This is a genomic window from Myroides indicus, assembly GCF_004364575.1.
Lineage (GTDB): Bacteria > Bacteroidota > Bacteroidia > Flavobacteriales > Flavobacteriaceae > Flavobacterium > Flavobacterium indicum_A.
Window position 1 is genome coordinate 57,672 of sequence record NZ_SOAG01000008.1, and the last position, 43,553, is coordinate 101,224.

General features: G+C 35.1%; 40 protein-coding genes and 1 tRNA gene (1 of these 41 only partly in view). 20 read left to right on the forward strand and 21 right to left on the reverse strand.

All coding sequences use genetic code 11. The features are described from left to right. On the reverse strand, window positions 1–242 hold the start of the coding sequence (locus tag C8P70_RS04690; protein ID WP_133712180.1) for a M16 family metallopeptidase. It extends 1,810 nt beyond the left edge of the window; 242 of the gene's 2,052 nt are visible here — the first part of the coding sequence; the start codon lies at window positions 240–242; its stop codon lies beyond the left edge, outside the window. Window positions 243–264: 22 nt separating this feature from the next. Next, window positions 265–1,584 carry a M16 family metallopeptidase gene (locus C8P70_RS04695; protein WP_133712181.1) on the reverse strand — a complete coding sequence of 440 codons (1,320 nt, stop codon included), beginning with the start codon at window positions 1,582–1,584 and terminating at the stop codon, window positions 265–267. Between the two features lie 176 nt (window positions 1,585–1,760). Here C8P70_RS04695 and rplU point away from each other — a divergent pair, with 176 nt between their 5' ends. The 3 genes from rplU to C8P70_RS04710 all read left to right on the forward strand — a co-directional run bounded on the left by rplU (window position 1,761) and on the right by C8P70_RS04710 (window position 3,976). Next, on the forward strand, window positions 1,761–2,123 hold the full coding sequence (gene rplU / locus C8P70_RS04700) for a 50S ribosomal protein L21 (RefSeq protein ID WP_133712182.1): 363 nt from the start codon (window positions 1,761–1,763) through the stop codon (window positions 2,121–2,123). Between the two features lie 23 nt (window positions 2,124–2,146). After that, window positions 2,147–2,407: a 50S ribosomal protein L27 gene (rpmA, locus tag C8P70_RS04705; protein WP_133712183.1), complete on the forward strand. Its 261-nt coding sequence runs from the start codon at window positions 2,147–2,149 to the stop codon at window positions 2,405–2,407. A gap of 240 nt (window positions 2,408–2,647) precedes the next feature. Next, window positions 2,648–3,976, forward strand: coding sequence for a hypothetical protein (locus tag C8P70_RS04710; RefSeq protein WP_133712184.1), 1,329 nt, complete (start codon window positions 2,648–2,650; stop codon window positions 3,974–3,976). 95 nt (window positions 3,977–4,071) lie between these two features. Here the strand turns inward: C8P70_RS04710 and dgt are convergent, their stop codons facing one another. The 6 genes from dgt to C8P70_RS04740 all read right to left on the reverse strand — a co-directional run bounded on the left by dgt (window position 4,072) and on the right by C8P70_RS04740 (window position 12,035). Beyond that, complete coding sequence (gene dgt / locus C8P70_RS04715; protein ID WP_133712185.1) at window positions 4,072–5,412, reverse strand: dGTP triphosphohydrolase; 1,341 nt, start codon at window positions 5,410–5,412, stop codon at window positions 4,072–4,074. A gap of 11 nt (window positions 5,413–5,423) precedes the next feature. After that, on the reverse strand, window positions 5,424–6,128 hold the full coding sequence (locus tag C8P70_RS04720) for an AAA family ATPase (protein WP_133712186.1): 705 nt from the start codon (window positions 6,126–6,128) through the stop codon (window positions 5,424–5,426). A gap of 98 nt (window positions 6,129–6,226) precedes the next feature. Continuing rightward, window positions 6,227–7,126 carry a DnaJ domain-containing protein gene (locus C8P70_RS04725; protein WP_133712187.1) on the reverse strand — a complete coding sequence of 300 codons (900 nt, stop codon included), beginning with the start codon at window positions 7,124–7,126 and terminating at the stop codon, window positions 6,227–6,229. A 92-nt stretch (window positions 7,127–7,218) separates the two neighbouring features. Further along, window positions 7,219–7,767: a GNAT family N-acetyltransferase gene (locus C8P70_RS04730; RefSeq protein WP_133712188.1), complete on the reverse strand. Its 549-nt coding sequence runs from the start codon at window positions 7,765–7,767 to the stop codon at window positions 7,219–7,221. A gap of 213 nt (window positions 7,768–7,980) precedes the next feature. Then, window positions 7,981–9,207, reverse strand: a complete 1,227-nt coding sequence (gene odhB / locus C8P70_RS04735; protein ID WP_133712189.1) for a 2-oxoglutarate dehydrogenase complex dihydrolipoyllysine-residue succinyltransferase — start codon at window positions 9,205–9,207, stop codon at window positions 7,981–7,983. A 47-nt stretch (window positions 9,208–9,254) separates the two neighbouring features. Continuing rightward, window positions 9,255–12,035, reverse strand: coding sequence for a 2-oxoglutarate dehydrogenase E1 component (locus C8P70_RS04740; protein ID WP_133712190.1), 2,781 nt, complete (start codon window positions 12,033–12,035; stop codon window positions 9,255–9,257). A gap of 114 nt (window positions 12,036–12,149) precedes the next feature. On the opposite strand from C8P70_RS04740, the gene C8P70_RS04745 reads away from it, so the two are divergent. After that, a complete protein-coding gene (locus C8P70_RS04745; RefSeq protein WP_133712191.1) occupies window positions 12,150–12,725 on the forward strand; it encodes a hypothetical protein in 576 nt (191 codons plus the stop codon). Between the two features lie 75 nt (window positions 12,726–12,800). Here C8P70_RS04745 and C8P70_RS04750 read toward each other — a convergent pair whose 3' ends face one another. From C8P70_RS04750 to C8P70_RS04770, 5 genes are all read right to left on the reverse strand, one after another. Further along, complete coding sequence (locus tag C8P70_RS04750; protein ID WP_133712192.1) at window positions 12,801–13,133, reverse strand: DMT family transporter; 333 nt, start codon at window positions 13,131–13,133, stop codon at window positions 12,801–12,803. 78 nt (window positions 13,134–13,211) lie between these two features. Further along, window positions 13,212–13,775 (reverse strand): Crp/Fnr family transcriptional regulator, encoded by a 564-nt coding sequence (locus tag C8P70_RS04755; protein ID WP_133712193.1) that lies wholly within the window; start codon window positions 13,773–13,775, stop codon window positions 13,212–13,214. A 12-nt stretch (window positions 13,776–13,787) separates the two neighbouring features. Further along, the gene (locus tag C8P70_RS04760; RefSeq protein WP_243832663.1) at window positions 13,788–14,132 is read right to left on the reverse strand and encodes a hypothetical protein; all 345 of its coding nucleotides are present in this window, start codon (window positions 14,130–14,132) and stop codon (window positions 13,788–13,790) included. A 2-nt stretch (window positions 14,133–14,134) separates the two neighbouring features. Next, window positions 14,135–15,112 (reverse strand): polyprenyl synthetase family protein, encoded by a 978-nt coding sequence (locus C8P70_RS04765; RefSeq protein WP_133712194.1) that lies wholly within the window; start codon window positions 15,110–15,112, stop codon window positions 14,135–14,137. A 209-nt stretch (window positions 15,113–15,321) separates the two neighbouring features. After that, entirely contained in the window at window positions 15,322–15,693 is a 372-nt protein-coding gene (locus C8P70_RS04770; RefSeq protein ID WP_133712195.1) for a DoxX family protein, read from the reverse strand. A 151-nt stretch (window positions 15,694–15,844) separates the two neighbouring features. Here C8P70_RS04770 and C8P70_RS04775 point away from each other — a divergent pair, with 151 nt between their 5' ends. The 11 genes from C8P70_RS04775 (at window position 15,845) to C8P70_RS04825 (ending at window position 28,012) form a co-directional block, all read left to right on the forward strand. After that, complete coding sequence (locus C8P70_RS04775; RefSeq protein ID WP_133712196.1) at window positions 15,845–16,171, forward strand: winged helix-turn-helix transcriptional regulator; 327 nt, start codon at window positions 15,845–15,847, stop codon at window positions 16,169–16,171. A gap of 41 nt (window positions 16,172–16,212) precedes the next feature. Further along, complete coding sequence (locus C8P70_RS04780) at window positions 16,213–16,911, forward strand: helix-turn-helix domain-containing protein (protein ID WP_133712197.1); 699 nt, start codon at window positions 16,213–16,215, stop codon at window positions 16,909–16,911. A 71-nt stretch (window positions 16,912–16,982) separates the two neighbouring features. After that, a complete protein-coding gene (locus tag C8P70_RS04785; RefSeq protein ID WP_133712198.1) occupies window positions 16,983–17,447 on the forward strand; it encodes an ester cyclase in 465 nt (154 codons plus the stop codon). Window positions 17,448–17,675: 228 nt separating this feature from the next. After that, window positions 17,676–18,749 carry a sensor histidine kinase gene (locus tag C8P70_RS04790; RefSeq protein WP_133712199.1) on the forward strand — a complete coding sequence of 358 codons (1,074 nt, stop codon included), beginning with the start codon at window positions 17,676–17,678 and terminating at the stop codon, window positions 18,747–18,749. Further along, window positions 18,746–19,453: a LytR/AlgR family response regulator transcription factor gene (locus C8P70_RS04795; RefSeq protein WP_133712200.1), complete on the forward strand. Its 708-nt coding sequence runs from the start codon at window positions 18,746–18,748 to the stop codon at window positions 19,451–19,453. Before C8P70_RS04790 ends, C8P70_RS04795 begins: the two co-directional genes overlap by 4 nt. A gap of 136 nt (window positions 19,454–19,589) precedes the next feature. Beyond that, window positions 19,590–20,198: a TetR/AcrR family transcriptional regulator gene (locus C8P70_RS04800; protein WP_133712201.1), complete on the forward strand. Its 609-nt coding sequence runs from the start codon at window positions 19,590–19,592 to the stop codon at window positions 20,196–20,198. A 23-nt stretch (window positions 20,199–20,221) separates the two neighbouring features. Then, window positions 20,222–21,550 carry a TolC family protein gene (locus tag C8P70_RS04805; RefSeq protein WP_133712202.1) on the forward strand — a complete coding sequence of 443 codons (1,329 nt, stop codon included), beginning with the start codon at window positions 20,222–20,224 and terminating at the stop codon, window positions 21,548–21,550. A gap of 24 nt (window positions 21,551–21,574) precedes the next feature. Beyond that, on the forward strand, window positions 21,575–22,633 hold the full coding sequence (locus C8P70_RS04810) for an efflux RND transporter periplasmic adaptor subunit (protein WP_133712203.1): 1,059 nt from the start codon (window positions 21,575–21,577) through the stop codon (window positions 22,631–22,633). A 25-nt stretch (window positions 22,634–22,658) separates the two neighbouring features. After that, window positions 22,659–25,844: an efflux RND transporter permease subunit gene (locus C8P70_RS04815; RefSeq protein ID WP_133712204.1), complete on the forward strand. Its 3,186-nt coding sequence runs from the start codon at window positions 22,659–22,661 to the stop codon at window positions 25,842–25,844. Between the two features lie 112 nt (window positions 25,845–25,956). Continuing rightward, window positions 25,957–26,862: a helix-turn-helix domain-containing protein gene (locus C8P70_RS04820; protein ID WP_133712205.1), complete on the forward strand. Its 906-nt coding sequence runs from the start codon at window positions 25,957–25,959 to the stop codon at window positions 26,860–26,862. A 151-nt stretch (window positions 26,863–27,013) separates the two neighbouring features. Continuing rightward, window positions 27,014–28,012: a beta-ketoacyl-ACP synthase III gene (locus tag C8P70_RS04825; RefSeq protein WP_133712206.1), complete on the forward strand. Its 999-nt coding sequence runs from the start codon at window positions 27,014–27,016 to the stop codon at window positions 28,010–28,012. Window positions 28,013–28,142: 130 nt separating this feature from the next. Here the strand turns inward: C8P70_RS04825 and C8P70_RS04830 are convergent, their stop codons facing one another. Continuing rightward, window positions 28,143–28,454, reverse strand: a complete 312-nt coding sequence (locus tag C8P70_RS04830; protein WP_133712207.1) for a helix-turn-helix domain-containing protein — start codon at window positions 28,452–28,454, stop codon at window positions 28,143–28,145. A 245-nt stretch (window positions 28,455–28,699) separates the two neighbouring features. On the opposite strand from C8P70_RS04830, the gene C8P70_RS04835 reads away from it, so the two are divergent. Both C8P70_RS04835 and C8P70_RS04840 read left to right on the forward strand, forming a co-directional pair. After that, on the forward strand, window positions 28,700–31,078 hold the full coding sequence (locus tag C8P70_RS04835) for a TonB-dependent receptor (RefSeq protein WP_133712208.1): 2,379 nt from the start codon (window positions 28,700–28,702) through the stop codon (window positions 31,076–31,078). A 64-nt stretch (window positions 31,079–31,142) separates the two neighbouring features. Further along, entirely contained in the window at window positions 31,143–33,509 is a 2,367-nt protein-coding gene (locus tag C8P70_RS04840; RefSeq protein WP_133712209.1) for an outer membrane beta-barrel family protein, read from the forward strand. Between the two features lie 91 nt (window positions 33,510–33,600). On the opposite strand, the gene C8P70_RS04845 is transcribed toward C8P70_RS04840, so the two are convergent. Together C8P70_RS04845 and C8P70_RS04850 are read right to left on the reverse strand one after the other, a co-directional pair. Then, the gene (locus C8P70_RS04845) at window positions 33,601–34,149 is read right to left on the reverse strand and encodes a chromate transporter (protein WP_133712210.1); all 549 of its coding nucleotides are present in this window, start codon (window positions 34,147–34,149) and stop codon (window positions 33,601–33,603) included. Between the two features lie 6 nt (window positions 34,150–34,155). Then, complete coding sequence (locus C8P70_RS04850; protein WP_133712211.1) at window positions 34,156–34,683, reverse strand: chromate transporter; 528 nt, start codon at window positions 34,681–34,683, stop codon at window positions 34,156–34,158. Window positions 34,684–34,879: 196 nt separating this feature from the next. Between C8P70_RS04850 and C8P70_RS04855 the strand changes: the two genes are divergently transcribed. Then, complete coding sequence (locus C8P70_RS04855; protein WP_133712212.1) at window positions 34,880–35,299, forward strand: hypothetical protein; 420 nt, start codon at window positions 34,880–34,882, stop codon at window positions 35,297–35,299. Between the two features lie 52 nt (window positions 35,300–35,351). Here C8P70_RS04855 and C8P70_RS04860 read toward each other — a convergent pair whose 3' ends face one another. The 5 genes from C8P70_RS04860 to rbfA form a co-directional block, all read right to left on the reverse strand. Beyond that, window positions 35,352–36,413 carry a hypothetical protein gene (locus tag C8P70_RS04860; protein WP_133712213.1) on the reverse strand — a complete coding sequence of 354 codons (1,062 nt, stop codon included), beginning with the start codon at window positions 36,411–36,413 and terminating at the stop codon, window positions 35,352–35,354. A gap of 24 nt (window positions 36,414–36,437) precedes the next feature. Further along, window positions 36,438–38,216 carry an HSP90 family protein gene (locus C8P70_RS04865; protein WP_133712214.1) on the reverse strand — a complete coding sequence of 593 codons (1,779 nt, stop codon included), beginning with the start codon at window positions 38,214–38,216 and terminating at the stop codon, window positions 36,438–36,440. Beyond that, window positions 38,216–40,753, reverse strand: coding sequence for a tetratricopeptide repeat protein (locus tag C8P70_RS04870; RefSeq protein ID WP_243832664.1), 2,538 nt, complete (start codon window positions 40,751–40,753; stop codon window positions 38,216–38,218). Before C8P70_RS04870 ends, C8P70_RS04865 begins: the two co-directional genes overlap by 1 nt. Before the next feature lie 233 nt (window positions 40,754–40,986). After that, window positions 40,987–42,195, reverse strand: a complete 1,209-nt coding sequence (locus C8P70_RS04875) for an ABC transporter permease (protein WP_133712215.1) — start codon at window positions 42,193–42,195, stop codon at window positions 40,987–40,989. A 3-nt stretch (window positions 42,196–42,198) separates the two neighbouring features. Then, complete coding sequence (rbfA, locus tag C8P70_RS04880; protein ID WP_133712216.1) at window positions 42,199–42,591, reverse strand: 30S ribosome-binding factor RbfA; 393 nt, start codon at window positions 42,589–42,591, stop codon at window positions 42,199–42,201. Between the two features lie 77 nt (window positions 42,592–42,668). On the opposite strand from rbfA, the gene mce reads away from it, so the two are divergent. Next, window positions 42,669–43,070, forward strand: coding sequence for a methylmalonyl-CoA epimerase (gene mce, locus C8P70_RS04885; protein ID WP_133712217.1), 402 nt, complete (start codon window positions 42,669–42,671; stop codon window positions 43,068–43,070). A gap of 81 nt (window positions 43,071–43,151) precedes the next feature. Beyond that, a tRNA-Ile gene (locus C8P70_RS04890) sits at window positions 43,152–43,225 on the forward strand. The last annotated feature ends 328 nt before the right edge of the window (window positions 43,226–43,553 follow it).

Consider the following 43,553-nt stretch of genomic DNA (forward strand, 5'->3'; position numbering starts at 1 on the left):
CCCGCTTTTTCTCCTTCATAAACAAGCGGGTTATCAATAGTTAAAGTATAGGAAACGCGTGGTAATTTATGATTTTGAACCACCAATACTTTCATCCCGTTTTTTAAGGTAAATGAAGTAGGCTGGCTAATCTGCACAGCAGGAGCAGGTCCGGCAACCGGCTGTTTTCTGTCTTGTGCCTGAATTTGTAACGCTGAAAGGGTAAAAGCCAAACTTGCGGCGTATATATATATATTTTTCATTGTATAATCTATTTCTTTTAAATTAGTTATTAGCTTGCTTTTCCGGAATATAATCAAGAATAAGTCTTTGATTTTTATTCAAATATTTTTTTGCAACTTCTCTGATTTCTTCACGAGTAATGCTTCTGTAAATATCAATTTCACTGTTAATCAGATTCACATCGCCATACAATAAGTAATACGTCGCCAAGTTATGTGCCAGTCCTTCTATATTAGCATTTTCATCAACGTACTGCTTTTCAAATATATTTTGTAATTTTTGATAATCTCTTTCTGAAATAAGCTTTGTTTGTAATTTTTCCACTTCTTCATCAATTTCTCTCACTAAATCATCAGAAGAATAGCCCTGCATCGGAATGCCAGCTATAAAATAAATACCGTAATCTTCTTGTGCTACATTAGCAGCAAAAATTTCTAATGCCATTTTCTTGTCATCCACTACTTTTTTATAGAGGCGAGAGCTTTTCCCTGTCGATAAAATAGTAGAAATCATATCCAACACTCTTGCTTCGCGTGTTTTCATAGATGGCGTACGAAAAGCTTCAATAACCATTGGCAGCTGAATATTAGGATCTTCAAACTCAGCATTAATCTGCGTGGTAATAGGATCTTCTACTGCATGAGTACGGGCAATTTTTTGTCCTTTTGGTATGGTTCCGAAATATTGCTGAATCCACGTTTTTGCCTGCTCTTTATCGATATCTCCCGCAACTACCAATACAGCATTATTCGGAATATAAAATTTTTTATTAAAGGCTAAAAACTCATCTAAAGTAGCAGCATCTAAGTGCTCCATTGATCCGATAGGCGACCAACGGTAAGGATGCTTGGCAAACAGGTTTTTCTTTACTTCAGAAAAGATTTGTCCATAAGGCTGATTGTCAACTCGCAAACGCTTTTCTTCCTTTACTACTTCATTTTGCGTATCTACTCCTATTTGATTAATAACCGGATGCATCAAACGCTCAGATTCCATCCAAAGGGCTAATTCAAGATTATTAGACGGAAAAACTTCATAATAATACGTTCTGTCGTCAGACGTATTGGCGTTGTTTTGTCCTCCGTTAGCAGTTACCAGCTTAAACCACTCTCCTCTTTCTATGTTTTTAGTACCTTCAAACAACAGGTGTTCAAAAAAGTGAGCAAACCCCGTTCTTTCCGGATTCTCATCTTTTGCTCCTACGTGATACATCACCGAAGTTACTACAACTGGTGCTGATTTATCCTGATGCAAAATAACGTGAAGCCCGTTATCCAAAGTGTATTGATCAAATTCCACTTTCTGAGCCGACGCTGATATTCCTAAGAACAAAGCGCTTAAAATCAATAATGATTTTTTCATTCTATTTAGTTTTTGAAAATTAGTTTTACACCTTATGTGTCGTAAAAAAAGATAATTTGTTACAACTAAAATCAAAAAAATATTTACTAAGACATAACTTTTTTATAGTGTATTGCAGAACCCAAAAAAAGTTTTATATTTGCACACTTGAATATTAACATATTAATTTTATTGTTATGTACGCAATCGTAGAGATAGCAGGGCAACAATTTAAAGTTAGCAAAGACCAGAAAGTGTATGTACATCGTTTGGGTCAGGAAGAAGGAACTTCTGTTACTTTTGACAAAGTTCTTTTGGTTGACGATAACAACAACATCACTTTAGGCGCCCCAGCTATAGAAGGTGCTTCTGTAGAAGCTAAAATTTTACAACACCTTAAAGGTGACAAAGTAATCGTTTTCAAAAAGAAAAGAAGAAAAGGTTACAAAAAGAAAAATGGTCACAGACAAGCTTTGACTCAAATTGTAATTGAAGGAATCAATGCAGGAGGAGCAAAGAAAAAAACAACTAAAAAAGAGGCAGCTGAGGCAGCTGAATAATTAACATTAAAAATTAAAACGTCATGGCTCACAAGAAAGGTGTCGGAAGTTCTAAGAACGGTAGAGAATCAGAATCGAAACGTTTGGGCGTTAAGATTTTCGGTGGTCAGGCAGCAATTGCCGGAAATATCATCGTAAGACAAAGAGGTTCTAAACACAATGCCGGAGAAAACGTTTACATGGGTAAAGATCACACTTTACACGCAAAAGTTGACGGAGTTGTTAAATTTCAAAAGAAAAGAGACAACAAATCTTACGTTTCTATTGTTCCGTTTGAAGCTTAGAAATCAAGGTTTGTTCTAAAGAAACAAACTATCTTTATAAAAAAGGTGCTTTTTTTAAAAAGCACCTTTTTTATTTTATCTATTTTATTCTTATTTATATTTTTAAAATCTTTAATAGAAAGCACACTTCATTAATATCCAGTGTCTTATTATTTTTATTTAGAAAGATTAAAAATAAATTTGTTTAATATGTTTTATTATTTAATTTTGGTCTAAATAAAATTATATAAATAAACACACATGAAAATTACAAAATTATTTTCCGCAATTGCTGTTTTAGCTTTTTTAGTAACAAGCTGTTCTAGCGATGATGGTTCCCCAATCCGTCCTGATGGAGGAAGTGACCAAACTGAAGTTGGCAAAGAACTTACTTTTGAGGGGACCTATGAATATGGTCATTCAGGAATGCCTATTCCTTTTGAATTTGCAAAAAAAACGATTACGATGAAGATGTCTGAAATGGCAGGAAGCGGACAAGGTGATGATGTATATAACATTCTAACCGTATACAAAAACAAAGAAGGCGTTTTAAAAGTAGTTGCTAAAAACGCTGCGGAAAGTGAGTATTCTGCTTTTTTTATCAAAAATATCTCTGATAAATCTGTAGATTTCAATATGGATTATTCTTTTTCTAATGAAAAAGAAGCAATTGATTCTACCTATCCTACTGAAGGTCAAAATGCTCCAGATCATTCAAACATGAAATTCGGATGGTTGACATTATACAAAGCAGGAGAAAGCGAAACTAAAATTACTCTGCCTGTAAACGGTAAATATGTTTTTTCATCACAAGGACATAGCTACTACTATGATTTTTCAAACGAAGTAATTAACTTCAATGGATCTTACGATATGACAGTATTAGCACACAATACAAGCACTAATAAAATATTGTTGCAAGGCGCAGATGAGTCAGTAGCAGGCAAATACTACGTTGCTCAATTAAAAAACATTACCGAAAATTCTGTAGATGTAGCACGTCTTACTTTTTCAGGAGACAATGCTAAAACAGAAGCGGAAAGCGAATTTGCCAAATCTGAAGAAGTTGGTGCTAATTTTAGTACTTATACAAGAGAAGGCGACTCTAGTGAAAGTTCTTTTGAAAATTTAAACGGAACTTATGGTTCTGCCATTATCTATGATGAGAATAATGAACCTTTAGCCCAATATGTATTTAAAATAGGAGAGAATAATGAAGCATTCTTATTCAGAGCAAATATGACAGGCAGCGGTATGGATGATTTTGCATCTTTTGTATTAAGCCGTGTTTTTGCGGATGAAAGTAAAGGACAGCTTATTTATAAAATAACTAGTTCTACAGGATATTATGCCGGAAGAGAAGGTCAGTTTTTAACCATCTACGTGAAAGATATTTCCGCTACGGCAGACAAAGCTACCTTTGCTATTGCAACAAAAGACGGAAGCACTTCTGTAGCGGCGAGCAAAGGAGATGTAATTGGGAAAACATTAGAAGAAGCTAAAGAAATCCAAGCTCCATCTGCTGACAAAATATGGAATTTGGACATGATGACCTATGCTCATCAATGGATTTCAACGACAAAAGAATAACCTCCTTTGTTATTACACTAAATAATTGTTAGTTTTAAAACCACTTGCGGAAAATTTCACGAGTGGTTTTTTATACATATATATATCTATCATTATCACGTCACTTTTATAGCGTGGTAAAGCTCTAATGCCTTACCATCAGTCAGCATGGAAACAAAGTGGCAGATACTCATCAATCGTTCATACATACTTTCCTGATTAGTTATAAAGCGCTCAGGCAGCATTTTCAATATCAATCTATCATAATGGTTCGTTTCTCCATAAAATTGGTTGTTGGATGCTGTAATAAAGTTTTCGAGCAGAGTATGAATTACCTGATAGCCTATAATTTCTTTTTCTATCACTTCTTTGCTTTGATACACATTATTAATGCTTACTGTCAAAATATCTTTCATCTGTGCGATGTACGAGCATTTTTCAGTTAAAGCAAACGGATAATCTCCTGCCAATATTTTTTCTTCATTTTCCAAAAACAAACGCGTTACATCTGCAATCAAACTTCCTATTGCTAAAGCTCTCAAATAGCTTACTCTGTCTTCTTTTGAGGTAAGCTGTGCGTATTTTTGGCTATTAATGCTATTCTGAACTATTTTTATCAAAAACTCCAATGCATGTTCTTCCGGAATCCACCCCAGATTTATGCCGTCTTCAAAATCGATGATGGTATAGCAAATATCATCGGCAGCTTCTACCAAATAGGCTAATGGATGACGGTAAAAAGCCGTTTCAATACGATCGGTCTTCATAATCATTCCCAGTTCTGAAGCTATATCAATAAATGCTTCCTTATCACTTTGAAAAAAACCGAACTTTTTATCAGAAATATCGCGAGTAGGCTTTTTAGGTAAACTTTCTTTGGGGTATTTCATGAAGGCACCCAACGTCGCGTACGATATACGCAAACCTCCCTCAATTCCCGGACGGTTTTTTGTAAGTACTGAAAAACCATTGGCATTCCCTTCAAAATCAATCAAATCCTGCCATTCTTTTTCACATACAAACTCCTTATAAACAACACCTTTACCTCTACTAAAAAAATCGCCGATTGCTTTTTCTCCCGAATGTCCAAATGGCGGATTTCCTATATCGTGCGCCAATGAGGCAGCTGCTACAATTGCCCCGAAGTCATTTACAGTATAACCATACTCTTCTGCCAGATTAGGATATTTTTGAAGAATTTTTTCGCCAACGTTGCGTCCCAACGATCTGCCGACAACAGAAACTTCTAAACTATGAGTCAATCGGGTGTGTACAAAGTCAGTTTTGGACAAAGGGATTACTTGTGTTTTGTCTTGGAGACTTCTGAATGGAGACGAAAAAATAATCCGATCGTAATCTACTTCAAAACCTATTCTTGTCTGACTTTCGTCTAATCTATTTCGCACAAAGGTGTCGCCATATTTTTTTAACGACAGCAACTTTTCCCATTTCATCATATGTTTTTATTTTATTGTTCTAAAACTTCCTGGCTTTTTATAATATTTTCTTTCACTGTTCTGTAAATATGATTTTTTACTTCGGCATAAGACACATCATATATTCTGGTAATTTCCGTATACTGTTTCGGATACTTTGCCAGCATTTTGTCATAATAAAAATCTAAGTCTTCTTTCTGTGGCAAAGTGTACTCTAACCGTATTTCAAAGCGTCTGATTAAAGCTTCGTCAATCATGTGAATTTGATTGGTAGCAGCTATCAACACAGACTTCTGAGGAAAATTGTCTATCAGCTGTAAGATGGCATTTACCACTCTCTTCATTTCGCTGTTATCTTTATTGTCATAATCCCTGATTTGCCCGAGAGAATCAAACTCGTCAAAAAACAAAACAGCACTTTCATACTGAATTTCCTTAAAAAGGCTCTCAATATTTTTTGCTGTTTCACCCAGTTTAGAAGATACAATCGTAGCGAGATTTACAATAATAAGCTTTTTATCCAAATGTCTGGCTATAGCTTTGGCAGTCATCGTTTTTCCGCAGCCGGTTTTACCGTAAAGCAATAGTTTATTGCTGACCGGCAATTCATATTTTAACAAAATGTCGCGAAACTTATATTCTTTTAGGAATTGTTCTATTTCTTTCGCAGCAGCAGGGTTAAACATCACATCTTCTAAGGAAACAGAAGTGCGATCAATATAATACAATGAACTCATTGCTTTTTTGAAAATTATTATATATTATTAAACACAAATATAGTGCTAAAAACCGGGGTTCTTCCAATTCTAAAATGCAAAATAAAAGTTTCTAATGATTATCTTACCGGATACCCGTAGCGATTTGCTCCTTTGTTTCCGTCAAGATAAATCAGCAATCCAAAAGCCACTATATTGAGATACGGTATCAGCATGACTAACGTCAAAATACCGTTTTTTCCAGTATCCTGAATTCTTTTAGAAGTAAGAACCAGAAAAAAATAGCAAAAAAGCAAAGTTATTAATTGAAAAAACTCTGCTGTAACTTGATTTTCTGTGAACAAAAACAATATTCCTAAAATTGCCATTAAAGACAAAGTGTAAATTAAATAACGCTTTTTTGATAACCTCCCTTTCGGATTTACAAATGACACTATCCAAAGTTCAGGTTTAGCATACAACTTTTCAGTAGAAGCTTTATCGCTTTCCGAAAACTCCCTGTATTTTCCGTTTTCAAGGACAATGCGCTGTCTCGCCTGTCTGTCCGACTTTGAGTCTATTGCCACTATTTCTACGGGCAGATAACGTTTTTTATAGTTATTAATACGATAATTTGCTGTTCCCGAAAGTTTATCCACGTACCCAAAAGGAATAATCTGTATGTAATCTGCATACGCACAATTCCACGTAAAAGTCAAAATATCTCCTTCAAAAAAATATTCCTGGTTACATACAAAAGAATAAATTAGGGGATAATATTCTTGCGAAGATTTAGCAGGTGGTCGTTTGTTTATTTCAGCAGCTTTATATAGTCTATTTTTCAGGTCATATGCCCTACGTGCACTTTCATTACTTAATACGTCATAGGCTTCTTTGATTTGAATAAACATTCCTTCAAAAAAAGGATCTCCTCCATTCACATCGGGATGAATTTTTTTGGACAGTTTTCGATAAGCCTCTTTTATTTCTTCAAATGAAGCATCCGATGTTATTCCCAAAATTGTATAGTAATCCCTCAAACCGAAAAATAGTTTTTTTTATAAGCTAGTGAAGATAGCTTTTTTATTTGATTTAGTAAGATTGTAATTTATAATTTACCTTATAATCTCTCTTATACATTGATTACCATCGTCAAATTATCAAAATGCCTTCCGTCTTGTTTAAAAAAGTTTTTAATAATCCCATTTTCTTTAAAGCCAATTTTGCGATAAAGGTTTATTGCTATTTTATTTTCTGTATAGACTTGAAGCCAGACCAATTCTAAAACCGGATTTAATTTTGCCCATTCTATCGCTGAAGATAGCAAAGCAGTTCCTAATCCCGAGTTTCTCCATTCTTGTAACATCCCCATACCAACTACGGCTGTGTGTTCCATAATCTTTCTGCAATTTCCTGTCAAATCAATATTTCCAATTATTTGATTGTCATATTCAGCAATTAACAGAATTGAATTATCATTTATTCTAAATGAATTTATCCATTCTGCCTCCTGTTCAACATTCAATTTTATTTCTTGCTCAAGCTTAGGGATATAATTACTTTGAGGAACATACGTTTTTATGCATTCAAGAAGTTTTTCCGCATCTCTTACCTCCGCTCGCCTTATAACAACTTTTTTTCCGTTTTTTAACTCATGCGATTGGTCTTCAAATTTTATCATTTCATTTGTATTAGTTCCAAAATTATAAAAAGTTCTGATTGCTTTTTTAATATATCTTACAACAGCATCAACTTTCAGAAAAACTTAAAATTGCCCGTCAAACCAACAAAATGAAAGCTTCATATTAACCAGAATATTAAAAAAACCTACGCATCAAAAAAAGCGACAGCTGAATGCAATCGCTTTTTACAAAGTTTTATTATTTATTGAATGTTATAATTCCAATGCTTTTTTAGGATTATTATCCATCAGCAATTCTGTCGGATTTTCCAAAGCCTCTTTTACAGCTACCAAGAATCCAACTGATTCACGTCCGTCAATAATTCTGTGGTCATATGACAGCGCAATATACATCATTGCGGCAATTACAACTTGTCCGTTTACAGCAATCGGGCGCTCAATAATATTATGCATTCCCAAAATACCGGATTGCGGCGGGTTAATAATAGGTGTAGACAACATAGAGCCAAACACTCCGCCATTTGTTATTGTAAACGTTCCTCCCGTCATTTCATCTACTGTAATCTGACCGTCGCGAGCACGGGTAGCCAATCGTTTAATTTCTGTTTCTATACCTCTGAAAGACAGTAATTCTGCATTTCTCACAACGGGTACCATCAGTCCTTTTGGTCCTGAAACAGCAATAGAGATATCGCAGAAATCATATTTAATCTGGTCTTGCCCGTCTATCATTGAATTTACATCCGGATACAACTGCAAGGCGCGTGTTACAGCTTTTGTAAAAAACGACATAAACCCTAAACTAACACCGTGTTTTGCTTTAAATACATCTTTATATTCGCTTCTCAACTTGTTTACCTCTGTCAGGTTTACTTCGTTAAAAGTAGTCAGCATTGCCGTTGTATTTTTAGCATGAACCAAACGCTCTGCCACTTTTCTGCGCAACATCGACATTTTTTTGCGTTCTTCGCCTCTTGGTCCTCCTGTTGGAGTTCCCATAGCGTGTTTAGCATTTAAAGCATCTTCCTTAGTTATTCTGCCTTCTTTTCCTGTTCCGGTAATAGTAGCAGGATCGATATTTTTTTCTTCTAATATTTTTTTCGCTGCCGGAGAAGCTGTTCCTGTTGCATAGGTAGTTGTTGCCGGAGCCTGAACAGGCTCAGCAGATTTTGGAGCTTCAGATTTCGGAGCCTCTTCAACCGGTTTATCATCAGCAGAAGCACTGCCTGCCGGCTTAACTGCACTTGTATCAATCAAACAAACCACCTGTCCAACGGCAACTGCATCACCTTCCTCTGCTTTCAAAGTAATAATACCGCTTTCTTCTGCGGGTAATTCCAAAGTTGCCTTGTCCGAATCTACCTCAGCAATAGCCTGATCCTTTTCAACATAATCTCCGTCTTTTACTAGCCATGTAGCAATTTCAACTTCGGTAATTGATTCACCCGGCGAAGGAACTTTCATTTCTAAGATGCTCATCTGTATATTCTTTTATTAAATATTGTTTTGTAAAAATACTGTTTTTATTATAAATTTTTGTCGAAAACTTTTTCAATTGCATACGCGTAGCGCTTTTTAGAGCGTACCGCACTTCCTGAAGCTGGCGCACTATATGCTTTTGTGCCTGCGTAACGCAATGGCTTTTCGTGGAAGTTCATCAGCATAAAACCATATGCTCCCATATTTCTAGGTTCTTCCTGTGCCCAAACATAATCGTCCGCATTTGGATATTTTGCAATCACTTCTTTAATTTGCTCAACTGGCAGAGGGAATAACTGCTCAATACGAACAATGGCAACGTCATTTCTGCCAATTTCCTCGCGTTTGGCAGTCAAATCGTAGTAAAATTTACCACTGCAGAAAACAAGTGATTTCACCTTGGATGCCTCTACCCCAGAGTCATCAATAACATATTGGAATTTTCCGTCTGTAAAATCTTTTATAGCAGAAACTGCCTGCGGATGTCTCAGCAAGCTTTTTGGCGACATTACTATCAGAGGTTTTCTAAAATCAGCTATCATTTGTCTTCTCAACAAGTGAAAAAAGTTAGCTGGCGTAGTACAATTTGCAACATACATATTATCTTCAGCACATAACTGCAGATAACGTTCTAAACGTGCGGAAGAGTGTTCTGCTCCCTGATTTTCGTATCCGTGCGGAAGCAACATCACAATCCCGTTTTGACTGTTCCATTTATCTTCAGCAGCCGAAATATATTGATCCATAACAATTTGAGCGCCGTTAGAAAAATCTCCAAATTGTGCTTCCCAAATAGTTAATGTTTTAGGATTCGTCAGTGCATACCCGTATTCAAAGCCTAAAACTGCATATTCTGACAATAGAGAGTTAAAAATTCTCATTTGTCCTTTTTGCTCTTTTAATTCATTTAACAAGATTACAGACTCTTCCGTATCTTCTGTTTTTACTACGGCGTGACGATGCGAGAAAGTGCCTCGTTCCACATCCTGACCAGACATACGCACATCAAAACCTTCCGTAAGCAACGTACCGTAAGCCAACAATTCGCCCATAGCCCAATCTAATTGGTCTTTTTCAAAAAACATTGCTTTCCGGTCTCCGATTAAGCGTTTTACTTTATTAATAAACTTCTTATCTCCCGGTAATTCCGTAATTACTTCTGCTATCGAAGTAAGCTCTTCTTTTGATACTTTAGTGTCGTAATCCATCAGCATTTTTTCTGAGCCTACAACTTCGTAATCCTGCCAGTTTTCATGCATGAATGTTCTTATTTTAGCAAACTCATTCTTACGAGAGGTTTCCAAATCAGATTCCAGTGCATCTTTATATTGCTGTTCCAGCATTTTTACAAAATTGTCGTCAACAACTTTATCTTCCAGCAATCTGGCATTGTAAATATTACGTGCATTCGGATGCTTTGAAATCAGTTTGTAAAGAATCGGCTGGGTAAATTTGGGTTCATCACCTTCATTGTGTCCATATTTTCTATACCCTACTAAATCTATAAATACATCTTGCCCAAACTCCATTCGGTAATCTAATGCAAATAAAAATGCTTTTACCGCAGCCTCTGTGTCATCGGCATTTACATGCAATACCGGACTGGCTGTTACTTTTGCAACATCTGTGGAGTAAACGGATGAACGTCCGTCTGTAAAATTCGTTGTAAATCCAACCTGATTATTCAAAACAATATGGATTGTTCCCTCTGTCTTGTATCCTCTTAATTTTGCCATCTGAACAATCTCATAAACGATTCCTTGTCCGGCTATGGCTGCATCTCCATGCAATGCAATTGGCAATACTTTGGACGGTTCATCGAAAAAAACGGTATCTTGTTTTGCTCTGGCTATTCCTTCAATTACCGCTCCAACGGTTTCCAAGTGGGATGGATTGGGAGTCAAATTAATATGAATTTCTTTTCCGGATCTGGTTTTTCGGGTAGAACTTAACCCCAGGTGATATTTAACATCTCCGTCAAAACCTTCTACTGCATCATAATCTTTACCGTCAAATTCGGAGAATATTTCCTGCGCAGGTTTTTTAAACACGTTTGCCAGAACGTTTAAACGCCCTCTGTGTGCCATTCCCACTACAATTTCTTCTACGCCTTTTACAGCAGCCGAATCAATTAAAAAATCCATCGCCGGAATAGCAGCTTCTAATCCTTCTAAAGAAAAGCGCTTTTGTCCGACATATTTTGTATTTAAAAAATTTTCAAAAGAAACCGCTTCTATTAGTTTGTGAAGAATTTCTTTTTTTTCCTCGTTGTCAAACTTTGTTTCAAGAGTTTCATATCGATCCTGAATCCAACTAACAACTTTTTCATCTGTTATATACTTGTATTCAATCCCTAAAGTTGAGCAGTATACTTTTTCAAGTCTGGCTATAATCTGTGCCAAAGTAGTAACAGGAAGCTGTATGGTTTTTGCTGCCTCGAAATTTACATTTAAATCAGCTTGTGATAATCCAAATTTTTCTATGCTCAAATCAGGATGTTCTACCTTCCTCTCCCTTAATGGATTGGATTTTGTCAATAAATGTCCGTAAGTTCTGTAAGCATCTATTAACCTTAGTACAGCAAATTCTTTTTGAATTTGATCTATCTGCACTGTACTTCCCGTTTCTGCACCTTTATTGCCAACACCTTCTGAATATGCCTGAGATAACTGATCTATTGGTCCGTCATTATATTCATTTGCAAAATCAAATCCCTGAAAAAAGGCTCTCCAACTTGGCTCTACACTATCCGGGTTTTCTAAATATTGATCATATAACTCTGCAAAAAAAGCAGTGTGTGCTGCGTTTAAAAAGGAATATCTATCCATAATTTCGTCTAAAGACCTATTGTTTAAATATAATTACACAAAAATACAACTCTTTATGACAAAAGTATAAACTTTTGCTTATTTTTATATCGAATTATATTTATTCTATCGAAGATGAAAAACTTTAAGTTCAACAAACTAAACTTTTTTTTATTTATATCGTTTTTTTTAAGTATTAATTTTTCTTTAATCGCACAAGAAGGTTATAATCCTCAAAAAAATTATGAATTTGCTAAAAAATGGCGGTTCGGAGGAGGTCTTGGATTGGGATTTGGAAGCGGATATACTGATATCATGATAGCCCCAAGTGCTATTTATCAGTTTAATGAATATTTTGCTGCCGGTGTCGGGCTTCAGGGAAGCTATATCAACAGCAAAGATCGCGGATATTACTACAGCGACATTAAGCAGTATCAATCCTGGATATATGGAGGAAGTTTAATTGCGCTTGCCAACCCCATTCCGCTTTTACAGCTTTCTGCTGAACTTGAGCAACTACGCGTCAATAACACCTATACCTATCGAAATGCTGATAAATGGGATAACAACTTTTGGAATACAGCTTTATTTCTCGGTATTGGGTATCACAATGGTCCGGTTACAATAGGAATTCGCTATAATGTTTTATATAAAGAAAAAGACATGGTATACGGAAGTGCTTATATGCCTTTTGTAAGAATATACTTTTAATTTATAAAGTCAATGCGGAGCAGTTTTTAAATAATAACTTGTTCCGCATTGTATTTTAATATAACTATTGCTTTTTTAATGAGAAGCAGACACTACTTTTAGTCCTACTATAGAAGCAATTAATGTAGCAATAAAAAATAATCTCATAAATGTTGCCGGCTCTTTAAAAATCAATATTCCCATCGTCACAGATCCCACAGCTCCTATTCCGCTCCAAACAGCATAAGCCGTTCCTAATGGCAGTGTTTTGCTGGCTTTAATCAGCAGTCCCATACTAATTGAAACAGCTATTAAAAATCCCAGATACCACAAATACTTTTCTGTTCCTACTGCATCATTTGCCCGACCTATACAATAGGTAAAAGCAACTTCAAATAGTCCGCCCAAAATCAAAAAAATCCAACTCATATTTTATGTTTTTAAATTTTCCTCTGCAAAGATAGAGGGACTAAAAATCTTATTTTTTTACAAATGATAAAAAAAGCATTATTTTATGGACGCACGTATCCTGCTTAAAGTAACCTGAGTTATCCCTAAATAAGATGCTATATATCCAAGTTGAACCCGCTGTATCAATCTGGGGTTATTTTGAAGCAATTCCACATAACGTTCTGTAGCTGTCCGAAATTGTCCAGAAATAAATCTTTCTTCTGTCTTAATCAGCTCTTGTTCTGCAAACTTTCTGCCCCAATTAGCAATCTGCACATCTTCTAAAAACAATTTCTGTAAATTATGGGTAGCTAATCGATATAGCTCGCTATTTTCTAAAAGCTCTATATTTTCATACCCTTTTTTTCCTGAGACATAGCTGCGCATAGAAATAGCTGTTTCCCCTTCGGTTAGAAAACAAATTGTTACTTCATTATTTTCTTGTTCTACATAAGCTCTGGCAATTCCCTTCTTCATAAAATAAACATCTTTTTCTATTTTGCCTGCTTTCACCAACACAACTCCTTTCGAAAAGTTAACTTGTTCAATGTTGCTTTTCAGTTTTTCTTTAGATTCAGCAGAAAGTTTCCAAATATTGTCAAGAATCTGATCTATATTCATCGGAGATTTTGTTTATAGCGTATTGCGAATATACACTTTTTGAAATTCTCGTTTTAAAACAAGAAAGGTTACTTGCTCCAGGTATTCTGCTAGATTACCTGCCTGTAAATTGTTTATGTCTGCTTCCGCAACATCGATCCGGTATAACAGACTTGAAAACTTAGCCGGAGTATTAACCGCTACCTTTTCTAAAAAAAATTGTGTTTCAACAACGAGTTCTTCTGCCGTTTGAGCATTAAAAATCAAATCAGAAGCCACAGATAATTGGAAGTCTTTTTCCAATTGTCTGACCAACTGCATAAACAATGGATTTTTTTCGAGTTTATTTTCTAAATATTGTAGTATTTCTAGTTTCAAAATTACATTTTTCTATCCATCAGCTCATAACTAAACTGTCGAAGTTGTTCTTTTTTCTTCTCCGAAATATCCATTTGCTCCAAAATATCCAGTGCTTTTTTAGTATATTCTTTGATAAGTTGAAGCGAATCTTTTGCTGATCCTGTTTCTATAAAAAGTTCTTTAACACGCTGTATTTTAACTGTTTCGTCACTACATATGGCAGTAGAAAAAAAGTTCTCCAACTCTTCCTGCTGACTTGGCTTTCCATTAATTATTGCTTTCAGATATAAATAGGTTTTTTTATTTTCTAAAATGTCGCCACCTATGGTCTTTCCAAACGTATTTTCATCTCCAAATGCATCTAAATAATCATCCTGAAGCTGAAAAGCGATTCCCAGATTCAGTCCAAAATCATATATATTTTGTTTGTTTGTTTCGGAAGTTTGCGCCACAATAGCTCCCATTTTTAAAGCGGCTCCTACCAAAACAGCCGTCTTAAACTCAATCATTTTGATATACTCTGTCACGCTAACATCATTTCTGTTTTCAAAACAAATGTCCATTTGCTGTCCTTCACAAACTTCAATAGCTGTTTTGCTAAACAATTTAGCAAGATCTCTAAAAATTTCCGGTTCATAATGTTCAAAATACTGATAAGCCAGAATAAGCATTGCATCTCCTGACAAAATAGCAGTATTTACATCCCACTTTTCATGAACAGTCTGGTGTCCTCTTCTCAAAGAAGCATCATCCATAATATCGTCATGCATTAAAGAAAAATTGTGAAATAACTCTATTGCCGTAGCGGCATAAAGTGCTTTGTCAACAGAGGTTCCAAAAATATCGGCTGCCATTAAAGTCAAAACAGGGCGGATTTGCTTACCGCCAAGTGACAAAATATATGAAATAGGTTGATATAGTTCTTGAGGAGTGCGGTCTAACTTAATCGAATCAATATAAACAGAAACTTGATCTTTATATTTGCGTATAGATTGCATTACGTAATTTTTTTGGTAAAAATACACGTTTTTTTTGAAGAATAAGTTTTCAAACACGTTTTCGACAATTTAGCTTTCTTCTGTTTGTATAAAAAGTTCAATTAATCATTTATCTAAATTGATAAACGACTAAAAAATGATGTTTGTATGATTTTAAGATTAACCAGCTTAACTTAATGCAGAGTTACAGATATAGCAAAAAATAAAGATTAAAGGATTAGTTTAAATTGTTTGTCAGTTAGCAAAATAATAACCGATAATATACAAACTATTAATGAGCTGTAAAAATGCTGATATTCATTATGTGCCATATGCGCTGTAAATGCACCTATAGCAAAAGGAAACAAAAGGATTACGCCTGCATTTTTAAACTGAGGTTTGAATAGTCCGATTAATAAGAAAACTACCCCAGCTAATTCGCCTATACCTATACCAATTGTCCATATTTTATTAAATCCTAAACTTGACATACTTTCCATCATCGTTTTTTTCTGAAAAACTTTAAATAAAGAAGCATACCCAAATACGTATAAGTAATAAGCAAAAGCACCCCAGTGAACAATAAATTTGATTTTTTCCATTGTGATTGTGTATTTATTATTATTCAAAACTATTGACAAATCAAAAAAAATCCAAGCACTTACAAAATTGTAAGTGCTTGACTAAAAATTGTTTGTTACTATATTATTTTATTACTTTGCCTGATCGCAGACTTTAAAAACATTGAATACCATGAGAAAAGAAAACTCTTCAAATTCTATCAATGAAAAAGCCCTTCAGCGATTTTGTATCGCCTCAAAAAACCTGGCTCTATTTAGTGGAAGATGGAAATTGTCCATATTATTTCAGTTGATGGAGCAGGAAATGAGCTACTCCGATTTTAAAGTTCTTCTACCTGAAATCAGTGACAGAACTTTGTCAAAACAACTCAAAGAACTCGTGGAAAATGATTTAGTTTCTAAAGTAAAAAATAAAACCTCGTCTGTGTACGCAATTACAGCTAAAGGGCGAAAACTTGAACCTATTTTACAGCATCTTTCCGATTTTTCAAATGATTAATTAACTTAGCTACTTATTGCAATAAATTTAATCTCAAAAAAATGACGATTAAACAATTAAACATACAACAAGACTACGCTTTATTTGCAAAACAATCTCATCAAACTAGTTTTCATCGTCACTATGCTATTGAATTGGTTTTTTGCAAAAAGGGCTCTTTTGATATTTCTACAGAAACAAATACTTATAAAAATCTGTTAACAGCCCTTATCCCTTCTAATTTTCCACATCAATTTCAATGTGTAAACGCGGATTGTCAAATGCTTTTTTTAGATCCACTGTCTAATATCGGGCAATATATAACCAACACCTACCTGATAAACAGTAAAAAGGAGATTTTAATAAATCAGTCTATAGAATATCTTTTTACAGATACAGAAACCATAGTTACAAATCTCTCTAATGACTCTAAAAATAATTTTGAAATAGATTTTAGGATAGAAAATTGTCTCTCAAAAATTCAAAATACCCCGGAAAGCACAAATCTCTCTATCAAACAGCTCAGTGAATTGTCTTATCTTTCCGAAAGCCGTTTATCTCATCTTTTCAAAGAAGAAACGGGAATTTCAATCAGACAATATATTTTATGGAATAAAATACGCCTAGCTGTAGAGAAATGCAACAAAGGAAAGTCTTTAACTACAGCGGCTCATTCTGCTGGTTTTGTAGACTCTTCCCATTTTAATAAAACCTTCTTCAATATGTTTGGAAGCAGTCCTTTTTTCGCACTCAAAAGTTAGCAGATTTATACAAGTTTTACAATATTTAATTGTAGACTTTTGTTTCATAAAATTTTAAAAATATCAGATTTATGAAACTTTTCTTTTTAGTATCCGTATTTCCTCTTTTAGTTCTTTCCCCTAATCCCATTAAAAACAAAGAACTCTTAAAACGATTTTATGATGAAGTATATGTGCAATGGAACATGAAAACGGCAGATGAATTACTCTCACCTGACTTTTTATCCCATGATTGGGAAAACGATTATAAAGGAGCTAAGGGATTCCGTAAATACTATGCTGCATTTAAAAATGCTTTGCCAGATGCTAAATATATAATCAAAGATATTCTTGCAGACAGAGATAAAGTAGTCGTGCGATGGGAAATGCATGCTACCTACACAAATTCTTTTCCCGGAATTAATATACCTCCAACAGGACAACAGATAACCCTTAAAGGAATAGCTATTTATAGAATAGAAAACAATCTGCTGGCAGAGCGTTGGGTTGTTTCAGACTTATACGAATTAATAAATAACCTGAACAACCAACATTAAGAAATCTTTAACGTTAAAATTCGCTTGAGTAGCTACTTGATTTTTTGTATAGAAATTTAATTTTCACTATAAAAACAATAATAGATCTCTCAAAATCAAAATGATATTTTTATATCATTATAGTATATGTGCAAAACTATTTTTGTATAATAAATCCCACTTTTTGTATAATATATCTGTAAGGTTAAATCGGAAATTTTACATTTGTGTCAACTGCATATAAAAATTATGGATCATTGCAAGGATTTCAGTAACGGACAACTTATAAATTTCCTGACAGAAAAACGTTTTCGCCCGCTGAGGCATGCCTTTTTTTTGACTGGATTTTTCTTTCTTTTGTACGGAGGAGATGTTTTTCAGGAATTTCCTGCACCTGCTGCTTACTACGTTCTGACTATAATTTATTGTACGTTTATCGGAATGTTTTACCTCAATATGTATGTCTTGGTCCCTGTTTTTTTATTCAGAACCAGATACCTTTTGTATATATTATTCCTATTGCTTTTGGTATATACGGGAATACAAATTTTGGGGTACTTTCATGCCAACTATTTTGACGCACACAGACTTCATGAATTGAATCGCAGAAAATACTCAGAAAGCTATTATGCCATCATAATAATATGCGCTTCTCTTATTTCGGTATCCACAACCGTAAAACTTTTACAACGCTGGATTATGGACAAAGAAAGAATTACGGAATTAAAAAACCTAACGTATAGCATGGAGCTAAATGAGCTTAAAAATCAAGTCAGTCCTCATTTTCTTTTTAATATGCTGAACAATGTAAAAGCACTCATACGCACCAACCCCGAAATGGCAAGTATAGTTATCATGAAGCTGTCGGAATTTTTAAGATATCAGCTTTATGAAAACAATGGAGAAAAGACACTGTTAGCTTCTGAAATAGATTTTCTTTTAAACTTTTTAAATCTGGAAAAAATACGAAAAGACAATCTCCAGATTATTTTTGAAAACCCTATAAACCAGACGCTGCAAAACACAACTTTTATTCCGTTAGGGCTATTTACCGTATTTGTAGAAAATGCCATAAAATACAGTGTCAATACCAATGAGGAAGCAACCTATATAAAAATCGACCTGAAAGTCGAAAACAACATGCTGCACTTTAACTGCATTAATTCAAAAAGTATAGATATCCCCGTCTTTAACAACAAGAAAGGAGGTTTAGGTTTGGCAAATATTAAAAGGCGTTTAGAGCTTTTATACAACAATGAGCACAAGCTTAATATAACCTCTTCGGCTAATGAATATACTGTAAATCTAATAATTCCATTATGAACTGTATTATAATAGATGATGAACCTTTGGCAAGACAAGAGATGCAGTCTTTAATAGAAGAATTGTCTCCGTTTGAGATTCTTGGTAAGTTTTCAAATGCGATCAAAGCAGTCGAGTTCCTGCGAGATAATGAAGTAGATATTATTTTCCTAGATATAGAAATGCCCGTAGTTACCGGATTAGAATTTGCCCGGCTAATTCCCGAAAAAACACTAGTTATCTTTACTACAGCTTATCCTCAATATGCTCTTAAAAGCTACGAATTAGATGCTATTGACTATTTACTGAAACCTATTGATAAAGAGCGTCTTGAAAAAGCAATAAACAAAGCCTCTCTATACAAAAATATGCTGACAGAAAACACAGTAAAAAACACTTTTGAAGGAAACAACAGCAACTTTTTGTTTATAAAATCTGACAGAAGACATCACAAGCTCAATTATAACGATATAGTATTTGTAGAGGGGTTAAAAGATTACGTAATTATTCACACTAAAACTCAAAAATTGATAACTGCCATGAATTTAAAAACAATACATCAAAAATTAGTTTCCGATATATTTCTGCGAGTAAGCAAATCCTATGTTGTAAATATAGACTACATAGAATCATTTGATAATCACACATTATATGGCAATAATTTTGAAATTCCTCTGGGAGAAGTTTATAAAAAAGAATTCTTTAATCAGTATTATAAAAGCTAATTTTTCAATATTTAAAACAAGCTCATCCTAAGGAAACTAATCTCAAGTTAAAGTTTCCTTAATTTAAAGGAAACTTATTTTTATTTGTAGTTTCCTGTATATATTTGCCCAATAAAAATTGATATAATCGATAATTATGGAAACACAGATTTTACTGAAAGCAACAGAATTATTTTTGGAACGCGGTTTTAAAACCGTAACAATGGATGATATCGCCTCTGCATTGAGTATATCTAAAAAAACAATATACCAGCATTACGCATCAAAACCCGAATTGATAGAGAAAAGCCTGACCCGGATGAATACCCTGATTTTAGAACAACTTGAATTTACAGTAAAAAAAGGATACCCTGCTATTCAGGAATTATTTGAAGCGCATCAAAACATTCACAAAGCACTGGATATTAACATCAACGCTTCTTCGCCTTTACATGAACTAACAAAGTATTACCCTAAAATAGACCAAAAGCAAAAAAAATTCTATCAGAAAAAAGTTGTTCATTTTGTAGAAACAAACTTGGAAAAAGGAATGAGAGAAGGAGTTTTCAGATCCAATCTTGACATCGATTTTTTAGCTCGCTTTTTCATTGCCTCTAACTTTATTCTTGAAGATTTAGATTTCTTTCCCGCCAAACAATTTGACTCCCAATTATTAGATGAATTACAGATGAAATACTATATGAGGGCTATTGCTACTGAAAAAGGATTAAAAGAATTTGATCTCTTATGCAAAACACATTTTTAAAATTAAAACAACAATAAAAACAGATGAATAAATTCAAATTAACCTTATCTCTCTTCCTGATTGGATTTTTGGGCTTGGCGCAAGAAACACAGCTTACGCTAAAAGAGGCGATCGATTATGCCCTTCAAAACAAGTCCGATGCTGTAAAAGCCCGATTAGAGGTAGAAAACAGTAAATATCAAATACAGGAAGTACGAGCCAATGCTCTTCCACAAATCAACATTGTGGGAGATATAACCAATAATCCGCTGTTGCAAAAAATGGCAGTTCCGGAAGAATTCGGTGGCGGAATGATGGCTTTTGGGAAAGAATGGCAGTCTACAGCCACAGCTTCCTTATCGCAGCAATTATTTAATCAAGCTGTGTTTACAGGGCTAAAAGCAGCCAAAACTACGCGCGAATTTTATAAAATAAATGCTCAGCTAACTGAAGAGCAAGTAATCGAAAAAGTAGCTAATAGTTATTATGAGGTTTACAAAACCAAATCTCAATTAAAAACACTGGACAAAACTATTGAAAACACAACCCGCGTCAGAGATGTAATTGCTAATTTATACAATACCGGATTAGCAAAAAAAATAGACTTAGACAGAACAACCGTTTCATTAAACAATATTAAAAGTAATCGTCAGCAACTTGTTAACGCCTTAGTTTTACAAGAAAATGCATTAAAGTACCTGATAGGAATGGATATTAATACTTCCATTTCATTCCCTGAAAATACTTTTGAAGTTTCTAAAACAGCATTTGTAGACAATTATTCAGATACATCCGTGAGGACAGAAATTCAATTGCTAGAAAAACAAGGTGAATTACTTGCCTTAAACAAAAAAGCAATTCGTGCCCAAGGATATCCAAGCCTTAGTCTGGAAGCCAATTTTGGTTATTTGGGTGTAGGTGATCAGTTTCCTTGGTTTAGCAAACCTATCGACGGAACGTACTGGACCGGGTTTTCCAGCGTTGGTCTTAAATTAGTAGTACCTGTATTTAATGGCGGCTCTGTCCGAGCAAAAACAAGACAGGCGCAAATTGATATTGAAAAACTGGAAGCTGACAAAAAAGATACGCAGCTGGCAATGGATTTGGCTATGCACAATGCCGAAACACAGATAAACAACTCCATGATTACGCTAAACACTCAAAAAGAAAATGTAAATCTGGCAAAAGAAGTTTTGAGCGACATTGAAAACAATTATAAAAACGGCTTGGCTTCACTCACCGATTTATTAGATGCCGAAACCTCCTATGCCGATGCCCAAAACAGCTATACAAATGCTCTTTTAGACTATAAATTAGCAGAAATACAACTCATTAAAGCACAAGGAGAATTAAAAAAATTAATACAAGAATAACAATATCCATCTACACATAAGAATATGAAAAAAGTAATCATTACCGGCTTAGTCATCATAGCAGCATTAGCCGGAATCATCTATACCTTAAACGGCAATAAAGCAAAAAACAAAGCTGAAACAGACACAGTAGCTCAGCAAAATGCGGCAGTTGCTGTTCGTACAGAAACTGTTGAAGTAAAAGAGTTAAATACCCAATATATTACTAATGGTATCATTATTCCCAAACAGGAAGTCATGCTTTCGGCCGAAACCAGCGGACGTATTACTAAACTTTTAGTCGAAGAAGGTACTTTGGTAAAAGTAGGACAAACACTAGCAATTATTGACGGAGACAAGCAAAATGTAACTCTAACCAACGCACAAGCAGTTTACAACAATGCACAGTCTGAATACAATCGCTTTAACAGCGCTTTCTCCACTGGCGGAGTCACTCAACAGCAGCTGGAACAAGCCAAATTGCAATTAGAAAATGCCAAGAACAATTTGGAAAGCGCCCGAATTTCATTTTCTGACATCAATATAAAAGCGTCTTTTACGGGAATTGTAAACAAGCGCAACATAGAAGTGGGGTCATACGTTTCTCCCGGACAGCAGTTATTTGAAATAGTCAATGTTTCTTCTTTAAAGCTTAAAGTAAACGTTGATGAAAAAAACATCAGTACAGTAACAACAGGACAAACAGTAAAAATAGAAGTAAATGTACTGCCTAATCAGGTTTTTCAAGGCAAAGTGACTTTTATTGCTCCAAAAGCAGACAGCAATTTGAACTTTCCTATCGAACTTGAAATTGAAAATAACAGTAAAAACGAACTAAAAGCAGGTATGTATGCTACCGCCTACATCGGAAATGAAGAAAAGGCTACTGTTTTAGCCATACCTCGAACCGCATTTGTCGGCAGTGTAAGCAGCAATCAGGTTTTTGTGGTACAAGATGGCAAAGCAGTCTTAAAAACAGTTACTTCTGGCAGAAGTTTCGGAGACTATATCGAAATAGTTTCCGGACTTGAAAAAGGCATGCAAGCAATCACTTCCGGTCAGATTAATCTATTGGACGGAATGCCTGTAGAAATTATTAATTAATCACATTAATCAGTTACTTAACAGAATGAAAATAGCCGAAATATCAATAAAACGCCCCAGTATAATTATTGTACTTTTTATCATACTAACGCTGGGCGGACTCTTTTCTTATACCCAGCTCGGGTATGAACTGATACCAAAATTTGAAGTAAACGTAATTACTATACAGACTGTTTATCCGGGTGCAGCACCGTCAGAAGTGGAAAATTCAGTAACCAAAAAAATAGAAGATGCTGTGTCATCGTTAGAAAACGTGAAAAAGATTGAATCCAAATCTTTTGAAAGTGTTTCCGTAGTGATGATTACTTTAAATACCGGAGCCGATGTCAATTATCTTTTAACAGATGCGCAGCGAAAAGTAAACGCTGTCATCAACGATTTGCCTGACGACGTAGAGACTCCCTCCCTCAACAAATTCTCATTGGACGATGTTCCGATTATGAACCTTTCGGTCACCTCGCAATTATCTGAAAAAGATTTATACGATTTATTAGACCAAAAGATTCAGCCTGTTTTTGCCCGTGTAAACGGTGTGGCAAAAGTTGATATGATTGGTGGAGAAGAACGCGAAATTCAGGTGAGCATCGATCCTAAAAAATTAGAAGGATACGGTCTTAATATCCTGCAGGTTCAACAGGTTATTACAACAGCTAACTTAGACTTTCCGACAGGAAATATTAAAACCCGGGGCAGTCAGACCACCATCCGGTTGTCCGGAAAATTTACCTCAATTGACGAAATGCGGAATCTTCCGATATCTACTCCAAGCGGAATAATGATACGGTTAAAAGATATTGCCGATGTACAGGACGGAATTAAAGACGTTGAAAAAATAGCGCGTATAGATCAAAAAAACACTATTTTACTTCAGGTATTCAAGCAATCGGATGCCAATGCCGTTGCCGTGTCGGAATTAGTAAAAAAAACCATTGAAACAGTAGAAAAAGATTTTGCGGAACAAGATGTCCAAATAGTTGTGGCAAATGATACTACAGATTATACGATTAACTCCGCCAATAACGTAATGCACGATTTGATGATTGCCATTGCATTGGTAGCCTTTATCATGCTTTTCTTTTTACACAGCTTAAGAGATGCTTTTATTGCTGTTGTTGCTATCCCCTTATCGCTTATAGCTACCTTTATCGGACTAAATCTAATGGGATATACTCTTAACCTGATGTCCTTATTAGGATTATCTCTTGTGGTGGGTATTTTAGTAGATGATGCCATTGTGGTTATTGAAAACATCCATCGCCACATGCAGATGGGTAAAAATAAAGCACGTGCAGCTTTTGACGGAGCTAAAGAAATCGGTTTTACTGTTACAGCCATTACTTTAGTTATTGTAGTAGTATTTTTGCCGATTGCGGTTTCATCCGGGTTAGTATCCGACATTTTACGCCAGTTTTGTGTTACCGTAGTAATTTCCACTTTATTATCGCTTTTAGTATCCTTTACTGTTGTCCCTTGGCTGTATTCGCGTATGGGAAAATTATCGCACATCAGCAAGTACAGCTTTTTTGGAAGAATTTTACACGGATTTGAATCGGGGCTGACTGCTATCATACACTGGATCAGCGGTATTTTGGAATGGGCATTGCGCAATTGGAAAAACAAGCTGATTACGCTTGTTGTTACTGTAGTTCTATTTGCTTCGTCCTTGTCACTGGTTGGAATGGGATATATCGGTTCGGACTTTTTCCCAGGCAATGACAAAGGAGAATTTTACCTGCAAATAGAAATGAACAAAGACGCTTCTATCGAGCAAACCAACTTTATGACCCAAAAGGCAGAAGATTATCTGAAACAAAAAACCGAAATCGTAAGGATGATTACCACTGTCGGACAAGCATCTGACGGGATGATGACTACAAGCGGAACAAAATACAAATCTGAAATTCAGATTTATCTGGATAAAGCCCACAATAAAAAAGAATCTACCAAAGTATATGCTGCCAAACTTAAACGAGAGATGGAACAGGTTTTGGTAGGCGCTAAGATAAAAACTGTCGACATTGGTATTATGGGAGCCGAACAAGCGCCTATTAATCTTACAGTAGTAGCTTCTTCTCAGGAAGACGCTTTGGAATACGCAAACAAAACTGCTGATTTACTCCGTCAAATTGCAGGAGCAACCGAAGTTAAGCTGACTTCAGAAGATGGAAATCCTGAAATAAATGTAAAAGTAAATCGCGACAAAATGAATTTACTCGGTTTGGATGTAGCTACTGTCGGAGGAACTATGCAAACTGCTTTTTCCGGAAATACCGATACAAAATTCAGAGCAGATGATACCGAATACGATATTAATATTCGCTATGACGAATTTGGCAGAGGAACGATAGATGACGTAAAAAATCTTAAATTTATCAATGCACAGGGACAAACAATAAAATTAGAGCAATTTGCCGACGTATCCTATGGCTCTGGTCCTACTTTACTGGAGCGAAGAGACAAGTCTCCTGCCGTATCCGTTCAGGCTCAGGTTGTAGGAAAACCAGCCGGAACAATTGCTGCCGAGTGGGAAGCTGAATTTAACAAATTGGAATTGAAACCGGGTGTATCCTTTATTTGGGGAGGAAATATGGAAAATCAGCAGGAGGGCTTCGGAACATTGGGATATGCTTTATTAGCTTCCATTATTTTAGTATATCTGGTAATGGTTGCTCTGTATGACAACTTTGTAACTCCGTTTGTAGTCTTGTTTTCGATACCGCTTTCCTTTATCGGAGCGTTGCTGCTGCTTGCACTTTCTAATGAAACACTAAATATATTTACCATTTTAGGTATTATTATGCTTATTGGACTAGTTGCTAAAAATGCAATTATGTTAGTAGATTTTGCCAATCACCGGAAAGCAGAAGGTTTCAGTACTTATGATGCTTTGATTTCGGCCAACCACGCTCGTTTCAGACCTATCTTAATGACAACTGTGGCAATGGTAATAGGAATGGTTCCTATTGCATTGGCGCAAGGAGACGGAGCTGATATCAACAGAGGATTAGCCACAGTAATTATAGGAGGCTTAATATCTTCCTTACTGCTTACCTTGGTCATTGTTCCGGTTGTATATTCTATTTTTGACAGTCTGGGAAGAAGATTCGGAAAAGGCAAAAAAATAGACTATGCAGAATTAATGACTGAAGATTTTGTACAAAATGAGGCGTTTGTAGACGAATTGACTTCCGCTCAAAAAAATCAGGAATAACCCCTATTTAACTTTATAAAAAATGGGGCTGTCTGAGTAAGATAGTCCCATTTTATGTTCTATTTTAAAACTAATATAAGAAACACTACCTTTATTTACTTATTATTTTACAATGTCAGATTCAAAAAAACGCTATATTCAGGTTTACTCTCTAACAGATATTATTAATCGGAACTCTGATGTTTTAGTGGATCAAAGACTGGCTATTTTTGACATTGGACCACAAAACAAAAAATACTTTGTCATAGAAAAACCTTATCAGTTTACAACGATGGGACTGATTTTAATTATAGATGGAACCTGCGAAATAACGATAAATCTAGAACCCGTAACCGTTCAGAAAAATGATATGTTGATTGTTTTGCCCAATCAGTTTTTTGAAATCATAAAGTTTTCGGATGACTTTTCCGTTAAAGCTATTTTTATAGATGCAGATTTATTCATAGAAGCGGGCTTTCACATCAAATCCAACAATTTAATTGACTTCTTATCTTCCAAATATCCCAAAGTTATTTCGCTGGACAATCAGGTAACACGAGATATAAAATACCACCTCAAAAAATTGAATTTCTTAGTGATTAAAAACAACCACTTGTTTTCAAAGAATCTGGTACTGCATCATTTTTCTATTCTAATTTATGAATTAGGCAACTTTTACAATCGGGCTGTTCTGGCTCACGATACTTCAAAAGAAATAAGGAAAGAAGAATTAGCAAAAAAATTTCTGTACCTTGTTTCCACCCATTTTAAAAGACATCGGAATGTACAATATTATGCAGATGAAATGTTTATCAGTCGTAAACATCTCACTAAAATAATTACCGATGTATTTAAAAAATCTCCTAAACAAATTATAGCGGAAAGTGTCATTTTAGAAGCAAAAGTATTGCTCAAAAACCCTCAGTTTGCCATTTCAGACGTAGTTACGGCTTTAAATTTTCAGGACACATCCATATTTAGCAAATACTTTAAAAATTATACAGGTGTTTCACCTAGTGCGTTTAAAGCGGATAATTAACCTCTAATAAAACAAGCCTTCTTATTATTAATACGTCTTTTTGACATATAACTCCGTTTATTTTACTATCAAAAAGACAAAATATTTTGGAAATTTGTTTTCCAATAAATTAAGGAATCAAATAACCAAAAAGCCTTACCCTAATCAATCCATGAAATCAAATTTACAAAAACAAAGATTTGCTGCCATTTCAGCTATCGGAGGTTTTGTCCCGTACCAAAAACGTACCAATAAAGATTTAGAATTAATTTCAGACACCTCTGATGAATGGATAATAAAACGAACCGGAATAAAAGAACGCAGAATATTAGAAAACGGTTTTGCAACTTCTGACATGGCTGTAGAAGCCATAAAAAACCTAGCAGAAGTTTACCATAAAGATCTCCGTAGTGCGGAAGCACTAATTGTAGCTACTTCCACTCCGGACATGCCTATGCCTGCCACCGCAAATATTATCTGCCAAAAACTCAATCTGAATACGCTATGGGCATTTGATGTTAATTCTGCCTGTTCAGGTTTTTTATATGCCTTAGATTTAGGCGCCTCACTTATTGAAAGCGGAAGGTACCGAAATATAATTGTAGTCGGAGCGGATAAAATCAGTTCCTATGTCAATATCAAAGACAGAAACACCAATATCCTATTCGGTGATGGTGCCGGAGCTGTATGGCTAGAAGCTTCATCTGATGAAGGTATTATAGACGCCGTATTGCGAAGCAACGGCAGCGGAAAAGACTTTCTTAATATAGAAGGCGGGGGGTCTCTTTATCCCTTTTCCGATGAATCTTTTCAAGATGATAAAAAGTATATTAAGCAAGACGGTAAAATCGTATTTAAAAATGCAATTCAGGGAATGCGTGACACTTGTATTGAAGTAATGCAGAGAAACAATTTTTCTGTACAGGATATTCAATGGCTGGTTCCACACCAGGCCAATCAGCGCATTATAGATGCTGTAGGAAAAGAAATTGATATTGACCAGCACAAAACACTTACCAATATTAAGTACTATGGCAATACCATTGCAGCAACGATTCCACTGTGCATCTGGGAAAACACCACTGTATTAAACAAAGGAGATTTAATACTACTCACCGCATTTGGAGCAGGCTTTTCATGGGGTGCAAGCCTTTTGAAATGGACTATATAAAAACCTGCGGACATGAAAATTATACCTCCGCAGATTTTTACTGAAATTAATTTTTATACTTAAACAAATTTTAATCAATAAGTTCTTTGCCTTTATTTTTTAAATCGTAGTAAGAGTAAAGAAATGCTTTTTAAATAAATTCTTCAGGAATATTAATCCCTTTGTTGTTTAAATATTCTATCAATTCATTGTGCCTCTTTCGTAATTCAGAGCTGCAATCACAGGAAATAGGACATACCTCAAAGGGAGAAATCCCTAAAATTTTAGCAATATCGTTTAAAACCTCATTTTTCAATTTTGTTTTCCCACTTTCAATATCAGAATACGCTTTTTGCGTAATTCCTAATTTCATTGCAACAAACTCCTGAGATAATCCTAATTGTTTTCTGTTGTACTTGAGCTTTTTTGTATCTGGATTACAATTCATAGATAGTTTGCTCATCTTCTTTTAACAAATAAATATTTACATTATGCTATCAAAGATAATACTATTTATATACCAAACAGAATCAGAATAGTTAAACTTATCTTTTAGTTATCTCCCGGTTAAAACCAAAAACTTTCAAAATAAAGCGGCTTACTACAACCACGAAGACACACTTTGCTGTTTTTTTGTCAATACAAACTGTAACAAAAACAAATTTTTAAAGTCATATAGAATAGAGTTACAATTAATACTATAGCAAAATGAAATTTTTTTATTGCCTTGTCACCTTACTCTTTAGTTCTGCAATTGCTTTTGCACAATATCTGGTAACGGGCAGTATAGTGGATCAGGATAATAATCCCGTTGCTTTTGCCGAAGTATATCTTCTCGATACTGACGGAGCACTTGCTGCTCAGAATTTTTCTGATGAAAAAGGAATATTTTTATTTGAAAACGTTAAAGGCAACTCTTATCGATTTCAATTATACAGTTACGGAATTCTGCAAGTTGACCAGACCGTAAATGTTACATCCGATACAAATCTTGGAAAGATGGCAATTAAAAACTCTACCCTGTTGAATGAAATTGTCCTCACCAGCCCTAAAAAAATATTTGAACGAAAAATAGACAGAACGGTTTTTAATGTTGAAAATGCTGTTACCACTTTAAACAGTGATGCTTTAGAAACCTTAAAAATGGCTCCCGGATTAAAGATAGATAACGAAAGCATCTCAATTATCGGAAAAAATAATGTCAGAATCTTAATCAATGATCGCTTTGTGCAAATGTCCGGCGAAGATTTGATTAACTATCTGAAATCTATACCTGCAAACAATATTCAAAAAATAGAAATTATAACAGCTCCTCCGGCAAAATATGAAGCAGAAGGAAACAGCGGATTAGTAAATATTGTTTTAAAGTCTTCTAAAATCAATGCGTGGAGCAATAAAATTGAAGCAACGAAAATTCAGGCAGACCGAGCATATTGGCGATTGGGAAACCTGTTTAATTACAACAAAGACAAAATCTCGCTAAGCATCAATATAAACGGAAATATCGGTAAAAGCAATTCGATCGAAAAATTGGATATATTTTATCCTCAGGGATTGTGGTCTTTAAAAAATATAGCTACTCGAAATGAAGACAAAATTGCAGCAACTGCTCAGTTTGATTATCGTTTTAACGATAAGACTACGGTTGGAATTCAGTATATAGGCAACAGTAAAAAACCATCTGATACAGATGTTGTGTATACAGATATTTACGATGGTAAGAATATCGATTATTACACAAATACTTTTGGAAAAAAGAAGGAATACACAAAGAGCAATGCTTTAAATGCTCATTTACTGCATCAATTTGACTCTCTCGGCACAAAAATAGCTGTTGATGTAGATTATTTTGAATACCGCAATGATAAAAACAGAACTTTTATCACTATTCCTGAATTTTTAAACGGAGAGTCTGGCGAGCCTTTTTCTGCGGCGAACTTTGGTAAACAAGATATTGACAATTTCAGCGCTAAAATAGATATCGATCAGCCACTTAAATGGTTTAGTCTTTCGTATGGAGGAAAATTGAGTGTTACCACAACCAACAACAAGACCAATTACTTTGATTTAAATCAGAATTTTCCGGTTGAAGACCTCAGTCAGCGAGATAATTTTGAATACAAAGAGAATACGCAGGCACTTTATATGAGCGCACAAAAATCTCTATCGGAGAAATGGCAGATACAAGCAGGACTGAGACTTGAAAATACCCAAACAACCGGAAATTCCAGAATATATAAAACTTCAAACAAAAAAGAATACGTACAATTATTCCCGTCAGTATATATTGGTTATGCCCCTACCGAAAATCACTCTTTATCTGCAAGTTATAACAAACGGATTGCCAGGCCCTCATTTTGGGAACTCAATCCTTTCCGATGGTATATTAATCAATTTAGCTATGCGGAAGGAAATCCTGCTCTACAGCCTGCATTTACCGATAATTTTGAATTATCACATACCTATCAGGGAAAATTAATTACATCAGTGTCTCTTTCAAAAACCAAAGAGAATTTTGCTCAATATCCCACTATTGATTCAGAAAATAACACCCAGATTTACTTGAGAGACAATATCTTTAATACCACTGACATAACGCTATCGGAAACTTATATTTTAGATGCTTTTCACTTCCTGCAATCTCAAACAACGGCTACTCTTTTTTACAAAGACATGTCTCTGTTAAAGGATATTGACATCCCTGCAAATAATGGAACAGGAATCTACATAACCACTGATAATACTTTTTCTTTCAATCCGGAAAAAACAATACAGGCTCAGCTTAACTTTTGGTATCAGTCTCCTGTAAAGTTTCAGATCTATGATCTTGGTGAGTCATATGCAGTTAACCTCGGTTTTAAATATGCTCTCTTGAATAAAAAACTGCAGCTGTCTGTTTACGCAAATGATATTTTAAAAACAAGCTCTCCTTCTATTAAAACAAATACCAATAACGTAGATCAAATTTATAATATGTATTACGACAATCGCTATATAAGAGTGGGATTAACTTTTTCTTTTGGCAACGAAAGCATTAAAGTTAAACAGCACGATGGAAGTAATACAGAAGAAAAAAACAGAAGTTAAATTTTGAATACCGTTTTCTGTAAATTATTAATATATTGTAACTGATTAATACCAGCCTTATTTTATGAAATTCCCATTATACATTATTTTTATTCTGAGTTTTATCTGCCAAAATATATCCGCCCAAAATACATTGAAAGGAAAACTTCAAAACGACCAACAAAGCGCTTTAGATTTTGCTGAATTGCATTTATTGCAAAAAGAAAACCTGATTAAACAAACTTTTTCTGACGAAGAAGGAACTTTTATCATTTCGGACATTCCTTCGGGAGAGTATGTACTCAATATCCTTTATGTGGGGCAACATGTTCTGCAAAAGGAAATTCATATTGATAAAGACTTAGATTTAGGTACTCTTTTCTTGAATACGAATACTCAATTAGGAGAAATCGTAGTAAAAGCAGAAAAAAAACTAATTGAACGCAAGGTAGACCGGCTGGTTTTCAATACCGCTAACAGTATATCGGCGCAGGGAATGGACGCTATGGAAGCATTATCCAATACGCCTATGGTAAAAGTACAAAACGATAAAATTAGTATTGTTGGCAAAAGCAACGTCACCATAATGATAAACGACAAGATCCTCTACCTCAACGGAGATGCACTGACAAGCTACCTCAAAACGCTTCGTTCGGACGACATCGAAAAGATTGAAGTAATTACTGCTCCGCCAGCAAAATATGAAGCTTCAGGAAACAGCGGTTTGATTAATATTGTGCTCAAAAAAGATAAAACAAAAGGAATGTACGGAACAGCAGGGACTTCTTTTGCATACAACGATAAAACGTCTTACGGCATTAATGGAAATATAAATTATCAAACACAAAAATGGAATTTATCCTTAAAAGCAAACGGATATGACGGCAGATTTCAGTCTAACAATAATTTTGTATATATAGGAAACGAAAATGGACTAGATGCCAAAGCAATGAACGATGGCTTATATCGGTCGGGCAGTATAAACCTTACAACTAATTATCAATGGACAGACAGAGCTTTGGTTGGAGTAAGTTACGACTATACCCATGCCAAAAACGACATCAATACCTACGGAAAAACCGATTATTTCTCTGTTCCTTCCATGGCTGTGGATTCTGTCTTAACTTCGCTCAACCACGGAGATACTCAGAATAGCTATCACACCCTTAATCTATTTTACGATCAGGAATTTGATACTTTGGGCAATAAACTGGCAATGGGTGTCAATTATTTTACCAATCAATCTGACAAATTTTCGCAAGTACACGATTTCAGCACGCTGAGCCAACTCAAAAACGAAATGCATTATACTAACGAACTCAGCTATAATGTTTGGAGTGCAAATGCAGATCTCAATTATGATTTAAAGTGGATTACTGTGGAAACGGGAGCTAAATATACCCGATTTGACAACAAAGCAAAAGTATTTTATTATGATATTGTGAATCAGCAGAAAGTTTTTGATTCGGAAAAAAGCAATCGATTTAACTATTTTGAAAATAATTATGCAGGCTATATCAGTTTAAGTAAGCAGCTAAGCGACAAATGGCAGATAAAGGCCGGCATGCGGTTTGAACAAACAGAAGTAAAAGGACATTTACTGGATACAGGCGAAAAATTCAAAAAATCTTATCATCAATGGTTTCCTACCGCTTATATTTCATATGATCCAAATGAGACGCATTCTTTTAGCGCAAATTACTCCAAACGCATTAACAGACCTTATTCCAGCATATTAAACCCATTTCGGTTTTATTCAGATACTTACTCCTATAACAGTGGAAATCCGGAACTCAATCCTTCCTTTACCAATAGTTTTGAACTGAATTATGTATACAACAGCGTATTGTCTTTTACGTTTAACTATTATCACGTTTCCGACTCTTTCGATCAGATAAGCTCTTTCATTGACGGATATTATATTGACACATGGTATAATATGCTCAACAGTGATAACTACGGATTTGATATTTCATACAATGATAAGTTTGTATCTTGGTGGGAAACCAACACCGGAACAGACTTTTATTATTCAGTTCCTTATTATCCTGCCGATGCTACTCAAATTGGTCGAAAAGGCTCTACCCTGAGTTATTACTCGCAAAACACATTTAACCTGAATGAAAACAAAACCTTGAAACTTTTTTTAAACTGGTATCACATGCTTCCCAATAGAGAAGACAACACAAAATATGATGCCTACAAAACTTTGTCAACTGGCATGCGGTTGAACTTCCTCGACAATAACTTAAACGTAAACCTAACCTTATTTGATATTCTCAACACCGGAAAAAATGCGGGAACGATGTATTATACGGATAACACCCAAACCTTTAGCAACAGTTGGAATTCAAGAAGATTTTCAATAAGTGCTACCTTTAAATTTGGAAATAATACCCATAAAAAGAGTATAAAGGAAGCCAACTTTGAAGACAAAAGTCGAAGCAGTTAATCTTTTTAAGCTTTTAAGCTAAACGTAACTCTTTTTTCTTGCTCGTATTGAGCCGAAACCACTTTGTTTTTAAAGTCCCAAGAGGGTTGTTTCAATATACAATTATTCCTACCACACCAGCAATAGTAAGAATCAATATGGGATGAATTTTATACTTTATGGAAGCTATTAATGTAGCCCCAAACAATATTGGACTTAAATAATCTATAAAATTTTCTCCATTGGTAAGGGATAAAGCAGCCAGTGCAATCAAGGAGACACTCAAAGGCTTTATTCCAGACATGGCATAGCCAAAATATCTGCTATTTCTAAACTTGATAAAAAAATACGAAATAATCACAATCATAATAAACGACGGCAAACACAGAGCCAGCGTAGCTACTATTGCGCCAAGAACTCCCATCGATGGTGAATATCCTGAATAAATCATGGCATTATATCCGGCATAAGTGGCTGTATTAATGCCTATGGGGCCGGGGGTCATTTGTGAAACAGCGACTAAATCGGTAAACTCCTGCTTAGTCATCCAGTTATTTCTTTCGACTACTTCTTCCTGTATCAGAGACAACATCGCATATCCGCCACCAAATCCAAAAACACCTATTTTTGTAAAAACCCAAAATAATTTATAAAATATCACCCTCGTTTACTGTTTTTGCATTACACTTTGATAGATTATCCCTCCAATGCACCCTCCAATTACAATCCAAATAGGAGAAACCTGAAACCCCCACATAAGCATCAAGGCTATAAAAGGAAGAAGTAAGGTACGTACAGTCATCTTGTTGATTTTTATTGCTGAATAACAAGGTGCTGCAATTAAACCTACCACAACAGGACGCAACGCTTTAAATGCCTTATCTACATATAAATTATCCTGAAACCGACTGAAAAACATAGCTATTAAAATAATAATTACAAAAGGAGCAATAATTGTCCCTAAAGCCGAGACTATTGCCCCTTTCATTCCGCTTATTTTATAACCGACCAAAGCCGCTATATTAGTAGCAAAAACGCCGGGTAAAGATTCAGTTATTGCCAGTAATTCGTAGAACTCCTCATAGGTTAGCCATCCTCTTGAAACAATCTCGTTTTCAATGAGAGGAATAACAGCATAACCGCCTCCAATTGTAAAAAGACCTATTTTGGTAAACAGTAAAAATAATTTAAGCATATTTCCAGTATTTCTCTCCTTTCTCAGAGTATAATGGTTAAATTCAAAAATAATCAATTACAATAAAAGAGCCTAAAATATAGCATCCTAAAAACTTTTGTTATTCATTTATTTTTACTGTTCAATTCACTTTTTTTTCGTTATTTTGCGAGTTTTATATGCATTTTTGACTTAAAAAGCCTTTCTGAATTTAAAAATGATTACAAAAATACAAATCAAATTAAATAATGATATTTTGCCTGCTGTTATTCAAGTGCTTGAGCATACGAAAAACCAAAAAACAGATACGCTTCAACTTGCTGTATTAAACAGCATTAGAGCTGATTTACTCATTAAATTTGAAGAAAAAACTAAAAATATCCAAAAGCAGATTTCCATATTGGATCACAATAAAAAACACAATTTTGTTTTAAAATACCATGAAGCTTATGCATTGCACCAGTTTATAAGCCAAGCTTTATCAATTAAAAACCAACAAGATAATCCGCACTTTAAAAAGTTAGGAAGACTTGTTGCAGAACTTCACGGAAAAGTTTTTGTCTTTGCAAAAGAAAAAGAAAATGTTACGTTAGAACGTGAAGCAGAAGCTGCACAAGGACAAACCAGCCTGTTTTAATTACAGATTTCATGCCTACTGTTTTAAGCAGAAACTTCCTACTTCGTCATTTTTAACAGATTGCTTGTTCTAGTTCTCTTGTAAAATTGTTATTCTTATTGCGGTTGTCAAATTGTTTTGCTATTTCAAAACCTGAATTCACAAAGTACTGATATAGCTGTTTTAAATCGTATTCACCACTTTTCTGATAATAAGGCAAAGAAGCCGACAAATTCAGCTGTACTGTTCCTCCTTCTTTCATGATTGAAGCCATATATTTATAAAAGTTATAGCGATGAATATCTTCCGCTTCTATCTCCCAATCTGCTACTTTTTCAAAAAACTTCCATTTGTCAGGATGATCGGTTTGATGCATGTATGATAATAGTAATCCCATAGAATACCCTACAGAACTGTCGTATTGATTGTGAGCGTTGTACTCTTCAATAGCTTTTTCAAAAAAGTGGGCTGCTTTTTCCGGTTTTTTTTTCAATAAGTGATGAGACAAACTACAAAAGGTTTGAAACGGCATCGAATAGCAGGTTAGTTTCTTATTAATTAAATCTCCTGCTTTTATCAAAGCTTCATCCGTCATTCCCTGAAACATCAAAATTTCAACTTTGGTATCCAGTTCACATGCCGGACAATTCGTCATTTCGTCTACCAGTTCAGCATCTGCCAAATCTGCATATTTCTGAGCTTGTTTATAATCTCTAAGATGTAGTGCCAAACCGGTCATCACATTGTAATACGCTCGTTTGCTGTAACCGTTTTTTTCTAATCGGCGATTGAGATCTTCCCCTATTTCAAGTATTTGTTCCATCGAAACGGAAGCATTGCGATAGGCAGAACAAAACATCCATTTGTATTCCCACAAAAACTCAGACTCGTTAAAGTAATCTTCATTCGTATCACTTGCATTTAATATCCACGCAAAAGCAGGAAAACTTTCTTTACATTTAGACGTATTTCGCTCTTGCTGAATAAGATTCAGCCTCAGGTCAAATCCCCAATCTATATCGTTGTGCTGGTCAGCTATATGGATTGCCTCTTTCAAAATTACTATTTTATCATGAAAGCTTTTTAACTCATCCAGTTTTAAAAGTCTTTTTTGTATTTCTAAATTATAATTCATTTTTATTTTATTGAATTAGTGTTTTTATATTTTGGGTAAAAAACTTGACATACCCAAAACAACGAACTGATACAACGCATGATTAAATGTATCCATTTCTTTTTTATTAATCGTATATCCTCCGAGCATTAAAGCCTGTACGTATAAAACATTAACCAGAGCTTCAAACAGTTCTTCATCGTCTATATTTAACAACTTCTCAACCAAATCATTTTGTTGATTAAAGCACAGTACAGGCATATTGTCTTCCTGCTGTTTAAAGTGTTGCAACGTTGCGGCAAATGGATTGTTTGTTTGTGATAAGCTCTTTATATTTTTGCTGGCAAGTGCTTTTTCATCAGCAATATAAATAGCTGTGGTATCTATTGGATCAAATCTTTTTACTTCTGCTTTACAATAATTCTTTTTCAGTACTTTGTCAGCTTTAAAAATAAATTTTTCAATCGTTTGATTTGTATCTTCAGCTTCTTCAAACTCTTCCAGAATATCGTTTGGATAAATTTTTTCGATAAACAGCACACTGTTATTCTGTTTTATTTTTTCAATCAATTCGGTCTCATAACTATAGGCGGCATTGATAACCAGTTTTTTTTGAGAACCGGCAATCCGTCTTATTTGTCTGAAATCATCTAAAGAAGGGGTATAATAAATCTGGTTAAAATTTTCTTTAATCTCACCAAAAGACAACGTGCCTCTATTCGTTTCGAAAGGCAGGTAGTCTTCAAACAAATTTATAATCTCGGCATCAGAAGCTGCCAGTGATTTAATGAACATATGATGGATCGAAATTATCTTTTCGAGCAAATGCAGATTTGTCATCGACAGCAGTTTTAAATAATCTTTAAAACACTGCGTCAATTCTTTTTTAGTTTCCTGTAAAACAGCATTATTCATCAGAGCTTCTCTCGATGCTGTTGGTTGCAAAGCATTGGAATTAATAACGCAGCGAACGAATGAAGTCCATTCCGGCAACAGATTTTTTGCCTGATCGGATAAGTACATTCGTTTTAAAAATATTTTGTGTTCTTTGCTTGCCGTTGAGTTCACTTTGTTTGGAATAATATAGGCTACTCCCTGTAGCTCTCCTGTTTGTGAATGCAACTGAAAAGCGTCGAGAAAGTGAGTTTTAAACAATTCTTTCCCATAAGCCAATAATTCTTCTTTTGTTGATTCGGAATTCAGCCATACCGGATTCCCGTCCAGGATTTGCTCTGTTTTTCCGCCTTCTATCAGATTCACTTCTATTGGCAAAGCACTTCCGTAAAACAATATATTTTCTTTAATTGCTGATTTTTTAAACAGCGAACGCCATTCTTTTTTTGCCTGTAAAATTACCCTAGTTCCTATCTCGGGTAATTGATCGATTACCTCTACATTATACGTTCCGTCAGCATGTCCGATCCACTTTACAGAAGAACTCTGTACCAAAGCACGCGACTCAACAACAATTGTTTCACTAACTACCAAACAAGACAGTAATCCGATACCAAATCTTCCGATAAGGTCTTTATCTGCCAGATCTCCTCTTTTAGAGCTCTGTCCTATTACGGATAAAAACTGATGAACATCCTCGGTAGTCAATCCAATGCCATTGTCTTGAAAAATCAACGTATCTCCTTCAAAAATAATATTAATACGCCCCTTGTGATGTTCGTCTATTCCTTTGCGCACAGTAACTGCATCCATTCCGTTTTGTAGCAGCTCCCGAATAAAAACTGTTGGCGAACTATAAATATGTTCTGACAACAGTTCAATCATTCCTTTCATATTGACCTGAAACTGATAAGGTCTATTGTTTTCCATTATCTCCTTCTTTTTCTGGATCCTCCAACTATTTTTTGAGCGTTCTCATTGCCGTTTTCCGCTGCTGTCTGATACCACTGCATCGCAAGCTCATCATTCTGCTCAACCCCTTCTCCTTTTAAATAGCAATTGCCCAGTTCATATTGTGCGTCTGCATATCCAGCTTCGGCAGATTGTTTTAAATATTGTGCTCCTTGTTGCGGATCGGGCTCTGTTCCTTCTCCTTTTATCAGCATTTTACCCACATAGCCTGCGGCATCCATATTTCCCGCATCAGCGGCTTCTCTTAAATGAAAAAAAGCTTCTATTGTATCTTCTGGTGTTCCGTTGCCGTACAGATAACACAGTCCTAATCTAAAAGAGGCGGCTCCGTATCCTCTGCTTGCTGCTTCTTTGTAATAATTAAAGGCTTTGTTTTCGTCTTTTTCTACTCCCAAACCAAACTGATAGCAAATTCCTATTCCTTCAGAAAGATAGTTTCTTTCTTCTGCCATCTGATAATACGGCAAAGCTTTTTCGTATTCTTTTTCTTGTCCGTATCCGTATAAATAATAATCGCCTAAAGCAAGCATTGCCAAAGGAGAACCATTATGGCTTGCCTGTTCAAACCATTCTTTGCCTACTTCTATATCGCTGTTTTCTAACATACCGTAGGTATAATAGCATCCTATTTTATATTGTGCATATCCAATTCCTGCTTCAGCAGCAGCACTCATGTATTCAAGAGCTTTATCAGCATCAAATTCTTGTCCGCAACTACCTTCTTCGTAAGCCAGTGCAATATCTACATTAGCATCTGCAAAACCATACTCTAATGCTTTTTTAAACAATATAAAAGCTTCTTCTTCCTCCAGTTTTCCACCTATCCCATACCGATAACAGCGAGCCAAATGGTAGAATCCTTCTCCTATTTCTGCATCAGCGGCAATTTGAAAGTATTCTCTGCTCTTTTCCGGCTCTTTAGCTCCAAACACGCCATCTTCATACATAAATCCAAGACGAATAGCGGCAAAGGAATAGTTATTTTGCAGAGCGCTTTCATAAAGCTCTCTGGCTTCTTCTATATTTTTATCAATGCCATACCCACTTTCTTTCAGCATTGCCAATTCTACCTTGCAATAATTAGAATCGTACAGCTCTATGGCTTTTTGATAGTAATCTGCAGCCTTTTTCGGATTGGGTTCTTTAGCATAGCCAAAACGGTTATAGCGTCCTGCCTGCTCTAAACCGTTTATATTATTCCGCTCTGCAGAAATTTCAAATAATTCATGAGCTTTTAAATAATCGGCTTCCGCTTCAAATTCTGCATTCTGATATCCTACACCTAAGCGGTAAGGAGCATAATCATTGCCAAGATTCATTGCCTGCTCTAATAGTGACTTTCCTTCTTCTACATTTCTTTCTACTTCCTCAAAATCCAGTAAAGCGTAGCCTTTTTCTGACATCGCCCGATGATAATTTTCGGCAATGGCTCTATCCAAATAATTCATGCCGAGTGCTATATTTTTAAAATCCTTGTGATACAGGTAAAGTAATGCCAGTTCCAGCAGAGCTTCTGCAGAATTATACTGCGCCGCTTTTTCAAAATTAGCTATAGCTTTTTGAAAATCAGGCTCTGAATTATCACGAGGATATAAATAAAAATAACCTATCAAAAACTTGGAATATGCAATTCCTCTTTCAAATCCTTCTTGCAGATACTCTCTTCCTTGTTCTGTTGAAAATCCAAAGTTGTCAAACCTTCCGTTACAAATCATCATCCCCAGCAAATAACTGCAATATCCGCTTTTGTGCATAATACCTTCATTCAAAACTTCCAGTGCTTTTGCGTCCTGACCTTCTCGGAGATAATAATCTGCTAAAACATATAATCCTCTTTTTTGGTTATGAATCAGATTATCGTATTTTTCTAATACACTCCACCCTTCTTCTGCGGAAGTGCTTTCGCCAAATTCTATATTTAATAAAAAGATCTCTGCTCTGTAATTTTCGGAAACAGAAGCTTCTTTCAGTAATCGGATACCTTCTTCTTTACTGTGATTAAATCCCAGATTACCGTAATAAGTATTGTAACCAACAAAGGCTTTTGCTATCGGGTTTCCTGCTTCAAATCCTTTATTTAGATATTCTGTAGCCTTGGTTTCGTCTTTAAATCCATAACGGGCATTCATATACAGTTCATGCATATAAACATAGGCAGAAGTATAGCCTAAACTGATAAAAAGCCTATTGAGCTCTACTACGTCATCAAACCATTGCAGATAATCTTCTTCGTTTAAATAAACACTGCTGAATTCACGGTTGGAGTCTTCGTTTAACTGAGTATACAATTGTTGAAAAGCCTCATTATACTCGCCTATCTGTACCGCCAACATACACAAGGCATGTGCTTTATACCAGTTTACAGCTTCTGAATAATCATTTTTTTCAATAAAATCCAAAGCGTGATTGGTTAGCAAAACTGTATCGTTTGCCGCCTGACTCATATATCCAAGGTATTCTTCATTAAATTTTCCCATAACATTTTTTAGCATCATTTTTAAAGGGCAACGATTCCCTTCAGAGACAAATTTAGAAAATACATTTCTAAATGTATTTCTTTCCTTTTTAAATATAACTAAAATTTCACGTTCTTCTATCTTTTTCTGTTAACATATTTGAAAAATAAAACTAAAATCAACAATACACTATGAGGAATTTTAAAAAAACTCATTATACAAGTCTACTTTCAAAGTTTTATGACAATTTATATAACAGAAAAACTCTTATTCTATACCTTTTGGAGGTAGCTTTTATTAACGCGGGATGAAGCAATATAAGCTGCTATAAAGCCTAGTATAAAGATAGACACCAATACTAAAATAACATTCATGAAATTAAATTCAATCGGGTAAGGAAAACCCTCTCTTATCATAATGAAAACAAAGTGCTGCTGAAGCAAAACTACAATTACGCCCAGCATCACGCCCAGCAATCCACCCAAAGCACTTATAATCATCCCCTGATATAAAAATATTTTTCTCAACCTTTGCAGATTAACTCCTAAATGGCTCAAGGTTTTTATATTAGCTTGTTTTTCCAGAATAATCATAATTAATGCACCGATAAGAGTAAATAAAGCAATAATTACAACTAACAGGAGAATGAGATAGGTAACGGCATTTTCAGTATTAAGCATACGGTAGAGTCCGTCGTTGAGTTGAATTCTATTTTTAACTATAAAAGATTCGCCGAGTACTTCTTTTATTTTTGCTATCGCCGCTTTTTCTGATACGCCGTTAGCGAGCTTTAGTTCGAGATTTGTTATTTCATTCTCGGACAAACTCAGCAGTTCCCGAGCAAGTTCTAACGTTGTAAAGACATATTTATCATCTAAATCCTCATTCCCTAAAATATAAATACCAACCGGTGTAAGGTGTTTTCGGATAAAGGCATCTTCCGGATTATTTATAACGCCTTTACCGGGCTTCATTGCCACTACTTCAAAGGCATTGTCCACATCAAACAAGCCCATCGAAAATAAATAAGAAATTCCCAGCCCTACAACAGCATCATTAGACTCCGGCTCTACCCACCTGCCATACTCCACCTTATCTTCAAATGCACTTACCTCATTATATCGTTCGTCAACCCCTTTCACAAACGCTACAGTCTGTTTTTCGTGAAATGTAAACAATAAACGATCTTCTACTACTTTTGCTATACCTTCAAATAATCCGGAGGTTTGCAATGCTCTGATCTGCTCCTGGCTGATTTCAAAACTTTTCCCCTTTTCGCTAAAAACTTTAAGTTCCGGATCTAATTCATTGGTAAAAGAAAGACTAAATGTCCGGAGACCGCTAAATACAGACAAGACGACAAACATTGCCATAGCACTTACAACAATTCCAACCGAAGCGATTGCTGTAATAATATTGATTGCCTTACTCTTACTTTTACTAAAGGCATATCGCCAGGCGATGTAAAATGAAAACCTCAACGTTTACTTTTTCTTTCTCTTATACAATAGTTCAGGATTGGAAATTGGATTTTCATCTCCTTTTAAGGCTCTGTCAATCTGTTCAATATATTCCAGACTGTCGTCATTGTAAAAAATCAAATCCGGCACCTTTCTCAACTGATGTTTTACGCGTTGTGCCAAATCGTGTTTAATAAGTGGTGAATTAGACTGAATGGCTTTTAGTAATTCCGCACCTTTCTCGGTCGGAAAAATACTTAAAAAAACCTTTGCCACGGATAAATCCGTAGTTATACTTACTTTAGAAACAGAAATAATTAAATTGGTTATTCCGTTTTTACGCACCTCTCCCTGCAAAATATCTACCAAATCATTTTGCAATAGTGCCGCCATCTTCTTTTGTCTGTTCGTTTCCATTGTACAAAAATACAATTTTTTGGATAGCAAAGTTTTTTATCTTTGTTGAAGATAACCTCTCAATCATATTTTTGAAAATGCGTAAAATAGAACACATAGGAATTGCCGTAAAAAATCTTGAAGAGTCAAACCTCCTTTTTGAAAAATTATTAGGTGTTCCGCCGTATAAAGAAGAAGCCGTAGAAAGCGAAGGCGTAAATACTTCTTTTTTTATGAATGGACCGAACAAAATTGAACTTTTAGAGGCTTCTGATTCCAACAGTCCTATCGCTAAATTTATAGCTAAAAAAGGCGAAGGTATTCATCACATTGCTTTTGATGTAGAGAATATTGTTGCAGAAATAGCGCGATTAAAAAATGAAGGCTTTACGGTTTTAAACGAAACACCTAAAAAAGGGGCTGATAATAAATTAGTTGCTTTTTTACATCCTAAGGGAACGAATGGGATACTGGTAGAATTGTGCCAAGAAATCAAATAATTTATAAAAAAATTGAGTTAGTACTTGCAAAAACTAAAAAAACGCTGTAATATTGCACTCGTCTAAAAACAACTAGACAACGGTCCAATAGCTCAGTTGGTTAGAGCACCTGACTCATAATCAGGTGGTCCCTGGTTCGAGCCCAGGTTGGACCACAATCAAAAAGCTTCACAAAAATGTGAAGCTTTTTGATTTATGTAAAGTATTATAAAACAAGATATTTGCTTACTTTAAAGGTATTTAATAGGATAAACAAATTAATTCTTCACACAAAATATTGCTTTCGAGGTGTCCTTTTCGGTGACCCATATCCAAAATTGAGGTGTCCCATTGTTACGCATTGTTTAACCTAATAGATTAAATTATGCAAACTAAGAAATTAAGTGTAACCCGTGGTGCATTTAGGTAATATTAATTTTTAAGTTGTTTATATTTCTATTAGCACTTCCGTTTATTGTTTGAATAATAGTAAGAGTTACTATT

Excerpts from the sequence above, each read along its gene's own strand:
- C8P70_RS04765 (WP_133712194.1), bottom strand. The coding sequence starts at position 15,112 with ATGCAATCTATACGCAAATATAAAGATCAAGTTTCTGTTTATATTGAT.
- mce (WP_133712217.1), top strand. The coding sequence starts at position 42,669 with ATGCGTAAAATAGAACACATAGGAATTGCCGTAAAAAATCTTGAAGAG.
- odhB (WP_133712189.1), bottom strand. The coding sequence starts at position 9,207 with ATGAGCATCTTAGAAATGAAAGTTCCTTCGCCGGGTGAATCAATTACC.
- C8P70_RS04745 (WP_133712191.1), top strand. The coding sequence starts at position 12,150 with ATGAAAAACTTTAAGTTCAACAAACTAAACTTTTTTTTATTTATATCG.
- C8P70_RS04740 (WP_133712190.1), bottom strand. The coding sequence starts at position 12,035 with ATGGATAGATATTCCTTTTTAAACGCAGCACACACTGCTTTTTTTGCA.
- dgt (WP_133712185.1), bottom strand. The coding sequence starts at position 5,412 with ATGATGAAATGGGAAAAGTTGCTGTCGTTAAAAAAATATGGCGACACC.
- C8P70_RS04815 (WP_133712204.1), top strand. The coding sequence starts at position 22,659 with ATGAAAATAGCCGAAATATCAATAAAACGCCCCAGTATAATTATTGTA.
- C8P70_RS04785 (WP_133712198.1), top strand. The coding sequence starts at position 16,983 with ATGAAACTTTTCTTTTTAGTATCCGTATTTCCTCTTTTAGTTCTTTCC.
- C8P70_RS04860 (WP_133712213.1), bottom strand. The coding sequence starts at position 36,413 with ATGAATTATAATTTAGAAATACAAAAAAGACTTTTAAAACTGGATGAG.
- C8P70_RS04830 (WP_133712207.1), bottom strand. The coding sequence starts at position 28,454 with ATGAGCAAACTATCTATGAATTGTAATCCAGATACAAAAAAGCTCAAG.
- C8P70_RS04790 (WP_133712199.1), top strand. The coding sequence starts at position 17,676 with ATGGATCATTGCAAGGATTTCAGTAACGGACAACTTATAAATTTCCTG.
- C8P70_RS04720 (WP_133712186.1), bottom strand. The coding sequence starts at position 6,128 with ATGAGTTCATTGTATTATATTGATCGCACTTCTGTTTCCTTAGAAGAT.
- C8P70_RS04800 (WP_133712201.1), top strand. The coding sequence starts at position 19,590 with ATGGAAACACAGATTTTACTGAAAGCAACAGAATTATTTTTGGAACGC.
- C8P70_RS04855 (WP_133712212.1), top strand. The coding sequence starts at position 34,880 with ATGATTACAAAAATACAAATCAAATTAAATAATGATATTTTGCCTGCT.
- rplU (WP_133712182.1), top strand. The coding sequence starts at position 1,761 with ATGTACGCAATCGTAGAGATAGCAGGGCAACAATTTAAAGTTAGCAAA.
- C8P70_RS04695 (WP_133712181.1), bottom strand. The coding sequence starts at position 1,584 with ATGAAAAAATCATTATTGATTTTAAGCGCTTTGTTCTTAGGAATATCA.
- C8P70_RS04805 (WP_133712202.1), top strand. The coding sequence starts at position 20,222 with ATGAATAAATTCAAATTAACCTTATCTCTCTTCCTGATTGGATTTTTG.
- rbfA (WP_133712216.1), bottom strand. The coding sequence starts at position 42,591 with ATGGAAACGAACAGACAAAAGAAGATGGCGGCACTATTGCAAAATGAT.
- C8P70_RS04810 (WP_133712203.1), top strand. The coding sequence starts at position 21,575 with ATGAAAAAAGTAATCATTACCGGCTTAGTCATCATAGCAGCATTAGCC.
- C8P70_RS04840 (WP_133712209.1), top strand. The coding sequence starts at position 31,143 with ATGAAATTCCCATTATACATTATTTTTATTCTGAGTTTTATCTGCCAA.
- C8P70_RS04770 (WP_133712195.1), bottom strand. The coding sequence starts at position 15,693 with ATGGAAAAAATCAAATTTATTGTTCACTGGGGTGCTTTTGCTTATTAC.
- C8P70_RS04825 (WP_133712206.1), top strand. The coding sequence starts at position 27,014 with ATGAAATCAAATTTACAAAAACAAAGATTTGCTGCCATTTCAGCTATC.
- C8P70_RS04870 (WP_243832664.1), bottom strand. The coding sequence starts at position 40,753 with ATGATGCTAAAAAATGTTATGGGAAAATTTAATGAAGAATACCTTGGA.
- C8P70_RS04865 (WP_133712214.1), bottom strand. The coding sequence starts at position 38,216 with ATGGAAAACAATAGACCTTATCAGTTTCAGGTCAATATGAAAGGAATG.
- rpmA (WP_133712183.1), top strand. The coding sequence starts at position 2,147 with ATGGCTCACAAGAAAGGTGTCGGAAGTTCTAAGAACGGTAGAGAATCA.
- C8P70_RS04820 (WP_133712205.1), top strand. The coding sequence starts at position 25,957 with ATGTCAGATTCAAAAAAACGCTATATTCAGGTTTACTCTCTAACAGAT.
- C8P70_RS04775 (WP_133712196.1), top strand. The coding sequence starts at position 15,845 with ATGAGAAAAGAAAACTCTTCAAATTCTATCAATGAAAAAGCCCTTCAG.
- C8P70_RS04730 (WP_133712188.1), bottom strand. The coding sequence starts at position 7,767 with ATGATAAAATTTGAAGACCAATCGCATGAGTTAAAAAACGGAAAAAAA.
- C8P70_RS04710 (WP_133712184.1), top strand. The coding sequence starts at position 2,648 with ATGAAAATTACAAAATTATTTTCCGCAATTGCTGTTTTAGCTTTTTTA.
- C8P70_RS04780 (WP_133712197.1), top strand. The coding sequence starts at position 16,213 with ATGACGATTAAACAATTAAACATACAACAAGACTACGCTTTATTTGCA.
- C8P70_RS04835 (WP_133712208.1), top strand. The coding sequence starts at position 28,700 with ATGAAATTTTTTTATTGCCTTGTCACCTTACTCTTTAGTTCTGCAATT.
- C8P70_RS04755 (WP_133712193.1), bottom strand. The coding sequence starts at position 13,775 with ATGAATATAGATCAGATTCTTGACAATATTTGGAAACTTTCTGCTGAA.
- C8P70_RS04795 (WP_133712200.1), top strand. The coding sequence starts at position 18,746 with ATGAACTGTATTATAATAGATGATGAACCTTTGGCAAGACAAGAGATG.
- C8P70_RS04750 (WP_133712192.1), bottom strand. The coding sequence starts at position 13,133 with ATGAGTTGGATTTTTTTGATTTTGGGCGGACTATTTGAAGTTGCTTTT.
- C8P70_RS04850 (WP_133712211.1), bottom strand. The coding sequence starts at position 34,683 with ATGCTTAAATTATTTTTACTGTTTACCAAAATAGGTCTTTTTACAATT.